General features: G+C 60.3%; 53 protein-coding genes (1 of these 53 running past the window's edge). 22 read left to right on the forward strand and 31 right to left on the reverse strand.

Annotation, left to right across the window (positions count from 1 at the left end):
* Positions 1-18: 18 nt before the first annotated feature.
* Positions 19-1,089 carry a 3-keto-5-aminohexanoate cleavage protein gene (locus tag DFO48_RS16280; RefSeq protein ID WP_114864084.1) on the reverse strand — a complete coding sequence of 357 codons (1,071 nt, stop codon included), beginning with the start codon at positions 1,087-1,089 and terminating at the stop codon, positions 19-21.
* Positions 1,090-1,554: 465 nt separating this feature from the next.
* On the opposite strand from DFO48_RS16280, the gene DFO48_RS16290 reads away from it, so the two are divergent.
* A complete protein-coding gene (locus DFO48_RS16290; RefSeq protein ID WP_233506421.1) occupies positions 1,555-2,607 on the forward strand; it encodes a tripartite tricarboxylate transporter substrate binding protein in 1,053 nt (350 codons plus the stop codon).
* Positions 2,608-2,685: 78 nt separating this feature from the next.
* Here the strand turns inward: DFO48_RS16290 and DFO48_RS16295 are convergent, their stop codons facing one another.
* Entirely contained in the window at positions 2,686-3,708 is a 1,023-nt protein-coding gene (locus DFO48_RS16295) for an AraC family transcriptional regulator (protein WP_114864085.1), read from the reverse strand.
* A 110-nt stretch (positions 3,709-3,818) separates the two neighbouring features.
* Here DFO48_RS16295 and DFO48_RS16300 point away from each other — a divergent pair, with 110 nt between their 5' ends.
* The 4 genes from DFO48_RS16300 to DFO48_RS16315 all read left to right on the forward strand — a co-directional run bounded on the left by DFO48_RS16300 (position 3,819) and on the right by DFO48_RS16315 (position 7,859).
* Entirely contained in the window at positions 3,819-4,730 is a 912-nt protein-coding gene (locus DFO48_RS16300) for a TauD/TfdA family dioxygenase (RefSeq protein WP_114864086.1), read from the forward strand.
* A 15-nt stretch (positions 4,731-4,745) separates the two neighbouring features.
* The gene (locus DFO48_RS16305) at positions 4,746-5,348 is read left to right on the forward strand and encodes an alpha/beta hydrolase (protein ID WP_114864087.1); all 603 of its coding nucleotides are present in this window, start codon (positions 4,746-4,748) and stop codon (positions 5,346-5,348) included.
* Between the two features lie 99 nt (positions 5,349-5,447).
* Complete coding sequence (locus tag DFO48_RS16310; RefSeq protein WP_003075653.1) at positions 5,448-6,500, forward strand: tripartite tricarboxylate transporter substrate binding protein; 1,053 nt, start codon at positions 5,448-5,450, stop codon at positions 6,498-6,500.
* A 246-nt stretch (positions 6,501-6,746) separates the two neighbouring features.
* A complete protein-coding gene (locus DFO48_RS16315; protein WP_233506422.1) occupies positions 6,747-7,859 on the forward strand; it encodes a porin in 1,113 nt (370 codons plus the stop codon).
* A gap of 131 nt (positions 7,860-7,990) precedes the next feature.
* Here the strand turns inward: DFO48_RS16315 and DFO48_RS16320 are convergent, their stop codons facing one another.
* The 3 genes from DFO48_RS16320 to DFO48_RS16330 all read right to left on the reverse strand — a co-directional run bounded on the left by DFO48_RS16320 (position 7,991) and on the right by DFO48_RS16330 (position 10,041).
* The gene (locus DFO48_RS16320; RefSeq protein WP_114864089.1) at positions 7,991-8,344 is read right to left on the reverse strand and encodes a Rieske (2Fe-2S) protein; all 354 of its coding nucleotides are present in this window, start codon (positions 8,342-8,344) and stop codon (positions 7,991-7,993) included.
* Complete coding sequence (locus tag DFO48_RS16325; protein ID WP_114864090.1) at positions 8,313-8,969, reverse strand: DsbA family protein; 657 nt, start codon at positions 8,967-8,969, stop codon at positions 8,313-8,315. The genes DFO48_RS16320 and DFO48_RS16325 overlap by 32 nt, the downstream gene beginning before the upstream one ends.
* 91 nt (positions 8,970-9,060) lie before the next feature.
* Entirely contained in the window at positions 9,061-10,041 is a 981-nt protein-coding gene (locus tag DFO48_RS16330) for a quinone oxidoreductase (protein ID WP_114864091.1), read from the reverse strand.
* Positions 10,042-10,525: 484 nt separating this feature from the next.
* Here DFO48_RS16330 and DFO48_RS16335 point away from each other — a divergent pair, with 484 nt between their 5' ends.
* A complete protein-coding gene (locus tag DFO48_RS16335) occupies positions 10,526-12,316 on the forward strand; it encodes an acyl-CoA dehydrogenase (RefSeq protein WP_114864092.1) in 1,791 nt (596 codons plus the stop codon).
* 331 nt (positions 12,317-12,647) lie between these two features.
* Here the strand turns inward: DFO48_RS16335 and rng are convergent, their stop codons facing one another.
* From rng to DFO48_RS16370, 7 genes are all read right to left on the reverse strand, one after another.
* Positions 12,648-14,135, reverse strand: coding sequence for a ribonuclease G (rng, locus tag DFO48_RS16340; protein WP_114864093.1), 1,488 nt, complete (start codon positions 14,133-14,135; stop codon positions 12,648-12,650).
* A gap of 139 nt (positions 14,136-14,274) precedes the next feature.
* Positions 14,275-14,889, reverse strand: coding sequence for a nucleoside triphosphate pyrophosphatase (locus tag DFO48_RS16345; protein WP_114864094.1), 615 nt, complete (start codon positions 14,887-14,889; stop codon positions 14,275-14,277).
* 110 nt (positions 14,890-14,999) lie between these two features.
* Entirely contained in the window at positions 15,000-15,467 is a 468-nt protein-coding gene (gene rlmH / locus DFO48_RS16350) for a 23S rRNA (pseudouridine(1915)-N(3))-methyltransferase RlmH (protein ID WP_003053899.1), read from the reverse strand.
* Positions 15,468-16,145: a ribosome silencing factor gene (gene rsfS, locus DFO48_RS16355; RefSeq protein WP_114864095.1), complete on the reverse strand. Its 678-nt coding sequence runs from the start codon at positions 16,143-16,145 to the stop codon at positions 15,468-15,470.
* A 229-nt stretch (positions 16,146-16,374) separates the two neighbouring features.
* Complete coding sequence (hemF, locus tag DFO48_RS16360) at positions 16,375-17,328, reverse strand: oxygen-dependent coproporphyrinogen oxidase (RefSeq protein ID WP_114864096.1); 954 nt, start codon at positions 17,326-17,328, stop codon at positions 16,375-16,377.
* A complete protein-coding gene (purD, locus tag DFO48_RS16365; protein WP_003075619.1) occupies positions 17,328-18,620 on the reverse strand; it encodes a phosphoribosylamine--glycine ligase in 1,293 nt (430 codons plus the stop codon). The genes hemF and purD overlap by 1 nt, the downstream gene beginning before the upstream one ends.
* Positions 18,617-19,336, reverse strand: a complete 720-nt coding sequence (locus tag DFO48_RS16370) for a YebC/PmpR family DNA-binding transcriptional regulator (RefSeq protein ID WP_003075618.1) — start codon at positions 19,334-19,336, stop codon at positions 18,617-18,619. The genes purD and DFO48_RS16370 overlap by 4 nt, the downstream gene beginning before the upstream one ends.
* 80 nt (positions 19,337-19,416) lie before the next feature.
* Here DFO48_RS16370 and DFO48_RS16375 point away from each other — a divergent pair, with 80 nt between their 5' ends.
* The 5 genes from DFO48_RS16375 (at position 19,417) to upp (ending at position 25,760) form a co-directional block, all read left to right on the forward strand.
* Positions 19,417-20,952 carry a helicase HerA-like C-terminal domain-containing protein gene (locus DFO48_RS16375; protein ID WP_114864097.1) on the forward strand — a complete coding sequence of 512 codons (1,536 nt, stop codon included), beginning with the start codon at positions 19,417-19,419 and terminating at the stop codon, positions 20,950-20,952.
* A gap of 259 nt (positions 20,953-21,211) precedes the next feature.
* Entirely contained in the window at positions 21,212-22,786 is a 1,575-nt protein-coding gene (locus tag DFO48_RS16380; protein WP_114864098.1) for a methyl-accepting chemotaxis protein, read from the forward strand.
* Positions 22,787-22,960: 174 nt separating this feature from the next.
* Positions 22,961-23,857: an enoyl-CoA hydratase-related protein gene (locus DFO48_RS16385; protein WP_114864099.1), complete on the forward strand. Its 897-nt coding sequence runs from the start codon at positions 22,961-22,963 to the stop codon at positions 23,855-23,857.
* A 183-nt stretch (positions 23,858-24,040) separates the two neighbouring features.
* On the forward strand, positions 24,041-25,015 hold the full coding sequence (locus DFO48_RS16390) for a threo-3-hydroxy-L-aspartate ammonia-lyase (protein WP_114864261.1): 975 nt from the start codon (positions 24,041-24,043) through the stop codon (positions 25,013-25,015).
* 112 nt (positions 25,016-25,127) lie between these two features.
* Positions 25,128-25,760 carry a uracil phosphoribosyltransferase gene (upp, locus tag DFO48_RS16395; RefSeq protein ID WP_003062768.1) on the forward strand — a complete coding sequence of 211 codons (633 nt, stop codon included), beginning with the start codon at positions 25,128-25,130 and terminating at the stop codon, positions 25,758-25,760.
* Between the two features lie 118 nt (positions 25,761-25,878).
* Here the strand turns inward: upp and DFO48_RS16400 are convergent, their stop codons facing one another.
* A complete protein-coding gene (locus tag DFO48_RS16400; RefSeq protein ID WP_114864100.1) occupies positions 25,879-26,982 on the reverse strand; it encodes a DUF6817 domain-containing protein in 1,104 nt (367 codons plus the stop codon).
* A gap of 4 nt (positions 26,983-26,986) precedes the next feature.
* Positions 26,987-27,787, reverse strand: coding sequence for a MetQ/NlpA family ABC transporter substrate-binding protein (locus DFO48_RS16405; RefSeq protein WP_003075612.1), 801 nt, complete (start codon positions 27,785-27,787; stop codon positions 26,987-26,989).
* Positions 27,788-28,079: 292 nt separating this feature from the next.
* On the opposite strand from DFO48_RS16405, the gene DFO48_RS16410 reads away from it, so the two are divergent.
* Positions 28,080-28,766: a type 1 glutamine amidotransferase domain-containing protein gene (locus DFO48_RS16410; RefSeq protein WP_114864101.1), complete on the forward strand. Its 687-nt coding sequence runs from the start codon at positions 28,080-28,082 to the stop codon at positions 28,764-28,766.
* Here DFO48_RS16410 and DFO48_RS16415 read toward each other — a convergent pair.
* Positions 28,751-29,200: a MerR family transcriptional regulator gene (locus DFO48_RS16415; protein ID WP_003075610.1), complete on the reverse strand. Its 450-nt coding sequence runs from the start codon at positions 29,198-29,200 to the stop codon at positions 28,751-28,753. The two genes, DFO48_RS16410 and DFO48_RS16415, sit on opposite strands and share 16 nt — an antisense overlap.
* A gap of 270 nt (positions 29,201-29,470) precedes the next feature.
* Here DFO48_RS16415 and DFO48_RS16420 point away from each other — a divergent pair, with 270 nt between their 5' ends.
* Together DFO48_RS16420 and DFO48_RS16425 are read left to right on the forward strand one after the other, a co-directional pair.
* Entirely contained in the window at positions 29,471-29,860 is a 390-nt protein-coding gene (locus DFO48_RS16420) for a hypothetical protein (RefSeq protein ID WP_003075607.1), read from the forward strand.
* A gap of 34 nt (positions 29,861-29,894) precedes the next feature.
* On the forward strand, positions 29,895-30,893 hold the full coding sequence (locus DFO48_RS16425; RefSeq protein ID WP_233506423.1) for a catalase family peroxidase: 999 nt from the start codon (positions 29,895-29,897) through the stop codon (positions 30,891-30,893).
* A gap of 219 nt (positions 30,894-31,112) precedes the next feature.
* Here DFO48_RS16425 and DFO48_RS16430 read toward each other — a convergent pair whose 3' ends face one another.
* A complete protein-coding gene (locus tag DFO48_RS16430; protein ID WP_114864103.1) occupies positions 31,113-31,547 on the reverse strand; it encodes a sel1 repeat family protein in 435 nt (144 codons plus the stop codon).
* Between the two features lie 622 nt (positions 31,548-32,169).
* Positions 32,170-33,069, reverse strand: a complete 900-nt coding sequence (locus DFO48_RS16435) for a LysR family transcriptional regulator (RefSeq protein ID WP_114864104.1) — start codon at positions 33,067-33,069, stop codon at positions 32,170-32,172.
* Positions 33,070-33,165: 96 nt separating this feature from the next.
* Between DFO48_RS16435 and DFO48_RS16440 the strand changes: the two genes are divergently transcribed.
* A complete protein-coding gene (locus DFO48_RS16440) occupies positions 33,166-33,657 on the forward strand; it encodes a PACE efflux transporter (protein WP_114864105.1) in 492 nt (163 codons plus the stop codon).
* Between the two features lie 648 nt (positions 33,658-34,305).
* Here the strand turns inward: DFO48_RS16440 and DFO48_RS16445 are convergent.
* On the reverse strand, positions 34,306-35,058 hold the full coding sequence (locus DFO48_RS16445; RefSeq protein ID WP_034348653.1) for a GntR family transcriptional regulator: 753 nt from the start codon (positions 35,056-35,058) through the stop codon (positions 34,306-34,308).
* 344 nt (positions 35,059-35,402) lie between these two features.
* Between DFO48_RS16445 and DFO48_RS16450 the strand changes: the two genes are divergently transcribed.
* Both DFO48_RS16450 and DFO48_RS16455 read left to right on the forward strand, forming a co-directional pair.
* Complete coding sequence (locus DFO48_RS16450; protein WP_114864106.1) at positions 35,403-36,383, forward strand: tripartite tricarboxylate transporter substrate binding protein; 981 nt, start codon at positions 35,403-35,405, stop codon at positions 36,381-36,383.
* Positions 36,384-36,410: 27 nt separating this feature from the next.
* A complete protein-coding gene (locus tag DFO48_RS16455) occupies positions 36,411-37,607 on the forward strand; it encodes an amidohydrolase family protein (protein ID WP_114864107.1) in 1,197 nt (398 codons plus the stop codon).
* A gap of 169 nt (positions 37,608-37,776) precedes the next feature.
* On the opposite strand, the gene DFO48_RS16460 is transcribed toward DFO48_RS16455, so the two are convergent.
* Genes DFO48_RS16460 through DFO48_RS16475 form a run of 4 tightly spaced genes read right to left on the reverse strand, consistent with a single transcriptional unit; the run spans position 37,777 to position 42,765 of the window.
* Positions 37,777-38,802, reverse strand: a complete 1,026-nt coding sequence (locus DFO48_RS16460) for a fimbrial protein (RefSeq protein ID WP_114864108.1) — start codon at positions 38,800-38,802, stop codon at positions 37,777-37,779.
* Entirely contained in the window at positions 38,799-41,381 is a 2,583-nt protein-coding gene (locus tag DFO48_RS16465; RefSeq protein WP_255413101.1) for a fimbria/pilus outer membrane usher protein, read from the reverse strand. Before DFO48_RS16465 ends, DFO48_RS16460 begins: the two co-directional genes overlap by 4 nt.
* A 52-nt stretch (positions 41,382-41,433) precedes the next feature.
* The gene (locus DFO48_RS16470; protein ID WP_114864110.1) at positions 41,434-42,171 is read right to left on the reverse strand and encodes a molecular chaperone; all 738 of its coding nucleotides are present in this window, start codon (positions 42,169-42,171) and stop codon (positions 41,434-41,436) included.
* Between the two features lie 48 nt (positions 42,172-42,219).
* The gene (locus DFO48_RS16475) at positions 42,220-42,765 is read right to left on the reverse strand and encodes a fimbrial protein (protein ID WP_003075581.1); all 546 of its coding nucleotides are present in this window, start codon (positions 42,763-42,765) and stop codon (positions 42,220-42,222) included.
* A 538-nt stretch (positions 42,766-43,303) separates the two neighbouring features.
* Here DFO48_RS16475 and DFO48_RS16480 point away from each other — a divergent pair.
* Both DFO48_RS16480 and DFO48_RS16485 read left to right on the forward strand, forming a co-directional pair.
* A complete protein-coding gene (locus tag DFO48_RS16480; protein WP_114864111.1) occupies positions 43,304-43,792 on the forward strand; it encodes a cupin domain-containing protein in 489 nt (162 codons plus the stop codon).
* A gap of 113 nt (positions 43,793-43,905) precedes the next feature.
* Positions 43,906-44,334 (forward strand): PH domain-containing protein, encoded by a 429-nt coding sequence (locus DFO48_RS16485; RefSeq protein WP_114864112.1) that lies wholly within the window; start codon positions 43,906-43,908, stop codon positions 44,332-44,334.
* A gap of 611 nt (positions 44,335-44,945) precedes the next feature.
* Here the strand turns inward: DFO48_RS16485 and DFO48_RS16495 are convergent.
* The 3 genes from DFO48_RS16495 to DFO48_RS16505 all read right to left on the reverse strand — a co-directional run bounded on the left by DFO48_RS16495 (position 44,946) and on the right by DFO48_RS16505 (position 48,005).
* Positions 44,946-45,329: a hypothetical protein gene (locus DFO48_RS16495; protein WP_147282747.1), complete on the reverse strand. Its 384-nt coding sequence runs from the start codon at positions 45,327-45,329 to the stop codon at positions 44,946-44,948.
* A gap of 869 nt (positions 45,330-46,198) precedes the next feature.
* Positions 46,199-46,714, reverse strand: coding sequence for a peptide chain release factor-like protein (locus tag DFO48_RS16500; protein ID WP_114864115.1), 516 nt, complete (start codon positions 46,712-46,714; stop codon positions 46,199-46,201).
* Between the two features lie 310 nt (positions 46,715-47,024).
* Positions 47,025-48,005 carry a GlxA family transcriptional regulator gene (locus DFO48_RS16505; RefSeq protein WP_114864116.1) on the reverse strand — a complete coding sequence of 327 codons (981 nt, stop codon included), beginning with the start codon at positions 48,003-48,005 and terminating at the stop codon, positions 47,025-47,027.
* Positions 48,006-48,113: 108 nt separating this feature from the next.
* On the opposite strand from DFO48_RS16505, the gene DFO48_RS16510 reads away from it, so the two are divergent.
* Complete coding sequence (locus DFO48_RS16510) at positions 48,114-48,707, forward strand: isochorismatase family protein (protein ID WP_114864117.1); 594 nt, start codon at positions 48,114-48,116, stop codon at positions 48,705-48,707.
* A gap of 265 nt (positions 48,708-48,972) precedes the next feature.
* Here the strand turns inward: DFO48_RS16510 and DFO48_RS16515 are convergent, their stop codons facing one another.
* From DFO48_RS16515 to DFO48_RS16530, 4 genes are read right to left on the reverse strand one after another with little or no spacing between them, the layout of a single operon-like run.
* A complete protein-coding gene (locus DFO48_RS16515; RefSeq protein ID WP_233506424.1) occupies positions 48,973-49,869 on the reverse strand; it encodes an amidohydrolase in 897 nt (298 codons plus the stop codon).
* Positions 49,870-49,873: 4 nt separating this feature from the next.
* Positions 49,874-50,941: an isocitrate/isopropylmalate dehydrogenase family protein gene (locus tag DFO48_RS16520; RefSeq protein ID WP_114864118.1), complete on the reverse strand. Its 1,068-nt coding sequence runs from the start codon at positions 50,939-50,941 to the stop codon at positions 49,874-49,876.
* 24 nt (positions 50,942-50,965) lie between these two features.
* The gene (locus tag DFO48_RS16525; protein WP_199407013.1) at positions 50,966-51,970 is read right to left on the reverse strand and encodes a tripartite tricarboxylate transporter substrate binding protein; all 1,005 of its coding nucleotides are present in this window, start codon (positions 51,968-51,970) and stop codon (positions 50,966-50,968) included.
* A 2-nt stretch (positions 51,971-51,972) separates the two neighbouring features.
* Positions 51,973-52,950, reverse strand: coding sequence for a tripartite tricarboxylate transporter substrate binding protein (locus tag DFO48_RS16530; RefSeq protein WP_114864119.1), 978 nt, complete (start codon positions 52,948-52,950; stop codon positions 51,973-51,975).
* Between the two features lie 92 nt (positions 52,951-53,042).
* Between DFO48_RS16530 and DFO48_RS16535 the strand changes: the two genes are divergently transcribed.
* Positions 53,043-53,933: a LysR family transcriptional regulator gene (locus DFO48_RS16535; RefSeq protein WP_114864120.1), complete on the forward strand. Its 891-nt coding sequence runs from the start codon at positions 53,043-53,045 to the stop codon at positions 53,931-53,933.
* A gap of 205 nt (positions 53,934-54,138) precedes the next feature.
* Complete coding sequence (locus tag DFO48_RS16540) at positions 54,139-55,140, forward strand: NAD-dependent epimerase/dehydratase family protein (protein ID WP_114864121.1); 1,002 nt, start codon at positions 54,139-54,141, stop codon at positions 55,138-55,140.
* Here DFO48_RS16540 and DFO48_RS16545 read toward each other — a convergent pair.
* Entirely contained in the window at positions 55,134-56,156 is a 1,023-nt protein-coding gene (locus DFO48_RS16545) for an SDR family NAD(P)-dependent oxidoreductase (RefSeq protein WP_114864122.1), read from the reverse strand. The genes DFO48_RS16540 and DFO48_RS16545 overlap by 7 nt on opposite strands.
* 52 nt (positions 56,157-56,208) lie before the next feature.
* Positions 56,209-56,824: the end of an alginate export family protein gene (locus DFO48_RS16550; protein WP_158545675.1), read on the reverse strand. It continues 1,064 nt past the right edge of the window; 616 of the gene's 1,680 nt are visible here — the last part of the coding sequence; the start codon falls outside the window, past its right edge; the stop codon is at positions 56,209-56,211.

The raw sequence follows: 56,824 nt of genomic DNA on the forward strand, positions 1-56,824 counted from the left end.
TCACCTGGGCTTTGAGACTCAGGCCACAGCGTCCATGGGCTTGCGCAGAAAGCCCTGGTTGGCGCCCTTGCGGTTGGGCGCGAAGCCGTTCCTGGCCAGGGTTTCGTCGGCGGTTTCGTAGAACACGCCGATCTGCTTGATCTCGCGGGCCTGCTGGGCCGTGGCAATCGGGCGACCGAACTCGCCCGCAATGCGCACCAGCTGCCTGATCTGCTCCACGGTGCTCATCTTGCCCGTGCGGGTCTGGTTCCACAGCACGTCTTCGATACCGCAGCGCACATGCAGCCCCAGGGCCATGCCGATCATGTTGATGGGCAGCACGTTCAGCACCGAGCTTTCCACCGTCACGATGGCGTTGTCGGGCACGGCGCGCAGCATATTGGCCAGGTTGTAGATATTGGCCTGGTCCATGCCGCCGCTGATGGCGACCCAGTTCATGACCAGCGGGCCCTTGTAGACGCCGCGGCGAATCATGCGCTCGATGGTCTCGAAACTGTTGATGTTGTAGACCTGGAAGGCGCTCTGGATGCCCTTTTCGGACAGGCGGCGGATATGTTCTTCGACGAAGCTGGGGTTCGAAGGAACAATCATGTCCTTGTAGGTCTTGTGCAGATGCGGGAAGCCGCGCGAGACACCGCGGAAGTCGTCTTCGCCGGCATGCTCGGTCACGTTCATCTGCGTGGTGTTGACGGTCACTGTCACCTGGTCGGGCACGGGAGTCAGCTCGGCCAGCATGTGGCGGGTGTCGTCGGAGAGCCACTTGGCCTGGCCGTCCGGGCCTTCAGGCGCAAAGCTGATGGAGCCGCCCACCTGAATGATCATTTCGGGCACACGCTCGCGCACGCCGGCGATCAGCTCGTTGAACTTGGACAGGCGCTTGCTGCCCTTGCCATCGTCTTCACGCACATGCAGGTGCAGCACGGTGGCACCGGCCTCATAGCAGTCCACAGCCTTCTGGATCTGCTCTTCCATGGTGATGGGGATGTCCTCGGGGAAGTCCGAGGGAATCCAGCCCGGAGCGTAGGGAGCCGCAGTGATGATCAGCGGCTGCTGGTTTTCGGGGTACAGGTGACCGTCGAGAAAGTTCATGGTTGTTGTCTCCGGTTTGAGTGCGGGAAATCAGTATCTGGACAAACTGCATCAGCCGATTTCAGGCCATTGCCGATGCGTGAGGCCAGTATCAAATGCCATGTGAGATGCCACTTTGCATTTCAAGACACGCGCTTTCTCAAACGCGACAAGGCCGGCAAGCCACGCCTGAAAGCGAGACAGGCAGCAAAGCTGCGCCAAGAGCTTTGCGGGCCGCAGGCTCAAGCTGCCGCAGCCTGAGAACGGCATCGCCCGCATCGGGTAAGTGCGGGGTACCGCAGTCATCAAATGCGAAGTCGCAGGCATGAAACGCCAAGTCACCGCACTTGCGGGCCTCCATCATGAATTGCTGCATTCAACGCAAGGACATGCCAGCCGATTCGGCGCCGTATCTGCACTCTGCCAAGGGCGAGATCGGCAGCTTGACGAATGCCAGACCCCATGACAAAACGACAGGAGACCTCCATGACAAGCGCCGTGAATTTCGCAGAACCCGCCACGCCATCACGCAAGCAACATAGGCGCAGCATGGTTCAAAACCTGCGCTGCTGCGCCGCCGTGCTTTGTACCGGCCTGCTGGCCGCCATGGCGGCGCAGGCCCAGACCCCGGCTCCCACCTGGCCCAGCAAGCCCATACGCATCGTCGTTCCTGCGCCTCCAGGTGGCATCACCGATGGTGTGGCGCGCCTGGTGGCCGATCATCTGCAGACCAATCTGGGCCAGCCCGTGGTCGTCGACAACAAACCCGGCGGATCGGCCGTGATAGCCGAGCGCGCCGTGATGAATGCACCTGCCGACTGGCACACGCTGATGATTGCGCCCTCCAGCATCTGGACCGACTTTCCTCTCACCGTCAAGACGCCCTTCGATGTGCACAAGACCTTCACCTATGTCTCGGATGTGGCCTCCATGGTGCATATGCTGGTGGCCAACAACAGCTTCCCGCCCAACAGGATTCAGGAGGTGCTGGACTATGCGCAAAAGAGCAGCAGCCCGATCAATATCGCCAACCTGAGCCCCGGCACCCGCTCCGACATGCTGGGCGAGCTGCTGAGCAAGAAAAGCGGCGGCAAGATCACTGCCGTGCCCTACAAAGGCTCGGCCCCTGCCATCGTCGATCTGATCGGCAATCAGGTGCAGCTGACCTTTGAAGTGGTGACCAATGCAGCCCCGCTGGTCAAGGCCGGCAAGGTCAAGGCCCTGGGCGTGGTCTCGCCCAACCGCTCGCGCCTTTTGCCCGACGTGCCCAGCTTTGCCGAGCAGAACATGCCCGACTTTGTACTGCCCGATGCCAGTGTGGGACTGTTCGTGCTCAGCAGCACGCCCCCGGCCCTGATCCAGAAGGTGCGCCAGGAAATGGACAAGGTGACTCAATCGGCCAAGTTCCAGGCACAGCTCAAAACCCAGGGCTTTGACGCTCCCCAGCCCGGCACGATGACGGAGCTGCAACAAAAAATGCTAAACACGGTGGAGCAGAACCGCAAAATTCTGAGCAAGCTCAGAATCGCCAGCAACTGAAGGACGCTGGCGTAGCCGCCCTCACCCCGAGGGCGGCACTTTGGTAGTGTGTTTGGCGGGCCCCTGCGGCCCGCTTTTTTATGCGCCGCCTGTGCCTTCGGTCTGCGCCTTGGCACGGCTGTCCTTGGCGCTGCAGCCAAACTGGCTCTGATACCAGCGCGAAAAACTGCTGGGGGCCGTAAAGCCCAGCAGCTCGGCCACTTCCGTCAGAGAGCGGTTGCTCTCAAACACATAGCGCACGGCCAGCTCCTTGCGGATATCGTTCATCAGCGAGGAAAAGCTCTGACCCTTTTCCGTCAGCCGGCGCTGAATGGTGCGTGGCACCACACCCAGGTGCTCGCTGACCTTCTCAATGCTGCAGCGCCCGCTGGGCAACAGCAGCAAGATGGTGCGACGCATATCGTCCAGCACCGCTTCCTCGCTCATGGGCGCCACGGACTCCAGCAGCTTCTGGGCATAGCGCACCATGGCAGGGTCGGCAAACTCGTTGCGCGTATCGAGATCGGCCTTGGCGCAGACAATGCAGTTGAACTCCTGATTGAACTCCACGCGCGGGCCGAACATCAGGTGATGCATGCTCAGGTCCTTGGGCGCGGCGTGCTCGAAACAAACCATGCGAGGCTGCCAGTCACGCCCGATGAGCTGCCGAATGGCGCGCACCATCACGCCCAGTGCCAGCTCCACGCGCTGGCGCGTAGGCTCATGGGCACGGCCGGCCAGCAACAGCTCACGGATCAGCACCGTGTCGGCCTGCTCATCGAGCTCAAGCGTCATGGCGCCGTTGAGCAGGGCCAGATGACGCACCAGCAGGTTCAGCGAATCGCGCAGCGTTGCCTGATCGCGAATCAGCAGACCCACCGGCCCCATATTGGACAGCAGGCGCGAGCGCGCCATGCACAGACCAAAGCTCTCATTGCCCGACTGCGTGGCCGAGGCCTGCAGCAAACGCCCCACTTTGTCCACCGGGATCATCAGATCCGGCTCGTCGAGCACACCGGGGCTCAGGCCGGCATCGAGCAGCATGCGCGTGCCATTCAGCCCCGAAGCCTGGGCGACTTCGGCGTAATTGGTCAAGCAGGCTGCGCGAACGAGAGAGGCCATGGGGTTTCACTAACTTGGCACTAATTGCAAAGCACCAGTCATGTAATGACAAGCGCCGATCGAGGGGAGTTTTCACACTGGCGACATTGATTCTATAAGGAGACTTCCCAATGAAAAACGAGGTTGGCGCAGCACCCGCCCTTATCCGCTCCAGCTCTTTGACCCGCTCTGTGAAAGTCAATCCTCTGACCTGCTCCATCGGTGCGGAGCTGTCCAACGTTCATCTGGGTGCGGCCGCCGAGGACGAAGGCCTGATGGCCGAGATCCGCCAGGCGCTGCTCAGGCACCGCGTGATCTTTTTCCGCGACCAGGACATCACACGCGCCGAGCATGTGGCGTTTGCACGCAAGTTTGGCCAACTGGAAGATCACCCGGTGGTGGGCAGCCACCCCGAGCACCCCGGCCTGGTGCAGATCTACAAGACCCCCGACAGCCCTCTGGACCGGAACGAGAACTCCTGGCACACCGACGCCACCTGGCGCGAGCAGCCCCCCATGGGCTGCGTGCTGCGCTGCGTTGAGTGCCCGCCCGTGGGCGGCGACACCATGTGGGTGAACATGGTGATGGCCTATGAGAACCTGCCAGCCGACATCAAGGTCAAGATCGAGCACCTGCGTGCCCGCCACAGCATCGAAGCCAGCTTTGGTGCCGTCATGCCTATCGAAAAACGCCTGGCACTCAAGGCCCAATACCCCGATGCCGAGCACCCCGTGGTCCGCATCCACCCTGAAACCGGCGAGAAGATTCTGTTCGTCAACAGCAGCTTCACCACCCATTTCACCAACTACAACACCCCCGCCAATGTGCGCTTCGGGCTGGACAAATCGCCCGGCTCCTCGCAACTGCTCAATTACCTGACCAGCCAGGCCATGATTCCCGAGTACCAGGTGCGCTTCAAATGGAGCAGGAACAGCGTAGCCTTCTGGGACAACCGCTCCACCCAGCACTACGCAGTGATGGACTACCAGCCCTGCCACCGCAAGATGGAACGCACCGCCATCATCGGCGGCCCCACGGACTGAGCCAGGAGACAGAAGATGACCTTGAACCACACGATTCTCATCATCCCCGGCCTGCGTGACCATGTCGAAGAGCACTGGCAGACGCTGCTGGCCAAGGAGCTGACTGCGCAGTCCGTCCCCTGCGTCACCGTGCCACCGCTGGAGCAGGACAAGCTCAGCTGCCAGGCCCGCCTGGACGCGATCGACCGTGCACTGGACAGCATCGACGGCCCCGTCATCATCGTGGCGCACAGCGCCGGCTGCATGATGGTCGCGCACTGGGCGCTGCGCCGAGCCCGCCCCATTCTCGGAGCCTTGCTTGCGGCCCCCGCAGATGTGGAAACCCAGATGCCTGCCGGCTACCCCTCCAAGGATGTGCTGGCAGCCCACGGCTGGACGCCCATCCCACGCCAGCGCCTGCCGTTTCCCACACTGCTGGCGGCCAGCAGCAACGACCCGCTGACCCAGTTGGAGCGCGCGCGCGGCTTTGCGCGCGACTGGGGGAGCGAGCTGGTGGAGCTGGGCCCCCAGGGCCACCTGAACCCGGCCTCGGGCCATGGCCCCTGGCCGCAGGCAAAACAGCTGATCGAGGATTTGCAGGCTCGGATCGAAGCCCGACAGCCCGAGCCAACGGCCTGAGCCGCCCGACGACCATCACGATGAATGCGCAGCCACCCACAATATATAAAAGGTGCGCGCTGATGGGGAGCCAGACCTCCCCATTGAAGGAGACAAGCAATGAAGGCAACGACACCCGCCTCGCGCAATTCAGTGGACACGGCTGACTCTCGCGCCGCGACAGCCAGCGCACTGCGCCGCAAATTAGGCCTGGCCGTCATGGCCGTGGCCGCCAGCCTGGCATTACCCGCGCAGGCCGAGCAAAGCGCAGACTGGCCGACCAGGCCCATACGCCTGATCGTCACCGGGCCTGCTGGCGGCACGGCCGACACCCTGGCCCGTCTGCTGGCAGAGGGCATGCAGCAAGAGCTCAAGCAGCCAGTGATCGTGGAATCCAAGGCCGGTGCCTCGGGGGCCATCGGCATCCAGGACCTCAAGTCCCATGGCAAAAGCGGCTACACCTTTTTGGTGATTCAGGACGGAGCACTGAGCGAGGCGCCCCTGGCCCAGAAAGTCAGTTTCGACCCGTTCAAGGACCTGACTCCGCTGGCCCAGCTAACACGCACTGGCCTGGTCATGGTCGCCAACAAGGATCTGCCGTTCCAGACCCTGCCCGAATTCATCAGCTACGCCAGACAGCAACGCGACGGCGTGGACTTTGCCTCCTACGCCACGGGCCTGAAGGGTCACACCTCGGGCATGCTGCTGGGCCAGTTGGCCAAGATCAATATGCGCCATGTGGGCTACAAGGGCTCGCCCCCTGCGCTGGTGGACCTCATGGGCGGCCATGTCCCGGTGATGTTCGATGGCGTCACCACTTCGCTGCCCCTGATTCGCAGCGGCAAGATCAAGGCACTGGCCGCCGTCTACCCGAGCCGCCTGCAAGCCCTGCCCGACGTGCCGACGTTCACGGAGCTGGGCTACCCCCAGTTGTCCAAACCAGGCTGGTTCGCCCTGTGGTCCCACCCGCAAACCCCGGCCGCCATCCAGCAAAAACTGCGTGATGTGGCGCTGGCACATTTCCGCAAGGAGCCCGTGCTCAAACAGCTCGCTGCGCTGGGCATGGAGCCCGGCCAGCCCCTTACCACCGCAGAACTGACAGCCGAGCTCAAAGAGGCCAGCCGCAAGCAGGAAGCCCTGCTCAAGTCCATAGGCTACAAGCCCGAAAACTGAGCCCCGGGTCTTTGAGCAGTTGCTCTCAAGCGGCTCCATTCCCTATCTTATTCAAGACCTCTGCCCGGTACCCCCTTGGCACCGTGGTCGGCTGCACCCGGCTCAAGCCCTTTTGCGGGATTCGAGCCGGGACTTGCCTGCGCCTTCAACCCATCCCCAGGCCCGGGTCCGGGTCCGGCTTTGCCCTGCTGCGTTTTTCGTCGGTTTGCCATCAGGCATCTTTTTCAACGGTTCAAGGAGACATGAATGACTACAAGAAAAATGGCTTTCAATACGCTGGGCGCTCTCGCATGCACGCTGGCGCCGCTGGCGGCCTCGGCACAATCGTCTGTGCAGGTCTACGGCGTGGTCGATATGGCCGTATCCAACTACCGCGGTGCGGGCGCAGGCTCGCGTCAGATGCTGACCTCCAGCGGCAATCAGGCCAGCCGCCTGGGCTTTCGGGGCCGTGAAGATCTCGGCAGCGGCCTGGCCGCCGGCTTTGATCTGGAAGCGGGCCTCAATACCGACAACGGTACCGGCCAGGCCTCCAACACCAACAACCAGCCTTCGGGGGCCGGCAGCGGCAACGGCCTGAGCTTCAACCGCAAGTCCCTGGTCTATCTGCAGAGCAAGCAATGGGGCGAGGTACGTCTGGGTCGCGACTATGTGCCCGCCTTCTGGAACATGTTCAACTACGACCCCTTTCGCCTGGGCGTAGGCATGAGCCTGCATGTGCTGCACGGCACGACGGTGACCGGATTTCGCGCGTCGAACAGCATTGGCTACCTCTCGCCCGGCTGCTCCAGCTCCAGCTGCAAGGGCCTGTTCTATCAATTGATGACGGCATTCGGCGAAAACGATGCCGGCCCCAACCGCCAGGACGGCCGCGTCTATGGTGCACGCCTGGGTTATGGAGGTGATAACTGGGATGCAGCCGTCGCCATCACGACCACCAAGAACCGTGCCGCCGACGATTACAGGCAGATCAATGCCGCCGCCTCCTACCTCTGGGAGGGCCACCGCCTCATGGTTCTGGCTGCCGATCACCGCACCGGCAACCGCCTGGCAGGTCTGGACAATGCCGACCATGTACGCTACTGGCAGTTGGGTGCCATCTGGAAGGTCGGCAACGGCAACATTCCCATGAGCTTCATGCGCCTGAACCGCAATGACAACAGCGGCAGCAGCTCCAACAAGTACGCCGTGGGCTATGTGCACAACCTCTCCAAACGCACCGCACTCTACGGCACCTATGCCTATGTGGACAACCGCGGCAGCATCAACCTGCCGGTGGCCACGGGCGCGCTGCAAGGCCCGATTCCGGTCGCAGGCGGCAATGCTTCGGGCTTTGACATCGGCATTCGCCACACCTTCTGAGCCCATTCCATGGCAACCGGCGCTTGCTGGTTGCCGGTTGCCGGCCAGAGGACATCCATCCTGAAACCATAGAAAAAGGCCCGCAGAGAAAATCTGCGGGCCTTTTTCATTGCACATCAACGCTCAATGGTTCAGCAGCAGTTGTCAGGCGGTTTGAGCCAGAGCAGCCCCTCTCTGACAAGAACTTCGTAGAGAGGAATCGTCATCTGCGGCGATGCCGTGCACCTGCCGCTGCGGATATCGAACCTGAGTCCATGCGCGGGGCAGCTCAGCACATGGGCATCGCAGTTGCCGCCGGCCATGGAGGCACCCGCATGCGGGCAGCTGTTCTCCAAGGCATAGAACTCGCCTTCGACATTCAGCAGCAAGATGCTCTGGCCACCAGGGGTGAAGACCAGCTTTCGTCCGCCCGGCGGCAAATCCCGCACGGCGCCAGCGGCCAGCAATGCGGTATCAGGCAAAGATACTGCCGGCAACACGGGCATGCTCCATGGCGCGCAGCAGCTCTGCGGGCGCCACAGCGCCCGTCACCTGCAGGCGCTGGTTGAACACCATATGCGGCACGCCACCGGCATGGCCCGCCTCGCTTTGGTAGCGCAGCGCATCAAAGCGGGAAGGGTTCCAGTCCAGTGCTGCCGAGTGCGCCAGCTGCTGCAGCACCATGACCGAGCCGATATCGCGGCCCTGCACAAAGTAAGCGGCAAAGATGGACTCCACAAAGCGGATCATGGATTCGCCATCGAGCAGAGTCTGGGCGTAGTTGACCAACGCACAGACCAGACGCGTGCTGGGGAAGGTTTCAATCAGCGCATGATTGATCTGCAGGCCCGCCGCGCGGGCCGCCGAGCGCACCTGGGCACGGCGAACCTCCACGGCCCTGGGGCCGCCCAGCCGGGCTTCGTAGAAGGCCTGGTAAGGCACTCCATGCTCCGGGATCTGGGGCAGCAGAGTGTCTGCATGCCAATGGATTGCAAGCTGCTGGTCGGGATATCTGGCCAGCAGCATCTCACGGGCGGCCAGCAGATTGCGCAGACCGATCCAGCACCAGGGGCAGATCAGGTCCAGCGAAAAGTCGACCTGCAATGTCGTTGCAGCAGAGCTTTGAGTCATGGCATTTATTTCTTTGGGCAATCACCGGGATTGATGCAAAAAGGGCTGAATGGCTCAGCCCTTTTCATACCGAGGTGCTGCCTTCGGTATCTCAGAGCGTGAAGATGGCCGATCCCACAATCTTGCGGGCTTCCAGGTCGCGGTGAGCCTGCACGGCGTCTTCCAGCGCATAGCGCTTGCTGATGTCCACCTTTATACGGCCTTCGGCCACATGGGCGAACAGCTCGTTGGCCAGCTCTGCACGCTCCAGAGGGTCGGCGATGTAATGCGCCGATGCAGGACGGGTCAGGAAGAGCGAGCCTTTGCCGGCCAGAATCTGCGGGTTGAACGGCGCAATGGAGCCCGAAGCCGTACCCAGACAGACCATCAGCCCGCGCACCTTCAGGCTGTTGAGCGAGCCCTCGAAAGTGTCCTTGCCCACGCTGTCGAAAACGGCATTCACACCCACGCCGTCCGTCAGCTCACGCACGCGCTTGGCCACGTCTTCATGGCTGTAGTTGATGGTGTGAACACAGCCGTTGGCCTTGGCCACTTCGGCCTTGGCATCGCTGGAGACGGTGCCGATCACGTTCAGGCCTTCCAGCTTTGCCCACTGCGACACCAGCAGGCCCACGCCACCAGCTGCAGCATGCAGCAAGATGGTGTCGCCCTTCTTGAAGTCCCAGATGCGGCGCATCAGATAAGCCGCCGTCAGTCCACGCATGGTGATGGCTGCTGCGGTTTCGAAGCTGATGTTGTCAGGCAGACGGATCAGGGGGGCAGCAGAAATCAGGCGCTCCGTGGCGTAAGCGCCGATGGTGTTCAGTGCGCCGGTATAGGTCACGCGGTCGCCCACCTTGAAATCCGTCACGCCGTCGCCCACGGCCGTGATCGTGCCGCAAGCCTCGCTGCCCACGCCCGCGGGTAAAGGAGCGGGATACAGACCGGAGCGGAAATAGGTATCGGCAAAGTTCAGGGCCACAGCGCCTTGCTTGAGGCGGACCTGACCTGGACCGGGTTGGCCGACTTCAATTTCCTCCTGTCGCAACACCTCGGGGCCGCCAACTTCGTGATAACGGATTACTTTAGCCATACAAACTCCCAGTCAGATACCAATCGAAAGGTGATACGACACACGGCCTCACCTCGAACAGAAGCAATACGAATCAATGACTTAAGCCATATCCTTGGTATTCCTCCGTTCAGACTGGACTGAATTTATGGGAGTTCGTCCCCAGGACATTTCCCGAGAGCGCCGCTCTCTTGTCTTTACGCGACACCACGGGTAAATACCGAGAACAAAAAGTTAACTGCAAAGTTTCTATTTGATTGAAAGCTTGCCGCAAGCGTTGGCCACCATATTGCGCGTCTGCGACTGCGGCAAGCCCGTCACAACCCCTAGAATCATTCCGTTTACGTAAACGTCAAACCAATGCGAGGACCTGGCAGTCTTGCCAGGCACCAGACATGAAGTCGAGGGAAGCCCCTGCCATCCGTGGCAGGCAACATCCCCAACAATCCAAGGCACAACCCAGGCCTGGCAGCCAGCCGGGCCAGTATTCAAGGAAACAGAGACGATGACCTACAAAGCGCCCATCAAAGACATGCTGTTCGACATGGAGCACCTGGCCCAGATCGAGCAGGTCGCCCAGATTCCCGGCTTTGAAGATGCGGGGCTGGAAACCGCACAGGCCGTTCTCGAAGAATGCGCCAAGCTTTGCGAAGGCGTGGTCGCTCCCCTGAATGTTCCCGGCGACCTCAACCCCTCTTCCTTCAAGGATGGTGTGGTCACGACGACTCCCGGCTTCGCCGATGCCTTCAAGCAGTACGCCGAAGGCGGCTGGCAGGGTCTGCAGCATCCTGCCGACTTCGGCGGCCAGGGCCTGCCCAAGACCATTGGCGCGGCCTGCATCGAGATGCTCAACAGCGCCAACCTGAGCTTTGCGCTATGCCCTCTGCTGACCGACGGCGCCATCGAGGCACTGCTGACTGCGGGCAGCGACGAGCTCAAGTCCACCTACCTGGAAAAGCTGGTCACCGGCGAGTGGACCGGCACCATGAACCTGACCGAGCCCCAGGCCGGCTCCGACCTGGCCCTGGTACGCACCAGGGCCGAGCCTCAGGGCGACGGCAGCTACAAGGTCTTCGGCACCAAGATCTTCATCACCTATGGCGAGCACGATATGGCGGACAACATCGTCCACCTGGTGCTGGCCCGTGTGGCGGGGGCGCCCGAAGGCGTCAAGGGCATCAGCCTGTTTGTCGTGCCCAAGTTCCTCGTGAACCAGGACGGCTCCTTGGGCAAGCGCAATGATGTGCACTGCGTCAGCATCGAGCACAAGATGGGCATCAAGGCCTCGCCCACGGCTGTGCTGCAATTTGGCGACAACGGAGGAGCCATCGGCTACCTCGTGGGCGAGGAAAACCGCGGTCTCGAATACATGTTCATCATGATGAACGCCGCCCGCTATGCCGTAGGCCTGCAGGGCCTGGCCGTGGCCGAGCGGGCCTACCAGCACGCCGTGGCCTACGCCAAGGAGCGCGTGCAAAGCCGCCCCGTCGACGGCTCGGTCAAGGCCAGCGCCACCATCATCCACCACCCCGATGTGCGCCGCATGCTGATGACCATGCGTGCCAGCAACGAAGGCTGCCGCGCCATGGCCACCACGGCTGCTGCCGCCTACGATGCAGCCCACCACCACCCGGACGCCGAAGTGCGCCAGGCCAACCAGACCTTCTATGAATTCATGGTGCCGCTGGTCAAGGGCTACAGCACCGAGATGAGCCTGGAAGTCACCAGCCTGGGCGTGCAGGTGCATGGCGGCATGGGCTTCATCGAGGAAACCGGCGCCGCCCAGTACTACCGCGACGCCAAGATCCTGACCATCTATGAAGGCACGACCGCCATCCAGGCCAACGACCTGGTCGGCCGCAAGACCGCGCGTGATGGCGGCCAGACCGCCAAGGCCATTGCCGCCCAGATCGAAAAGACCGAGGCGGCCCTCATCGCCAGCGGCACCGACGCGGCCAAGGCGGTTGCCAGGAATCTTGCCCAGGCCCGCGAGGCCTTTGTGCAGGTGGTGGACTTCATCGTGGCCAAGGCCAAGGCCGACCCCAATGCCGCCTATGCCGGAAGCGTCCCCTATCTGATGCTCACCGGCAATCTGGTCGCCGGCTGGCAGCTGGGCCGCTCAGTACTGGCTGCGCAGGATCTTCTGGCCAAGGGCCAGGACACGGCCTTCATGCAGGCCAAGCTGGCCACGGCACAGTTCTATGCCGAACATATCCTGACCCGCGTGCCCGGCCAGGCCGATGCCGTGATCAACGGTGCGGCCAGCGTGATGGCATTGCCCATGGAGCTGTTCTGATCCTGCACCTGAAGGCGGGGCGGCAACGCCCTGCCCACTCATGAAATGCATGGAAATAGCGGCTGGTGCTTATGAATAAAGCGCTAGTCGCTATTTTTTTGAATCTCTAGAACGTACCGGGGCCAGTTGCCAGGCAGACTCCGGGGCCATCGCTCACGCGAGCAAATACTCGCCTCGGGTGGAATAAGCGATCTGTGCAACCCAGGAAGTGAAGCCATGGGCTACGGCTGCGCAATGCAGATACGTGCGATTTGCCTAACAAGCAACGAGGTAATCGATGCAGCTGTCGTAGCGGATCTACTGAAGCAAATGACGCTGAATGCACTCTCACTCACAGCAGCACGATATCGTATTGCTCCTGCGCCATCGCAGTCTCGGCCTGCAGGGAGATCGGCTTGCCGATGAAGTCGGAGAGGCTGGCCAGATGCTGGCTTTCCTCGTCGAGGAACATCTCCACCACCTTGGGGGATGCCACGATGCGGAACTCATGCGGGTTGAACTGGCGCGCTTCGCGCAGGATTTCACGCAGCACCTCGTAGCAGATGCTGCGCGCGGTCTTGACGTTGCCCTTGCCGGAGCAGGCTTCACAGGGCTCGCACAGCATATGGGCCAGCGACTCGCGCGTACGCTTGCGCGTCATCTCCACCAGGCCCAGTTGCGAGAAGCCGCCAGCCATGGTCTTGACGCGGTCGCGCGCCAGCTGGCGGCGGAATTCGGAGAGCACCTCGCCCTGATGCTCCTCGCGCACCATGTCGATGAAGTCCACGATGACGATGCCGCCCAGATTGCGCAGCCGCAACTGACGCGCAATGGCGTGCGCCGCTTCCAGGTTGGTCTTGAAGATGGTGTCGTCAAAATTGCGCGCACCGACATAGCCGCCCGTGTTCACATCGATGGTGGTCAGGGCTTCGGTCTGATCGACGATCAGATAGCCGCCCGACTTCAGATCCACACGCCGCCCCAGCGCACGCGCGATTTCCTCGTCGATGTTGTAGAGGTCGAAAATCGGCCGCTCGCCCTTATACAGCGCCAGCTTGGGTGCTGCCGCCGGCATGTATTCCTGGCCAAAGCTCTTGAGCAGCGCAAACTGCTCGCGCGAATCGATGCGAATGCTCTGGGTGTTCTCACCGACCAGGTCTCGCAGCACACGCTGCAGCAGGTTCAGGTCCTGATGCAGCACCGACATCACGGGCAGCTTCTGCGCCGCATCCTTGATGCGCGCCCAGGTCTTGCGCAGATAACGGATGTCATCGGCCAGCTCGGCATCGCTGGATTCCTCGCCATTGGTGCGCAGAATGAACCCGCCGCCACCGCCCCCCTCCTTGGTGCCGACCAGCTCCTGCAGGCGGGTCCGCAAGGCGTCGCGCTCGTTCTGAGGGATTTTCTGGGAGATGCCGATATGGTCGTCCTGGGGCAGAAACACCAACAGGCGCCCTGCAATGCTGATCTGCGTGGACAGGCGCGCGCCCTTGGTGCCTATGGGGTCCTTGATGACCTGCACCATGATGGACTGGCCTTCGAACACCTGCTTTTCGATGGGTGTCAGCGGCTGGTCCTTGCGCGCGAACATCGGGGCTTCGCCGCTTTCCTGACGCTGCCAGACATCGGCCACATGCAAAAAGGCCGCACGCTCCAGGCCGATATCGATGAAGGCGGACTGCATGCCGGGCAGCACGCGCGAGACCTTACCCAGATAGATGTTACCTACGAGTCCCCGCTCCAGAGGGCGCTCCATGTGCAGCTCCTGCACGGCGCCATTCTCGACAATCGCCACCCGCGTCTCCTGCGGCGACCAGTTGATCAGAATATCTTGCTGCATTGACTGTCGTTCTTTCTTTATATGTCCTGGCTTTTGCTGCGCCCAGTGTGCGACGCGCGCATGGCTGGCGCAAGACAGCTGCCATGCAGACCTTCCCTTGGGGAAGCCTCAAGAACAGAGTGTCGATTGCGCCAAAGGTTCAGAGCGGCCAGCCCAGCTCGCGCAAAAGCTCGGCAGTTTCGTAAACGGGCAGGCCCATGATGGCCGAATAGCTGCCGCGGATCTCTGCAATATGCGCGGCCGCCCTGCCCTGTATGCCATAGGCACCGGCCTTGCCCATGGGCTCGCCCGTGAGCACGTAGGCATCGATCTGTGCCTCGGTCATGTGCGCAAAGCGCACGGTGGACACCGACAGGGCCTGCAGACGCCGCCCGCCACTTTGCAGCGCCACGGCGGTCAGCACCTCATGTTCGGCCCCGGAGAGCAGACGCAGAATGCGTCGCGCGTCTTCGGCATCGGTGGGCTTTCCCAGGATCTGCTTGCCCAGTGCCACGGTGGTGTCGGAGCACAGAATGGGGGCCGCCGGCAGACCGCGCCGCGCATGGCGAGCCACGGCTGCATCGAGCTTGCCGGCCGTCACGCGCTGCACATAATCATGGGGGTCTTCCCCGACCAGTTCGGCCTCTATGGCCTCGGCATCCTCGGCGATATCACCCGCTGCATTGGGCAGCAGCAATTCATGCGCCACGCCCAACTGCTCCAGCAGCTGACGACGGCGGGGACTTTGGGATGCAAGATAGAGAAATGGCGCCATGATTTTGATTAAAAATGGCCTCTAGCGCCCATATATAAAGCGCAAAAGGCTATCAAAATCATAGTATCACGCACTGCGCGAAATTGCACGCAGAGTCCGGTCACAAGCGCTTATTCGCGGTGGTAGGGATGGCCGGCATTGACCGACCAGGCGCGGTAGAGCTGCTCGATCAGCAGCACGCGCACCATGGCATGCGGCAAGGTCAGGTCGGACAGACGGATGCGCTCGTGTGCCGCGGCCTTGAACTCGGGGTCCAGTCCGTCGGGGCCGCCGATGACCAGGGCCACATCATCGCTCTCGAGCTGCCAGCCCTTGAGACGCTGGGCCAGCGCCTTGGTGGTCAGATTGGTGCCGCGCTCGTCGAGCACCACGATGCGGGTACCCCTGGGGATGGCGGCTTCGATACGCTTGCGCTCTGCCGCATACAGGGTCTCCAGCGTCTTGGAGCCGCGCGGCTCGGTCTTGACGGCCTTGAGTTCGACCTTGAGTTCGGGCGGAAAGCGCTTGGCATAATCGTCGTAGGCCGTCTGCGCCCAGTCGGGCACATGCAGGCCTACAGCCACGATGGTCAGCTTCATTTAGGCCTTGGCGCGGGGAGCACGCTTGGCTGCGGGTTTGGCCGCAACCGGCTTGGCAGTACGGGGCGTGCTGGGCTTGACGACCACGGTCTTGACCGTCTTGGTAGCGGCGGACTTGGCAGCAGGCTTCTTGGCTGCAGGCTTGGCACCGGCAGCCGTCTTGGTGGCGGGCTTTTTGGCCGCAGCCTTCTTGGCGGCAGGCTTTTTCTCGACCACGGTGTTTTCCGCAGCTGCCTTTTCCACGGCCAGCTTGGCAGCCAGCTTCTTGGCGGCCACTTCGGCGGGCTTGGGCTTGGCGGCACCGATCTTCATGCGCACCGGTGTCTCGCCCCAGATTTCTTCCAGGCGGTAGTACTGGCGGATGGCCGGCTGCATGATGTGGCAGACCACCGAGCCGCAGTCCACGATGATCCATTCGCCGTTTTGCTCACCTTCCTGGCGGGGCACGGGAAACCCTGCTTCCTTGACGGCTTCGCGCACGCTGGAGGCAAGTGCCTTGGTCTGGCGGTTGGAAGTACCCGAGGCCACGATCACGCGCTCGAACAGCGGCGACAGTGCTTCGGTGTTGAACACCTGGATGTCGTGGGCCTTGACGTCTTCGAGGCCGTCAACAATGGCTCGCTGGAGTTTGGTGACGTCGCGCTTGGCTGCGGAATCCGATTTGGTGGAGGTGGTCATCAGGCGATGGAATCAGTAAATGATGGGATCAATATAGCGTGTGCTGCGCCACACCCGTATCAGGGCTGGGTTAGCGTCTGCGTTCAGGCCCCTAAGACCCGTGCTCTTCACGCATTGAAAAAGGTTGACGCGCCAGTCGATAGCGCGCATCCAGCTATGGAAATTATAGTTTTCTAAAAATTTCCTTGCTGACAGGGCTTTATGCGCTGCCGGCAAGGAAACAGACTGATTACAGCCAGTCGCGGCGAATCAGGAATTTATCCAGCAAATCACGCTCAGGGGTACCCGGTGCATCCTCGCGCTGATAGCTCCAGTCCGCATGAGGCGGCATGGACAGCAAAATGGATTCGGTACGGCCGCCGGACTGCAGCCCGAAATGCGTGCCGCGATCCCAGACCAGGTTGAACTCCACATAGCGCCCACGGCGGTATCGCTGAAAGTCCACCTGCTGCTGGGTGTAAGGCAAATTCTTGCGGCGCTCCACGATAGGCAGATAGGCCTTCAGAAAGGCATCGCCCACCGAGCGCAGCATGGCAAAGCTCTGCTGCTGACCCAGTTCGCTGAAATCATCGAAGAAGATGCCGCCAATGCCGCGCTGCTCGTTGCGATGCTTGAGGAAGAAATACTCGTCGCACCACTGCTTGAAGCGCGGGTAGAGCGGCTCGCCAAACGCTGCCAGTGCATCGCGGCAGGTCTGATGGAAATGCACGGCATCTTCTTCGAAGCCATAAACCGGCGTTAGATCCATGCCGCCGCCAAACCAGCAGGTCTTGGGCTGCCCCTCATGGCCGGCCGAGATCATGCGCACATTCATGTGCACCGTGGGCACCAGGGGATTACGCGGATGAAACACCAGCGACACGCCCATGGCCTCGAACGGCGCCCCTGCCAGCTCAGGCCGGTGCTGTGTGGCCGAAGGCGGCAGCTGTGGCCCGCGCACATGCGAGAAACCGCAGCCTGCGCGCTCGAACACGCGCCCGCCCTCCATGATCTTGGTGACGCCGTTGCCTTGCAGCTTTTCGCCCGGTTCCTTGTGCCAGGCGTCTGCCAGAAAACGCGCACCACCCTCGCCTTCGATCGCTTCCAGCGCCTCGGTGATACGGCTCTGCAGACCCACCAGGTACTCACGCACCTCGGCCGCAGGCAGCTGATCAGCCACAGAAGATGAGGATGTCTGGTTCATCAGTCGGCCTTCTTGACGGCACGGAAGCCGATGTCGCGACGATACTGGGCACCATCGAAATGGATGCCACGTGCCACGTCATACACCTTCTGCTGCGCCTGCTTGACACTGTCGGCCAGCACGGTCACGCAAAGCACGCGACCACCGCTGGTCACAGGCTGGCCGTCATCGCCCAGCTGGGTGCCGGCATGGAAGACCATGGCATCGTCGGCTGCTGCAGGCAGGCCGGTGATGACATCGCCCTTGCGCGGGTTTTCGGGATAGCCGGCAGCAGCCATGACCACGCCCAATGCGGTACGGCGGTCCCACTGCAACTCCAGCTGATCGAGCTTGCCTTCGCAGGCTGCCAGCATGACATCCACCAGATCGCTCTTGAGACGCATCATGATGGGCTGGGTTTCCGGATCGCCCATGCGGCAGTTGAATTCCAGCGTCTTGAGATGGCCGACCTTGTCGATCATCAGACCTGCGTACAGGAAGCCGGTATAGGGCACGCCGTCTTTTTCCATGCCGCGGATGGTGGGCAGGATGATCTCGCGCATGGCGCGGGCATGCACATCGGCCGTCACCACGGGCGCAGGCGAATAAGCGCCCATGCCGCCGGTATTGGGGCCCTGGTCGCCATCCTTCAGACGCTTGTGATCCTGGCTGGTCGCCAGCGCCAGCACGTTCTTGCCGTCGCACAGCACGATGAAGCTGGCTTCCTCGCCTTCGAGGAACTCCTCGATCACGACGCGTGCACCGCCTTCGTTGTGCTGAACACCGTACTTGTTGTCCACCAGCATGAAGTCCACGGCATCATGGGCTTCCTGCAGCGACATGGCCACCACCACTCCCTTGCCGGCAGCCAGGCCGTCGGCCTTGATGACGATGGGAGCGCCCAGGCGATCCACATAGGCGTGGGCCGCGACGGCGTCGGTGAAGGTTTCATATTGCGCAGTGGGGATGCTGTGGCGCGCCATGAAGTCCTTGGAGAAGGCCTTGGAAGACTCCAGCTGCGCTGCAGTCTTGGTCGGGCCGAAGACCTTGAGTCCGTGGGCACGAAACTCATCGACCACGCCAGCCGCCAGCGGAGCCTCGGGCCCCACCACGGTCACGGCAATTTTTTCGGCCTGGGCCCACTCGCGCAGAGCCTTCACATCGGTGATGTTGAGGTTCTCCAGCTTGCCGCCAGCCAGGGCAGTGCCACCGTTACCGGGAGCCACATAGACCTTGGTCGCCTTGGGCGATTCGGCCAACTTCCACGCCAGAGCGTGCTCACGGCCACCGCCGCCAATCACAAGAATTTTCATATTTCTGCGTTGTGGTAGACGTCCTGAACGTCATCCAAGTCTTCAATCATGTCCAGCAGCTTCTGCATGCGAGCTGCATCATCGCCTTCGAGAGCGATTGTATTTTCGGGGCGCATGGTCACCTCGGCCATGTCGGCGGTAAAGCCGGCAGCCTGCAGTGCATCACGCACGGCTTCAAAGTCGCCGGGGGCCGTCAGCACCTCGATGCCACCTTCGTCATCGGTGATCACATCATCGGCACCGGCCTCCAAAGCGATCTCCATGACTTTTTCTTCGTCCGTGCCGGGGGCGAACATGATCTGACCCACATGCTTGAACTGGAAGGCCACCGAGCCTTCGGTGCCCATATTGCCACCGTACTTGCTGAATGCATGGCGAACATCGGCCACCGTACGTACGCGATTGTCCGTCATTGTGTCCACAATGATGGCCGCGCCGCCGATGCCATAGCCTTCGTAACGGATTTCCTCATAGGTCACGCCGTCGAGGTTGCCCGTGGCCTTGTCGATATTGCGCTTGATATTGTCGGCCGGCATATTGGCGGCCTTGGCCTTGTCCACCGCCAGGCGCAGACGCGGGTTGGCACTCAGATCGCCGCCACCCTGACGGGCTGCGACCATGATTTCACGAATGATGCGCGTCCAGATGCGGCCACGTTTTTCATCCTGGCGACCCTTGCGGTGCTGGATGTTGGCCCATTTGCTGTGTCCTGCCACAGGGAATCCTTTGATATTTGATTTAACCTAGCGGGAGCGATTTTACTTTTGACTGCATGCCCCCCCAGAGGAAACCCGAAATGGCTTCACCCCTTTTGATTGCCCAGCACTCTGCCACAGAATGTGTCCTGCTGCCCGGACTGGCCAATCGGCATGGCCTGATCACCGGCGCCACCGGCACCGGCAAGACCGTCACTCTGCAAAAACTGGCCGAAAGCTTCTCGCAAATCGGCGTACCGGTCTTCATGGCCGACGTCAAAGGAGACCTGAGCGGCATCAGCCAGGCCGGCAAGATCGAAGGCAAGCTGGCCGCCTCGCTCAAGGATCGCGGCCTGACTCTGCCTCAGCCCCTGGCCTGCCCCACAACGCTGTGGGATGTATTCGGCGAACAGGGCCACCCGGTGCGCGCCACCATCTCGGACATGGGCCCGCTGCTCATCGGCCGCATGTTGAATCTGAACGAGACCCAGATGGGCGTGCTCAATCTGGTGTTCAAGATTGCCGACGACAACGGCATGCTGCTGCTGGACCTCAAGGACCTGCGCGCCATGCTCAACTTTGTGGGCGACAACGCCAAGCAGTTCACCACCCAGTACGGCAACATCAGCTCGGCCAGCGTGGGAGCCATACAGCGCGGCCTGCTGACCATTGAAAGCCAGGGCGGCGACAAGTTCTTCGGCGAGCCCATGCTCGACATCAACGATCTGATGCAGACCGATGCCAACGGCATGGGCGTGATCAACGTGCTGGCGGCCGACAAGCTGATGAATGCGCCGCGCCTGTACTCGACCTTTTTGCTCTGGCTTCTGTCCGAGCTGTTCGAGCAGCTGCCGGAAATCGGCGACCCCGAGAAGCCCAAGCTGGTGTTTTTCTTTGACGAGGCCCACCTGCTGTTCAACGATGCGCCCAAGGTGCTGATCGAGCGCATCGAGCTGGTCGTGCGCCTGGTTCGCTCCAAGGGCGTGGGCGTGTACTTCGTCACCCAGAACCCGCTGGACGTTCCCGACAGCGTGCTCGGTCAGCTGGGCAACCGCGTGCAGCACGCCCTGCGCGCCTTCACCCCGCGCGACCAGAAGGCCGTGGCCTCGGCCGCCTCCACCATGCGCCCCAATCCCGGCCTGGATATTGCCGCCGCCATCACCGAGCTGGCTGTGGGCGAAGCCCTGATCAGCTTCCTCGACGAAAAAGGCCGCCCCAGCGTGACCGAGCGCGTGTTCGTGATCCCGCCCGGCAGCCAGCTCGGCCCCATCACGGCCGAGCAGCGCAAGGCGCTGATCGATGGTTCCCTGGTCGCCGGCGTCTATGAGAAAGCCGTGGACCGCGAATCGGCCTTCGAGATATTGCGCGACCGCACGGCAAGCGCCACGCCCGCCAAGCCAGGCGATGCACCTGCTGCGGCCGGAGCGGCTGGAACGGCCCAGCAAGCCAGCGCCGCCGACTCCATGATGGACGGACTCAAGGAGCTGCTGTTCGGCCGCACCGGCCCGCGCGGCGGCCAGCACGACGGCCTGGTGCAGACCATGGCCAAGTCCACGGTACGTACCGTGGGCAACAGCCTGGGCAAGGAGATTCTGCGCGGCGTGCTGGGCGGCATTCTGGGCAACAAGAAGCGCTGATTCCAACGCGCTCATTCGCTCCAAGGGCCTGCTTCAGCAGGCCTTTTTTGTGGCCGCCGCACAGAAAGTGCTCAAGGCGGCAGTCATTATGTCGATACATAATAAATCCATCACCTGGTGCCAGCCGCCAGTCTCTTGGACATGTGCTGCTGCCTGCTGGCACAGCCGCTTCTTTCCTCTCCGCTAACCACGCTGCCCGGTCTTGCCGCAGACCACCAGTTCGCTCCGGTCGGGCAGTGCTTTTGCAAATTTTCAGCCAATGCAATTCAATCAATGGCGTGTATCCACCAAGCTGTGGTGCACTTTGGGCGGGCTTCTGACCATGATGCTGGCCGTTTCGCTATGGAACCAGCACTCGTCCACCCAGGCCCTGCAGGCCGGCATGCAGACCCTGACCGACTATGACAATCGCATCAATCTCGCCCTTCAATGGAAAGGTGCGACCGAGACCACGGGCGAACGCGTGCTCACCAGCAACATGACCACCGACGAAGCGCTGACCCAGCGCATGGACGAGCGCGTCAGCGAAGGCGTGGCCGTCAACGGGGCGCTGCAGGCGCAGGTCATCAAACTGGCTCAAAGCGATGCTGACAAGGCTGCCCTGCAGAAGATCGCCGCCGTGCGCGCTGAAGTTCTGGCGCTGAACAAGCAGGCAAGGGAGATCAAGCTGAGCGGCGATATCGACGCCATGCGCGACTTCATCCGCCTGCAATATCTGGGCGCCATCGGCCGCTATGTCGATTCGCTGCAGGACTTTGTGAAGCTGCAGGAGCAGCAGCGCGACGCCGCCAGCCTTCAGCTGCAGCAAGACCAGCAAAGAGCGATCTGGCTGTCCTGGGTGGTGCAGGCCCTGGTGCTGACCGCCGCCCTGGGCCTGGCGCTGGCCCTCACCCGCTCCATCACCCAGCCTCTGAATGAAGCCGTGGAACTGACCCAGGCCATTGCACAGGGCGATCTCACGGTAACCGCCGGCAACGACCGCCATGACGAGTTCGGCCGCCTGCTGAGCTCCGTCTCGACCATGGCAGCCCAGCTACGCAGCCTGGTGAGCGATGTACGCACCAGCGTGCACTCCATCAGCACCGCCTCGGCCGAAATCGCTACAGGTAACCACGACCTGTCCGCACGCACCGAGCAGACCGCCGCCAATCTCGAGGAAACCGCAGCCAGCATGGAGCAGCTGACCGCCACCGTCGCCCAGGCCTCGGACACCGCCCGCCAGGCCAATCATCTGGCAGGCAATGCCGCACAGGTCGCTCAGCGCGGCGGCCATGTGGTGCAGTCCGTGGTCAGCAGCATGGGACGCATCAGCGACAGCGCACACCGCATCTCCGACATCATCGGCGTGATCGACTCCATCGCCTTCCAGACCAATATCCTGGCACTCAACGCGGCGGTCGAGGCCGCGCGTGCCGGCGAACAAGGCCGGGGCTTTGCCGTGGTCGCCGGCGAAGTGCGCGCCCTGGCACACCGCAGTGCCGAGGCCGCCAAGGAGATCAAGGCGCTCATCACCACGTCCGTGGACGCCGCCCAGGAAGGCGCAGACCAGGTCTCCCAGGCAGGCCGCGTGATGGAAGAAATCGTCAGCAGCGTCGGCAAGGTCTCGGACATGATTGGCGAGATCAGTGCCTCGGCCACGGAACAGCATGACGGCATCAGCCAGGTCAACCAGGCCGTGACCAATCTGGATCAGATGACGCAGCAAAATGCTGCCCTGGTCGAGGAATCCACGGCTGCCGCTGTCTCTCTGAGCGACCAGGCCCAGCGCCTGACCGGCATGGTGGCCGTGTTCAAGGTCCATACCGCAGACAGAGCGCCGGCCCTGACTGCCTGATTCTGGTTGAAGTTGCTGGAACACAGCATCCATCTCTTCACCAGCTTCTTTGCCAGCCGCTCCATTGCACCCAGGAGGGAACGGCTGGCACCGCAGGTTTGACCCAGACCGGCTTTTCTGTCTGCAGTCGCAAGTGTGACTGGCGCGGCCTACGCAGCAAGACACCATGCCGGCATGCCCCATACCTCTGACGACACCTTGCTGACCGCCGGTCTGAGCAGCTTTCGCCTGGACCTGGTCGACCATATTGCCCATCTGGTGCTCAACCGCCCCGATGCCTTCAACACTCTGAATCCCAGGTTCTGGCAGGAGCTGGACCTGGTGCTGGACACACTGCAGCGCAGCGGCCAGTCGCGCGCGCTGGTCATCAGCAGCACGGGCAAGCATTTTTGCGCCGGCATGGCACTCGAGACCTTTGCCGACCCAGACTTTGCGCCCAATGACCGCACGCCCGAGGGCCGCGCCGCCATCATCGACACCCTGGCCCAGTTGCAGTCCACCTTCAACAAGATCGAAGCCCTGCGCATGCCCGTGATCTGCGCCATTCAGGGCGCCTGCGTGGGTGGAGGGCTGGATCTGGTGGCCACTGCCTGCATACGCTATGCCAGCGCCGAATCCTTTTTCTGCGTGCAGGAGATCAATATCGGCATGACAGCCGACCTGGGCAGCCTGCAGCGCCTGCCCAAGCTGATGCCGCTGGGCATCGTCAAGGAGCTGGCCTACACCGGCCGCCGCATGACTGCGCAGGAGGCCGCCAGCCACGGCTTGGTCAATGCCGTCTACGACACGCCCGAAGCCACCGTCACAGCAGCTCTCGCCTGCGCGCGAGAGATTGCGGCCAAGCCGCCCGTGGCCATCTGGGGCAGCAAGCAGGTGATCAACTACGCGCGCGACCACAGCGTGAGCGACTCGCTGCAGCAAATGGGCTGGGTGCAAAGCGGCATCTGGAGCAACCGCCATGTCATGGAGGCCGTGAGTGCCATGCAGGCCAAGCGCGCCGGTGACTTCCCTGCTCTGGAGCCGCTACAGGCATTTGCACCAGCACTTCCCCAAGCAGGTGATCGCTCCTGATTAAATAGCCACCAGCCCCTCTCAATAAAGGCCTGCATGCCTTTTCCGCTCGTATTTCTCTATCTTCTCTATGGCCTGCTGGGCGCCATCGACATGTAGCCAAGCGACAACGCAGCGATTCGGGCTGGAGTGGAGCATGCCCCCGTTATCATGGGCTCAGTCACCACCTCAGCCTGTCCTGCCATGAGCACAAACACCGCCCCCCTGCCCACTTATGACGATGTCGTGGCCGCTGCCCAGCGCCTGCAGGGCGTAGCCCACCGCACGCCGGTGCTGACCAGCCGCACCATGGACGAACAGCTGGGCGCGCGCCTGTTCTTCAAATGCGAGAACCTGCAGCGCATAGGCGCTTTCAAGTTTCGCGGTGCCTACAACGCTCTGGCCCAGTTCACACCCGAGCAGCGCAAGGGCGGCGCCCTGGCCTTTTCCTCCGGCAACCATGCCCAGGCCATTGCCCAGGCGGCCCAGTTGCTGGACATGCCCGCCCTGATCGTCATGCCCGAGGATGCGCCGGCCTCCAAGATGGCGGCCACGCGCGGCTATGGCGCCCAGGTCGTCACGTACAACCGCTTCACCGAAGACCGCGAAGCCATCGCCCACAAGCTGGCGACCGAGCGTGGCATGACACTGATCCCGCCTTACAACCACCGCGACGTGATCGCCGGTCAGGGCACGGCGGTCAAGGAATTGCTGGAGGAAGTGCCGGATCTGGACTATCTGCTTGTCTGCCTGGGCGGTGGCGGTCTGCTCTCCGGCAGCCTGCTGGCCGCAAACGCCCTGGCTCCGCAATGCAAGGTAATCGGCGTTGAGCCCGAAGCGGGCAATGATGTGCAGCAGTCGCTGCGCGCCGGCCATATCGTCAAGATCGATACGCCGCGCACCATTGCCGACGGTGCCCAGACCCAGGCAGCGGGCGATCTGACCTTTGCCATCATCCAGCAGCGAGTGAACGAAGTTCTTACCGTTAACGACGAGCAATTGGTCCAGGCCATGCGCTTTTATGCCGAGCGCATGAAAATCGTGGTCGAACCCACGGGATCGCTGTCTCTGGCAGCTGCCATACACGGCGGTTTGCCGCTCAAGGGCAAGCGCGTGGGCATTGTGATCAGCGGCGGCAATGTGGATTTAGAGCGTTTTGCCAGCCTGCTGTCCGAGTGACAGCGAAAATAGCGTCCGTTGCGGCCCTGCCCGCATCCGCCTGATCCCATTTTTTGCAAGCACGAGTCCGCCACAAGCGGGCCTGCCTGCCTTCACCACAAAGACCAAGAACATGAGCACTCTGCATTTGATCGACCACCCTCTGGTCCAGCACAAACTGACACTGATGCGCCGCAAGGAAGCGTCGACCAACAGCTTTCGCCGCATGCTGGGCGAGCTGTCCACGCTGATGGCCTATGAGTTGACACGCGACTTCCCGCTACAGGATGTCGAGATCGAAACCCCCATGGAAAAGACCATGGGCAAGGTCATTGACGGCAAGAAGCTGGCGCTGGTTTCCATTCTGCGTGCCGGCAACGGCTTCCTGGACGGCATGCTCAACGTGGTGCCCGGCGCGCGCATCGGTCACATCGGCCTGTTCCGCGACCCCGAGACCCTCAAGCCAGTCGAGTACTACTACAAGATGCCCGAAAACATGGGCGAGCGCGACGTGATCGTCGTCGACCCCATGCTGGCCACCGGCAACTCGGCCGTGGCTGCCGTGCAGCAGCTCAAGGACAAGAGCGCGCCCAAGTCCATCAAGTTCATGTGCCTGCTGGCCGCCCCCGAAGGCGTGAAGACCATGCAGGCCGCCCACCCCGATGTGGACATCTACACCGCCGCCGTGGACCGCGAGCTGGACAGCCATGGCTACATCCTGCCCGGCCTGGGTGATGCGGGCGACCGTATCTTCGGAACCAAGTAAGCACGGCTGCCTGCCAACAAAAAGCCCCAGGCGCAAAGCCTTGGGGCTTTTTTCATAATCAAAACAGCCTGCAGCGCTTATCCATCAAGCGCTGGCAGCTATCAATTTCAGATCCAGTTCAGATCTGACTCAGCGCCACATTGTTGAGCTTGTCCAGCCTAGCAGGCCAGTTGCCCTGCTCGGCCGACTGCAGCAGGATACGCGTCCAGGCCATCCAGGCGTCCCACTGCACGCGCTTGTCCCAGGCATTGCCCCAGGTGCAAAAGCACTGCAGCGCGCTCTCGGCGGCCCGGGCGGCATCGGTGTTGCGCCCTGCCGTGAGGTAGAGCTGGGCCAGCACCATCTGCGGCTCGCCCACCCAGGGGTTGAGGCTCACAGCCTGCTCCAGCGTGGCGGTGGCTGCATCCAGATCGACCAGCGGCTGATCGAGCTGAATCACCGACCAGTACAGCGCTACGGCCGCAGCCTCGTTGCCAGCGCTCAGCAGCTGGCTGCAGTTCGCAAAAACGGGCGGCAGCGGCAGCAGGGTCTTGAGTGCAGGATGCTGCAGCGCCTGGCCCAGGCCGCTGATCTGGCTGAGCATGCGGCTGCTGGGGCGCATGGGGCCGGGCCACAACGACGCCGCCCAGTGCACGGCCTGCTGACGACTGTGGTCCACAGCCGGGAAGCGCGAGTAGATGTCTTCCTGCCAGCTGAACCACTGCTCCATGCTGTCGGCCATGCTGACAATCGCGAACACAGCCACTTCATAGGCGGTGAGTCTGATGGTCTCGCGCGGCTCGGGGCCGTTGCGCTCCAGCTGCATGCTGCCGTCCGCCGCGATATCGCCGGCCAGCAGCTTTTGCACGAACTGGGTGCGGCTCATGGTGCAGAACAGATAGACCAGATGCTCTGCCTGCTCGCCGATCAGGCGCTTGAGCTGCTCGCGCTCATTGCCGGCATCGAACTTGACCAGATCGACAAAGGCATTGCCGTAGACGCTGTGCAGCAGACCCAGCAGGCGCACGTCCCTGGGTTGCTGCCACAGCGCCAAAGAGCGCGCCACGCCTGCCAGATGGTGGCGAAAAGTGCCGGCCTTGTGCCAATCCTGGCCCACACCGCGCTCCAGCACCACAGGCAGCAGCGGCGCCAGATCGACGTCTCGGCTCAGCCATTCCTCGTCCAGCAAAGTCTTGGCGCGCTCGAACAGCGCCTCATCCAGTTGATTCCAGGGCTGATTCATGCGCTCACCATGCGGTTGTGTAGGCACCCTTGAAGGTCTTTTCCACAAAGGCCTTGACCTCGGGTGACTGGTAGGCCTTCACAAACGCCTGCAAGCCTTTGCTGTTCTCATGGCCGGCACGCGTGACGATAAGCACGGTCACATAAGGCGTGTTCACATCTTCCAGCGCCAGCGAATCTCCCTGGGGGGACAAGCCGGCTGCCACGGCGTAGCTGCTGTTGACAGCCGCGGCATCCAGATCATCAAGGGCGCGGGCCAGTTGGGCGGCTTCGAGCTCGACAAACCTGAGCTTTCTGGGGTTGGCCGTGATGTCCAGCACCGAGGCGCGCGCACCGGCATCGGCCTTGAGCGTGATCAATCCCTGCTTGGCCAGCACCATCAGAGCACGCGAGCCATTGGTGGGGTCGTTGGGAATGCCCACGCGCGCGCCGCTCTTGAGATCGGCCAGCTTCCTGACCTTTCTGGAGTACACACCCATTTGCTGGTTCACGGCCTTGGCCACGGGCACCAGCTTGTAGCCACGGTCCTTGTTCTGGGCATCGAGGAAGGGCTGGTGCTGATAGATGTTGGCGTCGAGATCGCCGGTGGACAGCGCCGCATTGGGCTGGATGAAGTCGCCAAACTCCACCAGCCTGACCTTCAGGCCCTGCCTGGCTGCAACCTGCTTGGCCACTTCGGCAATCTGGGCGTGGGGGCCGGCCGTCACGCCGACGGTCACGGCCAGATCCTGGGCCTGGGCCAGCAATGCGGCAGGTACCAAGGCGGCAACTGCCAGGGCTTTTACGAGAGAACGCTTGTGCACCATGGGCACCTTTCAAGACAAATCCGGGAAACTCAGGTCCGCCAAGCATGTACACGCTCAGGGACAGCAGCCTGAAACTTAACGCATAAAGCAAACCTCAGCAGCCGGGCTGGGGCCCGCCCCCATCACAAAGCGGAATGGCTGGCAGCGCGGCTCGGGAAATGCAATAAAAACCAACCCAATCCCTTACCCATAAATCGATTAAAGCTATCAAAACAGGAATACCTCAAGCACAATGCATGCTTGACATTGAACTGCACTTCAAGCTTAAGTTGGGAGCCACAGGAGACTCCCCATGCCCCGTCGCATTCTTCACGTCGTCAGCAACGTCGCCCATTACGATGACCCTGCCGAGCCTACCGGCCTGTGGCTGTCAGAGCTCAGCCATGCCTGGGAAGTCTTTGCCCAGCGGGGTTACGCGCAGCACCTGGTCAGCCCGCTGGGCGGCCACTCGCCGCTAGAGCCGCGCTCGCTGAAATGGCCGAACCGGGATGCCACGGCCAGGGCATGGCTGGTGGATGCAGCGCGCATGGCCCTGCTCTCCAACACGGCCGCCCCTGATGCCGTGGACGCGCAAGACTTTGATGCCATTTATTTCACCGGCGGCCATGCCGTGATGTGGGACTTTCCATCCTCGCTGGGGCTGCAGCGCATCACGCGCGACATCCATGAGCACGGTGGCGTCGTTGCCTCGGTCTGCCACGGCTATTGCGGTCTGCTCGAAACCCGTCTGTCCGATGGCTCGCTGCTGGTCGCCGGACGCAGGCTGACAGGCTTTTCCTGGCTGGAGGAAAGGCTGGCCGGCGTGGCCGGCAAAGTGCCGTACAACGCCGAAGCGCTGATGCGCCAGCGCGGTGCCCAATATGAGAAAGCCCGGCTGCCCTTTGTCTCCAAGGTGGTGACGGACGGCAGGCTGGTGACGGGGCAAAACCCGCAGTCGGCCCGGGCCACTGCCCTGCAGGTGGCTCAGTTGCTGGGCTGAGCGGGCCAGCCTGTCGCCTCCTCGTCCCGCCCCAGCAAGCGCATTTGCGACAGCACACGCCGTGCGTTGCCGGCGCAGTCCATGTCTTCGGGTCTGGCCTCGATCTGGGCGATCAGCTCGCCCAGTTCGGCACGATTTTGCGTCAGCTGTGCCAGCATCAGATCGATGCTTTGCAGCTTGCGATGCAGCGTGGCCAGCAACTCGTCATGCTGCCAATGCTCCAGATCCTCGGGCAGCAGCTGGCGCAGCTCCTGCAGGCTGAAGCCGGCCCGCTGCGCCGTGGCAATCAGCCTGAGCGCCAGCACCGCCTCTTCGGGATAGCTGCGATAGCCGTTGGCCTGACGCTGGGCAACGCTCAGCAGGCCGATGCGCTCGTAAAAACGAATGCGCGATGCGGCAAGACCTGTGCGCTGGGCGAGTTCTCCGATTTTCATGTACGCCATTCTCGCGCAATCCGCGCTTGACCTTGAACCTGACTTCAAGCTCACGCTTGCATCACTACCGGTCGTTGAGGCCGGCGAAGCCTGTGCTTCAAGGAGTGGAATCGCAGATCCATTCGGGTATCAATGGGCGGATCGCCTTGCGCTGCACTGCGCAGGGCGATTTCTGCCCGGACAGCCTCGGAGGATGAACGGGCAGAGTTTTCAATGGAATAAACAGCGTCCTTGAACTGTTTACAGCAGGTCAACCTCAAGGAGATCTCCATGACCCGTCTCGCTTCCTTCGCCACCCTCACCTCGGTGTTCCTGGCGGCCTGTGCCGTGACAACTGCCGCCCAGGCGCAGACGCCCGCTTCTGCCATGAATGGCGTGCTCGTGGGCCCCAACCAGATGACGCTGTATGTCTTCGACAAAGACGCCGCCGGATCCGGCAAGAGCGTATGCAACGGTGGCTGCGCCACGAACTGGCCGCCTCTGACGGTGGCCCCGGGGGCGACGGCTACCGGCGACTGGAGCTTGGTTGTCCGCGACAACGGTGATCAGCAATGGGCCTACAAGGGCCGTCCTCTCTACTACTGGGCCAAGGATGCCAAGCCCGGAGACAGAACGGGAGATGGATTGCTCAACAACAGCTGGCACATCGCCAAGCCCTGAGAACTCAAGCCTGGATCATCAAGAGGAAGAAACAATGAAGCTCCGAAAAATGAAGCTCGCGCTGAGCTCTGTCATGGTGGTGTCGCCGGTTTTCGCCCTGGCAGCCGAGCAGGAGGTGACGGCACCGCGGGTGGTCCAGGCTCTGGAAGCGACCTTTGGCGTTCATCAGGGAGAGCGCCGCAATCACATCAAGGGGACCTGCGCGGTGGGCGAATTCACCGCTACCGCCGAGGCCGCCAGATACTCGCGCTCTGCACTGTTTTCCGGCCAAGCCGTTCCGGTGATTGCGCGCTTCTCGCTGGCAGGAGGAAACCCCAAGGTTCCAGATGTTGCCCAAAGCGCGCGTGGAATGGCCCTGCAATTCAAGCTCCCAAAGGGACAGTTGCACCAGATGTCCATGTTGAACACCCCCATGTTCGGCGCCGCCCACCCCGGAACGTTTCTGGACCTGACCGAGGCTCAGCGCCCCGATCCAGCCACCGGCAAACCGGATCCGGAGAAGCTCAAAGCATTCAGGGCCTCCCATCCTGACAGCCTGGCTCAGGCGCAATACCTGGCCAGCCACAACCCTCCCGACAGCTACACCCGCAGCGCATTCTTTGGCATTCACACCTTCAAGTTCATCAATGCACAGGACAAGGTGACTCTGGTGCGCTGGCGCTTCGTACCGCAGGAAGGAGAGAAGCCTCTAAGCAACGAGGCGCTGAAGACGGCTGGAACGGACTTTCTGGAAACCGCATTGATTAGCAGCACATCAAATAAACCGGCTCGCTGGGACATGCTGGTGACGGTCGGGCAGCCGGGTGATCCCCAGGACGACCCCACGCAATCATGGCCCGAACAACGACCTGAGTTCAAGGCCGGCACCTTGACGATCACGAGTGCTTCGACTCAGAAAGGAGGCTTGTGCGAGCCGATCAACTTTGATCCGATGGTGATGGCCGACGGCATTGCGCCCACCAATGATCCGGTGCTTCGCTTTCGTTCCCAGGCCTATGCGGTGTCATTTGGCAAGCGCTTGAGTGGTCAATGAACTCCGAGGATCAAGCTCAGTACATTCCTCCTTAGGTTCCAGCAAGGCCAAAGTCAAGCAAGGGTGAACCTGGAAGGCAAGCTACCGGCCGATCTTCGACTGTCGTTGATCGGCCAATAGCAGCCAGTAGCGGCCACACAGTGCCGTGTCCCAGTCGCGTTGGGCATGTGGCACATACTTGAAGATGACGCTGCGATCTGAAAAGGGATCTTGCGCATATCACCCCTTCCACTCGGGTGCGCAGGCCGTCTGGCCACTCGGTGCATTTCGCAGGCGGTTCAGAAAATTCAACTGGCTTCTGGCCGTTTGACTCCCTTTTGCGACAGCTTGCCGCAGCCAGTGAGCTGCCTCGCAGCGATCCGCCTTCACCGCATTACCGTACAAGTTTGGGCCGGCCAGAAGCACCCATGCCAGTGTTTCCTGCGCTTGTGCCTCGCCATCGCGGGCCGCCTGGCGCAGCAACGCGAGCATAGGGGCGTAGTCACCTGCAGTCTGGGCTTCCAAGGCCAGTTGAAATCGCTGTTCTGGGGTGGTTGCCATGTCAAAAGGCAAGGGGGCCGCCTGCGCCAGCGCGCCAGACAGGGTTGCCGCGATGAACAAAGCACGCACTGCATGTCGGGCCGGTGTGGCAATTGAACGGAATTCGAATCGCATTTTTGTCTCCACTTGAACTGAGTGGACCCATCGTCGTAACAATCTCGCTCGCTGAAAATTGGGAATTTTCGAAGACGCCCTCAGGACCACCCAGAGGCTGATTCGAACTGATGTATCGACCCAGCGAAAAGCCTGCACTAGACCGCCCCGAGGTTTTGAGGAGGCTTTAACTCATAAGAAGGTGAATCGGCGGCAGTCCAGTAGCAGATACTGGCTTTGGAGTCGCCGATGCTGATATCGCAATGAAAGACTGCAGGCATTGATCAAGGCGCAGCGAACGACAGCAACGGGTCGGCGGCAGGCTGCTACCGGCCATAAGCTGTCGTTCGGTCGGTAGCCGTGAACGGCAGGTCTAGGCTGGTTGCCGTCATCCCGTTTTGATGGACCGATGACCGCTGCCACCTATAGTTGTCATTAAGCTAGTTGCACGCCGAGTGACTGCTCCGCCGTCAAGTCCGGCTAGACAGCAGAGCTCTCGTGAGGGAGCGACTAGGTTCCGTGGCTTCACGCAGATCAAAGGCTGCTCTCAAGGATCGTGAACAGGCGGTGCCGATCCATTGCAGTCTCTCAATCCTGTGCATGTGATCAGGCAGACGGATTCTCTGTGACCTCTGCCAAATTTTTAGCGATGACTGCGGTGCATCAGTTCAACGAGCTCTTCCGCAGCCCTGCCAAGTGGTCTTCTGCGCAGCCATACCAAGTGCACTGGCAGGGGCACGCCGTTCCGAGTGTTGTCAAACTTCAAGATCCGCAATTTGCCAGTATTGACCGCTGTTTGGATTGCACTTTCAGGCAAGTTTGCCCATCCCGCTCCAGCATGCACCAGATCGATTGCGGTCTCCACGGAGTCCACGTGCCAGCGGTTGTCGGAGATGAGAAGTCGAAGGTCAGTGATGGAGTGGTCGGGGTCTGCCAACACGATCTGGCGGCTGGTGCTTAGCTCTTCCAGCCGTCGTAGGTCTGTGGGCAGTCCCATGGGCAGGCTGGAAGTGTCCACGGCGGCTGACGCCACCGCAACGAAGGTTTCGTTCCCCACTGCGACGCGGGCTTCCTCCCGATCCGATTGGGTGGGGGCAGTCATCAATGCTAGATCGATGCCCTCTTGGTGCAGCATCGTACGCACTCGATCCTGTGGGGCTCGACGCAGATCGATGCGCAGCGAGGGATAGCGGGTCCCTATGTGAGTCACCGCATCCAATAAATCCGTGTCCTTGATACCTGTGGCAACGGCAATAGAAAGAGTGCTTTCCAGGTTTTGAGACAACTGCACGGCGTGAACCTGTAGCAGTCGCAGGCTGCTTGCGATGGTTCGGGCTTGTGGCACCAGGGCCATTGCCTGAGAGGTAGGCACAGCTTCACGGTGAGATCGGTCAAACAAGGGATATCCGAGCTCAGCCTCAATGTTGCCGATGCCCATGCTGACTGCGGAGGGCACCCGATGCAAGGTGCGGGCTGCGCCGGTAAAGGATCCCTGGTCTATCACAGCCAGAAACAGCGAGATGTCATCGCTAGAGAGCGCCATAAATATATGTCAATTTTTCTGAAGGAATCATACTTTTTCCGACAATTTATCTGAAATAAAGTGCCATCACACAACTAAGGAATAGGTATAAATACTATGCAAGGTGCAAAAAGAAAATTGGCATATGTTGTTGGATACGAGATCCTCGGGATGGTAGTGAGCACTTCGGTGATGACACTGATAACAGGTGGCTCACTCTCCGCCACTGGCCCTTTAGCGATCATGATCAGCGTCATTGCGACGGTGTGGAACGTGGCTTACAACCACCTTTTTGAGGCATGGGAAGTACGCCAGGATGACCGCACGCGTACGGTGCGGCGTCGAATCTTGCACGCGGTGGGATTTCAGATCAGTCTGGTCTGCTTCCTCATCCCTCTCATAGCGTGGTGGTTAGAGATCACACTGATTCAGGCCTTCCTGCTTGATCTGGTGTTCATCGTCTATGTCCCCTTCTTTACCTTGGCATACAACTGGGCCTTCGACAGGATCTTCGGGCTCCCTGCATCGGCAGTGAACGATGCCGAGTTGCAAAAAACAGGTGATGAAGGGCAGGTCTGTGCCGCCTCATCTAAGCCATTGCAAGGCTGAAACCAATGGCATCTGAAAGTTTGTGACGTGATAGCGCACACCTGATGCAACTGTTGCCAGTCCTCCGAAGGATCAGGTGTTTGCACTTGGCCCAATAGCTACAGACCATTGGCAATGGCGTGGGTCAATCGGGCAACCTCGTTGAGAGGCTCAGTCATGTCACTGACTAGGCGGGAATTGACCACGTCAGCCCCGTTGCGCAGTTGGAGAACCTGCATCGCATATTGGCGTGCAGCTTCAGCCAGGGAGTCGATAGCAGACTTGGCAATAACGATGCGTGCACGGCATATGCCTTGAATCGACCAACTTTTACGAGATTGTTTGAAGTCTCAAGGGCTATCGAGCATTAGGTATGACTGCTACGCAGCAGAAATTGGCCCATCATGACTTTTGCATGACAGACTGTGGCTACGGCAAGGCAGACATGGGGCTGGCGAAGCTAAAACGACTGCAATGGGTCGCTAGCAGCCCTCGGTGGCTGGCTGCTACCGGCCGTCGCTCAGGGGGTGGCCGCGATCGGTCGGTCCAGGCTGAGAGCCGTCATCAAGTTTTGGCCGCTCAATGACTGCTGATGTCGATACCAGACAGACTTTCGTAACCTTGATGCCTGCGTTGTAGACCTCAACGATTTGCCTGAACTCTTCTCTGCTAGTACCCAGATGTGCCTGAACTACCCGCCAGCAAGACCACCAAATCAACCTCGCGCTCGACCTCCGCACCATCGATCACCCGCTGCTCCAGCTCATCCAAGTGGGTCATGGCCACGGCCAACGCTTTATCGAGTGCACCGCCCAGCAAGGCGTTGATGATCTCCTGGTGCTCACGAGGGGCACATGCTGTCGCAGCCACGCTGTCGAACAAGGCTTTGTACAACTCAGTAGTGGCCACCAAGCGCTGTATGTAAGACAGCAACTCATCGCTGCCCGCCATTTGCGCCAGCACCAGATGGAACTCACCGGCCAGCCGAATAGAGTCTGCTCGGCGCCCTTCCTCCAGCGCCTGGTGTTCCGCCTGCACATGGCGCTGCAGCACCTCCGTCTGCGCGCTGCTCAACTGGCCGCACAGGCTGGTGACCAGACCGGCCTCGACAATGCGCCGTGCACGGTAGATGCTGCGCATTTCCTCAACCGTCGGGTTGGGCACAAAGGCACCACGGTTGTGCTCCAGTATCAGTCGCTTTTCAGCCCCTAAGCGCGCGAACACCTTACGTACGGCACCACGGGTGCAGTCCAGCGCCTCGGCAAGCGCTCGCTCGCGCAAAGGCGTGCCGGGCCGCAGCTTGCCGCTCAGCAACGCCCGCGAGATTGCCTCATAGACGCGCTCGTCCACGCTGCCTATGCCGTCGGCTACAGGCTCTTCGCTGGGGACATTGGGAGCAAGGCGGCGGGAGGAAGCGGACATGGACAACACAAAGACAACAAGCGTGAAATCTTAGCGGCAAGGGCGCCCTGCATTTAAGTCAGGCGGCTAGTCACCGCCAAGTACCAGGGTTTACGCGCAATTCCTGCATGAATATTTGTCAGATCTGAAATTTTGGTCAACCAAAATATAGAATTTGGTTAACCATATTATTTGACCAACCCTGGAAGTACGAGAGACATGCCATGAAACCTGTTTACTGCAGTGTTGCCCTGGCCTTTGACACCCTGCTCTTCATCGTCGTCGCTCTCATCAGTGGATGTTCTTCGTCGCCTGCTCGGCACTTGTCGGCCTGAGGCATTTTTCTGTTCTCTAGAAAGTTATCCATGGCGCAATTTCCCGCTTTTCCTCTCAAAGCCCTGGCGGCCTTGTCGCTTGCTGGTACATCTGCTTTAGCCCACGCCGCATGGCCTGACCGCCCCATCTCCCTGGTGGTGGGCTTCACGGCCGGTGGATCCGCCGACACTCTGGCGCGCACGATCGCCGAGCCGCTGTCCCGCCGCCTGGGCGTGCCGGTGATTGTGGACAACGTGGCCGGCGCTGGCGGCACCATCGCCACCCAGCGTGTGGTGCGAGCCAAACCAGACGGCAACACCATCATCCTGGCGTCTAACAGCGAAATCGTGCTGGCCCGCCATTTCAATAACGCCATTGCCTACGATGGCACCAAGGACCTGCGCCCGGTCACGCTGGTAGGTGTCATGCCCATGGTGCTGGTCGCCGGTCCCAAGGTGCCAGTCACCTCGATCGAGGCCATGCTCGCGCGAGCCAAGACCCAGGCTGGTGCTGACACCTTCGCGTCCTCCGGCATTGGCACGGCCTTGCACATTGCCGGTGAAATGCTGAACCAGCAGGCCAAGGTGTCAATACAGCACGTCCCCTACAAGGGCGCCGTACCCATGCTGACCGACATCATCGGCGGCAATGTGGATTACGGCTACTTCATGGTGCCTTCGGTGCTGGGTTTCCTCAAAGAGGGCAAGGTCAAGCCATTGGGCACCACCTCGAAGACCAACTGCGAAATCCTGAATGGCATCCCCGCCATGTCGGCGAGCAAGGCCCTGCCCAACTATGACTTCGGCGTATGGACCGGCATCTTCGCCCCCAAGGGGGTGGCGGACACTGTGGTGACACGTCTGAACACCGAGATCAATGCAGTGATGCGCGAACCCCAAGTCATCAAAATGCTCGACCAGGCATGCATTGGCCAATCGGGCGGTACGCCCGCTGATTTCGCCAAGCTGATCCTGACAGACGCCCAGAAGATGCGCCAGATCGCAACGCCCGAAATCGGCGCCGTGCGATAGGCTCCATCACCACAGGAAACATTCAACGTGAGCACTTCCAGCCTTTTACTGCAGAACGTTCGCCCCATGGGCAAACCAGCCTGCGACCTGTTAATCGAGCACGGCCGTATCGCGGCCATGGGCATCTCTCTGAACACACCCGAAGGCACTGAGCGCATCGATGGCCTGGGTCAGTTGCTACTGCCCGGCCTGATCGAATCCCACACCCACCTGGACAAAACACTCTGGGGCCAAGATTGGTACGTCAACGAGGTGGGCAACCAGTTGGTCGACAAGATCAACAACGAGCGCGCCTACCGCGCCCAAGCTCAGCACGACAGTGCGAGCCAGTCGCTGCGCATGGCACGCGAGTTTCTCGCGTTAGGCACCACGCGCATCCGCAGTCACGCTGACGTGGATACGGAAATTGGCATCCAGCATGTGGCGGGTCTGCTGCAGACCCGTGCGGACATGGCGCCCTGGCAAGATATTCAGGTGGTGGCTTTCCCGCAATCGGGCCTGCTGCAGCGCAAAGGCACGGCACAGTTGCTAGATGAATCCCTGGCCATGGGGGCCGACGTGCTGGGCGGTCTGGACCCCTGTGCCATCGACCTGGACCCTGCTCAGTCGCTGAACGTGCTGTTCGAGATCGCCGAGCGCCATAACAAGCCGCTCGACATCCACCTGCACGAACCCGGTGACATGGGAGCTTTCTCGCTCAAGCTGATTTTGGACCGCACCGAAGCCCACGGCCTGCAAAACAAGGTGGTTATCAGCCATGGTTTCTGCCTGGGCGATGTGAGTGATGCCCAGTGCAGCGCGCTGCTGGCACGCATGGCCAAGTTGGGAGTCTCGCTGGTCACCAGTGCGCCGCCTTCGCGCATCGTGCCGCCACTGGGCGCTTGCCAGCGCGCTGGCGTGCCAATGGCCGGCGGCAACGACGGCATCCGCGACACCTGGTCGCCTTATGGCCGCCCTGACATGCTGGAACGCGCCATGTTCATTGGCATGCGTTACAACTTGCGCCGCGACGATGAAGTGGAACAAGCCCTGCACTGCGTCACCCATGCAGGTGCCGCAGTCTGTGGCTTTGCCGACTATGGCCTCACACCCGGAAGCCGAGCCGATCTGGTGCTAGTGCCCGCCCAGACGCCCGCCCACGCCGTAGCCGCCCGCCCCGTTCGCTCACTGGTCATCGCCAACGGCCAGATCGTGGCGCGCGAGGGCAAATTGCTGCTGGAGTAACCGCAATAAGAAGCTCTGTACCCACTGACGAACTTCTGTGGAGTCTGCATAAGTGGCGGTATTGAATGCAAATCGCTGGTGGGTTGAGCAGCGAATCGGTGGTGGTTTTGCTATACGAACGCCTGGCAGACTTGATGAGAATACTCACCGCACGGCTCTGACAGAAAAATCACTCGTAGAACAGGGTGAAGAATGCGGTAGTCGACACGAGGCCCGAGCCCATCGCCGAAAGGCTTGGCGCAGTACGGAAATAACGTGCCGTCAACGGAATCTTGACCGGTGTGTTGCCGGAAGATGTCGTGGTGTGGAGAAATTTCGAGCCCAGTTGCAGTTGAGTGGTGCTGCTCAGATCTCCCTTGAAAAGGGCGACACCCACCCCGCTTGCCATACCCTTGCCACTGCTATTGGCTAGAACGTTACCGACACCACCGCCAGCGGAGGTTTGCGTGCCGTCAACCTGGTAGCTGACCTTCACGCCACTGTCGCAGAGCAGGTTGATATTGAAGGCTTTCGCCTTGTCGTTGGCCAGTGGGATGGGTAAGACATCAAAATCAGTCTTGGCGACAGTCGGCAGGCGCACGTCGATAGAGCGGCTGTCGGCATTCACCTCGCAGCCTAGCCCGGTGATTTGCGAGCTACCGATGAGGGAGAGCGTCGTTACAACCAAATGGTTGTAGCTCACTGAGGAAGTCCCACCAATAGTGACTACTCCCGCAGAAACATCGATGTCATCGATCTTGATCAGGCGCACTCGCCAGTTGGTCTTCAACCAGTAGTCCGTTAACTCTGTCACCGGCCAGGCCAGGCTAGGCAGCGGGGTGATTAGGGTTGGGTTGGGGTTGCAAGTGGCCAGTATCTGGTTGCACCAGAACACCGAAACACCGATGCCCGGCACATTGGTGGCGAATACAGAGGGAAAGCCGTTACTGGTATGCCCAGGAACTGCCGCACCGATGCCGCCAGCATGAGCGCCTCTGACACTGCCAACACTGCAACGGACAATGGTTCCAGAAAATCCCTTCCAGCCACTGTCCCACAGCGGGGTTCCGTTGGGGGCGTTACGCGGGATGCTCAAGGTTGACGGCAGGGCCACCGTAGCCTGCACGTTTTGACTGTTCAATACGAAAGTACACGCCTCCTGCGCCAGCGCTGAAGGCCCCCACAACAGGGCAATGATTAAAAGAAAAATTCTCATGATGACACCTCGTGAACTGAGCGCGGCTGGGGCGCACCGACTGGTTTGCTGCACAGCGCCTGTGCCTTGATGAAGGGTGATTCGCGCTTGTGCTCCAGCGATGGCAAGCTGTAACGCACCAGGCACTGGCGATCACTGCTTTGACCCCAACGCACAGTCAGTTGGCCCTGTGGCTCGGTGGCGCGGAAGAAGACTCGACTGCCTTGCCCCACTAGCGTCAAGCTGTTGCCCTTCGCATCGAGCACCTCTGCGCCCAACGGCAGCGCTTGGCGCTGCTCGTTGTGCAGAGTCAGCAACACGGGCTCGCCCGTCACGGTTGGGTAGCTCAGCATCACCACTGCGCCATAACGCGGGGCAACGCTCTGCGAAGTGAGTTGCAACTCGACATCGTCGGCGATGCCCTTCGGGTCGATCGCCACTTCGTTTTGCCGGTACGGCATCAGGCTGGCCACTACGCCGTAACCGCTACCGCCCAATGGGTCTCCGTAGTTGTTGAGCAGCCGTGCCCCCTTGGCGTTCTTTGCTTCGACGATGGCACGCGTTTCACCCTGGCTCTGACTGAAGGTGATGCCCTGAGGATGCGCTACCACACTGCCCGACAAACCCAGGCCTATCTGGCGATAGCCGTCGCCCTCGCTGTAGCTGCCAGACACATTGGTGCTGGCCGCACGGTATTGCACATTACCGCCGCCCGAGTTGCTGGTTTTGCCATCTGCGCGTGAGCGCGAACCATAGACGCCGTAGTTGAACTGGTTGAATTCGCCTAGCGCGCCGGAAACGTTCAGTTGGCTATTCAGGTCGCCCTTGTCCGAATAGGTGCTCGAGCTGCTCAGGTAAGGGGCGCGGCTGGAGCGGCCCAGCGGAAACGACAGCGTGAGCATGTACTGCGTGATTTTCTTGCCGCGATTGGACTCAACGCGACTGGCTGACAAGCTCATACTGCCCCAGCGATAACTGTTGGAGTAGCCGGCCTGGTAACTCGTGTCACTGGACCGGCCAGCCTGCCAGTAACTTTGCGAGGAACCGCTTAGAAAGAGGCTGCCGTAGCCCTTGGCCAAGGGCTGATTGATGTTCAGCTGGAAGCGGCTACGCTGACGACGTGCAGACGTAGCACCGGGATCGCGGGCTCGGGCAAAATCGCCGAAGCTCAGGTAACCCTCGCTGGAGAACCGATACGCCGCCACCGCGAAGTTGGTGCGCGTGCTCTCCAGCAACTTGCTGTAACTCAGGCGAGAACCCAGGCCTCTTGCCGAACTGCTCAAGCCACCACGCTCTTGCAACCCCGAGGCACGGGAGTGGGTGGTATCAAAGGCGAACGCTCCCAGCGATGTACTCAGCGCAATGCCGCCCTGCACCGCCAGGTATTGGTCTGCGATGATGCCGCCGATGTAGCCGGTCCACTTGTTGGAGATGCCGCGTTGGTAAGTGCCCTGGGCGAAGCGTGGCTTGTTCTTGAGCCCGTCATCGCGGTACTTGCCAGCGGTGATGCTGTAGCGTGAAGTGCCCGGTCGCAGCAACTGGGCCACCGAAGCGAAGGGCACGGTGAAGCTGCGTACGCGGCCATCGGCCTCGGTCACTGTCACTTTCAGGTCGCCTGCGTAGCCGGTGTTGTACAAATCGTTGATGACGAAAGGGCCAGGCGCTACGCTGGTTTCGTAGAGCACAGTGCCGCCCTGACGTACAGTCACCCGCGCGTTGCTCTCGGCGGTGCCGCGAATAGCTGGAGCGAAGCCGCGCTGCGAATCGGGCAGCATGCGATCATCCGAGGACAGTTGTACGCCGGTGTACGGCACACTGTCGAAGAGGTCCGATGGCGTGTAGTACTCACCCAGCGTCAGCTGCGACTTAAGGCCGGTCAGGTCCCGCTGCGCATAGCTGCTTACCGCGTCATAGTGGCTGGTCGTTGGGCCGCTGCCACTGCTTTGGCTGTAACTGCCGTTATGGCGCAGTCGCCAGTCGCCGATGTTCAGTCCGACATTGAGGCCGGTGTAGAGCTGGGTACTTTCCTGGCCGCGCCCCTCGTTGCGATAGGCGTTGGCGTTGTAGTCGATAAACCCGGCTGTGACGCCACGATCCCACGCACGCGGATCGACATAACCGCGACTGGGGAGCTTGAGAAACGCCTGCGGAATGGTCAGGTCCAGACGCAGGGTGGCTAGGTCCAGCTCGGCTTGGGCACCCGGTAGTTGCTGGGTGACATCCACACAGTCTGCATCCAGCTCCGCAGCATCTGACACTCGCGCCGCATCCAGTCCCAGGCTTGCCAGCTGATTGCGCTTGAAGCAGTAGCGTGATGCCCGGCCATCCTGAGCATCCTGCACGAGGACGTCCTGCTGCCCGATCCCGTTCTGATTCACGTAAACATCCAGCTGATAGTTACCTGGCGCCACCGGGTTGCCGCGTTCGAAACGCGAGATATCCACCCTGTGGCTCGCTGGACCCTGGAGAAAATCTGGATTGAAGGACGCCTGCTGGGCTCCCGTTTTCGCGAGCACCTGACTGATACCTCCAGTCAAAGCAGCACTCACGATAGCGGCCCGCAATGCGTCACGTAGCGACAAGCGAGCATCGATGAACATGCACCGACGCCGAAATATACAAATGAGCAGACGCACCCCAACTCCTTGAGGCTCAGTGCAGACTGACGGTCTGCTCGGGGGCAGCACCGAAGTCGCTCATCCAGCGAAAACGCAACTTGCCCCCATCGATCCCACCGCTGTAGCCTGGCAGCGGGAAATCATGGCTGCTGAACGGCATGATCATCCCGCCGCCGGTATCCGTGGTACGGCCACCCTGATCCAGCGACAACGCACTGAACGACAGGTGATAAGGGCTGGAATTTTCGCCACGCAGTACATAGCCATCGCCATCGCCTTGACGCTGTACCTGCCAGACCACCTGCTCGATAGCCTTGGGCAGATCACCCGACAGGCCACTCGGGCGATAGAACAGTTTCAGGCGTGACCGCACAGCGATCTGCATCATGTTCCCGCTGGAGTCCTGCGGCAGCGGAGGGATCTCCAGCGCATTGAACCAGAACAGGCTCTCGCGATCCTGAGGCAGCGTTTCGCCGGTAAATGCCAGGCGCACGCTCTGACCTTTCAGTGGGTCGAGCCTGAAGATGGGTGGCGTTGCCAGGAAGGGCGCGTCTGCATCCTGCGGTTTGCTTTGGGTATCACCGCGATCAACCCAAATCTGCATCAAAACGGGGTCTGATCCCTTGTTGGTGAGTTTGACGGTGACTTCACGTTCCTTGGCGGGGTAGACGATTCGCGTTCCATCGATCGATACGCCGGCGTGGGCAACGGATAGGGTGGACAGGCAAAGCAGTACGCGGCTGAACACGTCGCGTAACCAATAAACGGACATTGCTGGTTTCTCTTGATTACCCGGGACTTGCGCCCCGGGCTAAGCGGATTACTCGTAGGTCAGTTGGTAGTTCGCTGTGGCTGTTACATCACCGTTGCCAGCGCCACCCGCTTGCGAGTAGTACTGCACGTAGTACTGCAGGGTGACTGGCGTTGAGCCGCTTACAGACACCCCACGAGCCATCTGGCTGTCGGCGTTGTCGGTATTTATGTTGATCGGCTGATGGTCTTTATCGAGCACCTGAACCTGTACGTTGCTAGCCGGATTGGTAGCACTGTTTTTCAGGTTGCCATGGGCATCGACGTTGCTGTCTGGAACGAAAGCAGCAGAGACTTTCACCCCGTCGGAGCAGCCGTTCACCGTCAAGGCAAAGCCACCACGACCGGTCTTGCTCTGCGCGGCAGAGAGCAAATCCTTGGCGACAGGAGGCAGCTTCACACTGACAGTTGTGGCCGTGGAATCGAGTACACAACTGGTATCAGTGACCTTGCCAGTAATATTGACCACCCCGGTCTTCGTGGAGGCCGCATAAGCCTGGGCACCAAGACCAGCGCCCGCCATACAGATCAATATAGTGCGCAGTTTAGATTGCATATCGCTCTTTCGATTAATTGAAAACACCAACGATTAATCCGTCGATCAGAAGCATTCTTGACGCGCAGCCCGTCGCCCGCAAAACTAGCTTGCTTACGGGATGATTAACGTCGACAGAGAAAATGCTGATCAACAGGAGAGCGATATGATCAAACTTACCAACAAGAAAATAAATAAGAATAGTCTTAAAAATAAAAAATAATTGAATCCAGCCACACGATGGGCACAGCCGCAGAGATGAAGGGCAAGGGGATTGCAGGCCGCTTTTTGATGCCGCAAATATGGCATTCACCTTGGGCTGCCGGGGCACTGAGCAGTCATCGCGCCGGCACACACAGACCAGCACACACTGGGAGTTCGTTACGATGGGGTCAGTTTGAGCCAGGTTTGACTGTATTCTTTGGGAGCAGGTAGTATCGAGACAGTCGCAGATTGGCCAGTAGCGGCCTTTGGCGACAGCCAACTGATGGGCGATTGACACAGTCAAAGCTGATACGGCATTTTGGTCAATTGGAATCTCGTCAATCGCTGAGTGCTCATGGAGGAAACTGAATTGAATCAACCTCAGGATTTCATCGAGGCCGCCGCAGTTCCACTCAGGACAAAGCCTTCGAAATACCCGAAAATATTCGCACAAAGAATGATTGGACGTGATAAGCAGCCAATTGGATATTTACTTGGAATCACTCAGTTTGGCGTCAAACTAACGACAATACACCCAGGCTCGGTCTCTGCACTTCACCACCAGCACACGCTGCAAGACGATCTTATTTACGTACTGGAAGGGGAATTTACCCACTACACAGATACTCAGAAGCACATATTTAAGTCCGGTATGTGTGCTGGATTTAGGGCTGGCGGTCAGGCGCATCACCTTCGAAATTTCTCTGAATTCGATGCCACATACATTGAAATTGGAAACCGGATTGACGGTCATGCGGTGATTTATCTAGAAGACGACTTGGTTGCCCTTATGGATGCAGATGGAAAATGGTCCTTTGAACAAAAAAATGGACAACCGTACTAAGTTTTACAGAATGGCTCCAATCGGTTGAACAGCGACAGCCGCAACCAGCCATACGCCATTCCGGTAAAAATCAGTTAGAAGCAAATACTCCGCAGAGCAATAAATTCGTGAGCATGGAAACAATAGAACAACCAAATTCTTCAGAAAGTGGCACAGTCAAGAACGAGCACATTTTCCGGACACGCATCGACGCTTGGCTGGTGATACTCGTCGGGATTGCGATTGCGTCGTGCTTCGTTCAAGCGTGGAGCCTTCGCAGTGTATCGCCAGGGGGAAGCATCGCCGCTGCAGCCATCGGCATCTTGAGTCTAGTCATCGTTCTGACGCTGACTGTGCCATGCCGGTACACCCTGAAGGGCGATCACCTGTTCATCCAATGTGGTGTCATTAGGAAGCGTATCCCTTACGCGCAAATCCATAGGGTCGAGGCGAGTTCAAGTCCTCTGTCAGCACCGGCGCTATCGCTACGCCGCGTCAAAATTGTCTATGGCCGGTCATTTCAGTTGGTTTCACCACAAGAGCGTGATCGTTTCATCGAATAGCTTTCAAAGCGTGCTGGCTTGCCTGAAAAACGCGCATGAACGGCGGGTTTATAGCAAATGCAAGAAGACCGCTCAGGGGCTGGTCGGCGACAGTCGCAGATCGGCCAGAAACGGACGTTCAACATGATGAAAACGCTTTGTCCCACCTGCCACGCGCGGGGCATTTCGGAAATGGCAAAGCGATGGTCAACCCGAGGGTGGCCAGCAAAATGTGAGCAGTGCGGAGCCTTAAGCCACGCTCTCTCCAGTACATCAAATGACATCTGGGTGGGAACGCTTCTCTCCGTCGCTGGGCTCTCTGTTGCTGCTGCTGTGCTGAGCATCCCGATGCCTGTCGGGCTCGCGGCCGTGGCTGTGCTCGCGTTGCTCATTAACGTCGCGATGTGGAGACGTGTGGAAATAGTCCCGATAACGTCCGAAAGCGCGGCAGCAGCGAAGAAAGTCACTTGGTTTCTGACGGCAATCTACGCTCTATTTTCGCTGTTTCAGTAAAGGGCAGATCTGGGCCCTGTCCAGACTGAGTTGGTATGTCTCTTTCGGCCAGAAGCAGTCTCCCAAGAACAGCAGGCTTTGCATGTAGAAGCCGTAGCTTGCAACGATCTAACTAGTCATTACTTCAAGAGGTGCGAATACTCCAGCAAGATTGAACTGAAATTGGCACAGTCAATCCCTTTCTTTGCTACGTACTCCTGCGCACTCTCGGATATCTTTTTAACGATGATCGTACTGGCTACTACCTGATCGTCTTCCGTAGTGGCATGTTTAGCTGCCTCCGTTTGAATCGTTCTGAGCGCCCCAGAAAAAAGATTTCCGCTGTTTGTTTTCACCCAGTTGTCATAGGCGTTTTTAGTAGATACACCTTGCTTCCCCCAGTACACAGAGCTGTGCCTAGCAACCTCAAAAATCTGGATTTTTTGCACAGCCTCTGAAAATGACATAGCTTGCGCAACGCTGCAGCAGGCAATCGTTGAGATTGCAAGAAGAGATATTTTCATTTTTAAATTCAGAGTGATCAGTGTTAAGCACCACTCACATCAGCGACTGACCTTGGCGACTGGTCTGAGTCGACTAGAGCCTGCGTTCCTGGCCAGAAGGGGCCTGTGGCCATCGTCAAAAGTCATGGTTTGAATCTGGCTTAGAGCTCAGGTCGACGCTGGTTTTCCGAGTGAGACCGCTTCAACCAAGTATCAAAAAATACGCGCCTGAAGCGGCACATGCCACGGCCACAACCAAGAAGGCCCAGTGCAATCCTGGAATGCCTTCAGCTCCAGTGAACTTGTTGGAGCAGGCAGCCCCTTGTTCTCGCACTGACAAGGGGTCGGCACCCACGGCCCTGCCAGATGCGGGAGGGACAGCCCAAACTCGATGATTCACCGAATGCCGGAACTGAGATGCGTCGTAGGCCAAATATCCAAAAAAGAATGCGAGTGCAAAGAACCAGAGTGGAGACACCATAAGCCTCGGTTGTTATGAAGGTGACCTAACCATTATTGGCTCAAGCCCCACGAATGTGGCAGAGATCTGAAAAAGTGGCATTTCTTCCAGCGAACCAATGTCTGTTTTGGGTCGACAGCACCTATTCGTCAGCCGATAAAGCGGACTTACAGCACCTCGAAGGCAGCCTGTTAGCAAGGGGCTGCTTCTCACCTGAAAACAGTCATTGGAGAAGCGACTGTCTTGGCGCCCTGAATGACTACTACTAGGCGGTGACCGGTAGTTCGACCAGCGGCCATGAGCAGCAGCAACCGCTGCACAACAGACACCTGTTGACGAAGCACGAACGACAGCAACGGGTCGTGAGCAGCCCTCGGTGGCTGGCTGCAACCTGCCAGAAGCAGACGTTCGCGATGCAGTGCTCGTGAACCTAACGGAACAAGCTTTCATTGCGGATTAGCGCTGCCAGCAACTGAACGGCCTCTTCGAGATTTTGAGCTTTGTTCCGATGCGTGATGCAACGTGCCACGATGCCAGTAGCGTGATGAACTAGCTTCACACAACTGTCTGCATGGAAAATGAACTGAGTGTTGGCAGGCCCTTCCTGACGAAAGTACTCGATTGAGTAGTCATGGGCGCCGATATCGAGTTTGGCGGGGTCAATGCCCGCGACAAATTGAACATCCAGAGTCTGGGGCTGACGGTTCAGGATGCTCTCGAGAGCCAGCGAAATTTGAGCCGTTGAGGTGCCTTCCAGAAACTTGACCACAACTCCTCTAGAAAGACCAGTTGTGTCGAACTGCTCATCAATGAAGTCACCCACCGCGCCGAAAGGCACTTGCTTATGTAGGTCCAGAAGTAGGTTGCTAACTAGGCCAAGGGGCGTGCCATCGACAGGATTCGAGGAGTTCAGAACGAGAAATGCCTCAGCAGGCTTGAGTTGCACGAGTAGCTACTCCCAATGTGTCGGCCCAGGGGCATAGCCAACATACTATCCGAGGTACGCAATAGGTCGTTCTGAGACGGTCGCCTATCAGTCAGAAACAGATATTTGATTCAGTGAATTACCGCCTTCCTACTGATGCGTAACCCCAGAAATTTTGAGTTGCGCCGTCCGTTTCAAACAGCAAGTTTGGAGGACCAAAGCGAGCAAGACAATCTGGGCTGCAGCGCTTGCAAGCTGCGAACTGGTGATCCTGGTCTGCCCGTTTGAGCAGTCGCTACGCATGAGTTGCCTAGTTCTGCAGCCGGCCTCTTCATTCATGGGTGCGAAATCGGCTGCGGTATTCGGCAGGTGTGGTGTTCAGTTGCCTGCGAAACGCCCGAGTCAGGGTATCGGTGGTACTCAGGCCGCAGGCGATGGCGATGCGCACCAAAGACTCATCAGACGTCTCAAGGCTGTTGCGCGCCATCTCCACGCGCACGGACTCTATATACGCGGCAGGCGTGGTGCACAACTCGGTCTTGAACAGGCGGGCCAGTTGTCGCTCGCTGACGTGGATTCGTTCGGCCAGGAGCGGCAGCGTGAGCGGCTTAGCAACGTTCTGCGCTATGTAGTGGCGTAGCGCGTCCATGCGGCGTGTGGTCGAAGGCTGGGCTATGGCTACGCTGAACTGGCTCTGCCCGCCGGGCCGCTTCAGGAACATGACGAGCTGCCGGGCCACACGCTGTGCTGCTGCCTCGCCGAAGTCGTCTGCCACCAAGGCCAGCGCCAGATCCAGACAGGCTGTCAGGCCCGCGCCCGTCCACAGATTGTCCTCGCGGATAAAGATCGGTTCGGCATCCACGGTTACGGCTGGGTACTCTGCTGCCAGCTGCTGCGCGGTGGACCAGTGCGTGGTGACACGCTTGCCATCCAGCAGCCCTGCCGCGGCGAGCACATGTGCGCCGACGCAGACGGAGGCGACGCGGCGGGTGCGGGCAGCCAGCGTCTTCACCCAAGACACGACTTGCGGGTCGACCACGGCGCGCAGTTCGCGCGCCGCATTCCTTTGCACCGCACCGGGCACTACCAGCGTGTCGATGCGCTTGCGCGCCAACTGGGCAAAGGTGATGTCAGGCAGCACGCGCACACCCGCAGAGGTCTGCACTGCCTCCAATGTCTCAGCCGCCAGCACTACACGATAGCCTGTGGGCTGGTCCATCTCGCGCTCGAGTAGCGAGAACACTTCGGCGGGACCGGTCATGTCCAGCAGATCCACCTGATTGAACAGAACGATGACGATGAGGCGTTCCATGTGCTGCCTGCAGAGAGTGTCTGAATCTGCATGTTATATGACATTGCAGACATTACCCTGCATTCCTACCATTCCTTCATCGCTCAACATTGATAAGGAAGCAGGACCATGACCCCCTCGAAGACCCTGAGAGAACTCAACGCCCTCGACGCCTCGCCTGCCACCCTGGCCAACGCCACCTTGGTGCTGGTGGACTACCAGAACACCTACACGCGCGGCGTGATGGAACTCACGGGCTGGAAGCCCGCGCTGGAAGCTGCCTCAGCCCTGCTTGCCCGCGCACGTGCAGCGGGAACAAAGATCATTCATGTGATGCATGACGGCGGCGCGGGCTCTGCTTACGACATCACGGAGGACATCGGGCAGATTCACGCCAGCGTGGAGCCCATCACTGGCGAAGCCGTGGTGGTGAAGCAGGCCCCCAACAGCTTTGTGGGAACCAATCTCGGTGAGCTGGTAGACGCAGCAGGCCGCCAGCAACTCATCATCATCGGCTTCATGACCCATATGTGCGTGACATTCACGGCCGAGGGCGCCTTTCTACGCGGCAACCAACCAACCATCGTGGCCGATGCCTGCGCCACGCGCCCCTTGCGCAGTGCCGTGGCAGAGGTGGAGGCAGTGCAGCTGCATCACAGCGCACTGGCGACCATTGCTGATTTGTACGGTGTCGTCGTCCCCTCGGGCACCGCTCTGCACTGAAGTTTGGCGGGATCCGCAGCTCAAGTGGCTCTGGTTGATGGCCTCTGCCTACTTGGGCCCAAGGGGCTGAGCCCATTGGCAGCCTTGAGATGCCGTGCGTGTATGTCCTCGCAAAATCGCCCCGGTAGCGCTGAGACATGTTTTGAGCAAGTGCTGCGGCCCGCTCGGCCCTCCCCCCCTTGGCAAAGCGCTCCCCCGCTTTGTCTTTGAAGCAGCCAGGCGGTTGCTCCCCGGTTTGCTGGACACTTTCAGCCCAATTGAGCACTCAATCCGAAACCCAGCCGAACAGGCGCGCCGGATTTTTCACCAGCACCTGTTGCTGCTCACCCTCATCCTTCAGCCAGCGCCTTATGTCCTGTTGAATGGTCTGGGTAGGCACGGTGCGGAACTGGCTGGGTTCCAAGGCGGAGACGCCAGCATCCCTGGCTGTATGCGGCCAGTCACTGCCCCACAGCACTCCCTGTGGAGCATGGCTCACCAGATGCCTTGCCCAGGCGCAGGCCCATTGCGCTTCAGCCAGACGATAAGGCGCGGAAAGCTTGACAAATATCCGGCCACTTTCAGCAAGTCGAAGCAGCAATCCGTCATCTTGAGAGGCTGTTGCCGGGAACGGCACCATTGCGAAATGGTCCAGGACAAAAGACCCCGGCAACCGACTCAGGTGCGTGCTCACAGCTTGCAGCACCGGGTAAGCCATGTATAGCTGGATATTCCAGCCCAGATGGCAAACGCGCTCGCTCCAGTATGAGAGTTCGTTGCAAGCCGAGGCGACGTCTTCGTTGCCCGAGCTTTGCAGGTTCACGCGGATTGCTCGCACACCTGCTGCATGCCAGACATGCAGCTGAGCCTCGCTGACCTCGCGCGGTGCTACTGCCACGCCACGAGCACTGTCGCCGAGCTCGGCCAGGGCATCCAGCAGGCACTGGTTGTCAAACCCGTAAACGCTTGGCTGCACCAGCACCACGCGCTGCATGCCGATAGCCTGCAAATGTTGCCGCAGCGCCTGCACAGATGCTTGATGCGGTGTGTAGTGCCGCATTGGATCCATGGAATATTGCTGCTGCAGCCCGAATACATGGGAGTGCGTGTCGCAGCGCAAAGCCGGGAGCTCTGCCCCCGTCCTTGAACTTCGGTCAACTACCGCCATGACTTCGCCTTGCATGGCTTCACCGCGTCAACGCAGCGATACGCTGTGCCAACTTGCGGCCTGTGGCAGCCGTGCCGAGCTGACCGCCCACATCGCGCGTGGCCTCGCAATACTCGACAGCCTGGGCTGCACAGGCGACGATGGCCTCGCTGGCCCGCACAAAACGCATGTCATTGCTGCGCTGACCGTACCAGTTCAGCAATTGACTGGCCGACAAGATCAGCGAAAACGGATTGGCGATGTCCTGGCCTGCGATGTCTGGCGCAGATCCATGAGCCGCTTGTCCCATGGCGTATTGCTGACCAGCGTTGACGGAGCCTCCCAGGCCCAGACTGCCGGACAACTCGGCCGTCAGGTCAGAGAGGATGTCACCGAACATATTGGTCGTGACGATGACGTCGAAGCGCTGAGGCGCACGCACCACATGGGCCATCATCGCGTCGACGATGAATTCATCGACTTCGATCTCTGGAAAATCCTTGGCGACACGCTGACATTCTTCAATGAACATGCCGTCGCCCAGCTTGAGCACATTGGCCTTGTGGACGATGCTGACATGCTTGCGCCGGCGCTGGGCCAGCTCGAAGGCCGAACGCGCCACGCGTGCGCAGCATTCGCGGGTGATCCGGCGAAGAGAGACGACCACATCGGACGTGATCAGCATTTCGCTGCCGCCCGATGCGATGTTGCGATCTGCGTAGAAGCCTTCGGTGTTCTCACGAACCACGACCAGATCGAAATCATCCACCTTGTGCGGTACGCCAGCCCAGGTTCGCGCCGGCCGGATGTTGGCAAACAAGTCCAGCTCCTTGCGAAAGAACTTGGAAGGGTTGATCTCGCCCTTGGCTTCGTCCTTGAAGTCGTAGGTGGCCATGGGGCCGAGCATCAGGCCGTCAGCAGCCTTGACCTTGGCCAGCAGTTCCGGCGTGACCGTCGCACCATATTTGCGCAGACTCTCGTGGCCGGCGACATCGTGGTCCAGGGCCAGATTCAGATCAAACCTATGAGATACAGCCTCCAGCACCTCCACTGTGGCGGCCATGGTTTCCGGGCCGATTCCATCGCCGGGCAATACAACCAGTTTCATACTCAACTCTCTCTTTTTCAACGCTTAATCAATCAATATGGAAGTGCTTCGGACCAGTTGCCGGTATTTGGTGATTTCCTTGCGGACAAAAGCATCCACCCCCTGCGGCGTATAGCTTTTGACCAAAGTGCCTTCTGCCTCGAAGCGTGCCTTCAGCGCGGGCTGCTGCACGATCTGGTTGATTCTTTGTGACAGCAGTTGCACCACCGGCGCCGGCGTCTGCCTGGGCGCGAAGTAACCACCCCAGAGGCTGAATTCGAAGCCCGGAAATCTCTCTGCAACCGTGGGCACGCCTGGCAGCGCTGCGATGGGCTCCAGACCGGTGACCGCCAATGCGCGCACCTTGCCGCCTTTGATATGTGACAGGATCGATGGCGTGCTGGCCATGAAGAACTGCACCTGCGCTCCAATGAGGTCGGTGATCGCCTGGCCGGCCCCCTTGTAGGGAATATGGACCATCTGAACTTTGGCGGCCTCTGCAAGGGCTGCTGCTGCCAGATGCCCCGGTGTTGCCGTACCGGACGAAGCGTATGCCAGCTTGCCTGGCGCTGCCTTGGCAGCGGCGATCAGGTCGTCCAGCGATTTCCATGGTGCGCTGGCAGGAACCGCCAGCACCAGCGGAGAGTCGCCAACCAGGGCCACGCCCTGCAAATCCTTCCGGCTGTCATAGCCTGGGCTCTTCATGGCCGCACCGTTGATAGCGATCTCTCCGGTCTGGCCCAGCAGCAATGTCAGTCCATCCGCAGGAGCGCGCACCACCATGCGTGTGCCCAGCGCTCCACTGGCGCCAGGACGGTTGTCAACGATGACGGATTGCCCAAGTGCCTTGCCCAGATCGTTGGAAATCAGTCGTGCGAATACATCGCCCTGTCCTCCTGGCGCATACGGAACGACGACAGTGACTGGACGTCCTGGAAAACTTGGCAGCGCTCTTGCCATGCTCGCGGCCACCGCTGCGGAGCCAGCACAGATGGCAGCCAGTACCTGTCTTCTCGACACCAGGCCTGAGGGGTCGTGGGATAGCAACATGCTCAGAGCTCCATGCCAGGCTTGCTCGCCACGGCTTTCCACTTGCCCAGCTCATCGTGAAGTTCCGCGGCAAAGGCCTTCGGGCTCAAGAAAATAGGCGTTGCGCCTTCATGCTTGAGACGCGAGCGCACTGGCTCAGCGGCGGCGGCTGCATTGACGGCTTGATTGAGCTGATTCACGATCTCTGGTGACACCCCGGCGAGCGCAAGCACACCCCACCATGTGGTCACGTCATAGCCCTTGATTCCGGCTTCTGCCATGGTGGGCACCTGCGGAAACAGGCTGGAGCGCTGAGCACTGGTGACGGCAAGAAGCTCCAGCTTGCCGGTCTTGAGGTGCGGAAGAATGGTCGGCACCGTGGCAAAGAATGCATCCACACGACCTGCCAGCAGTTCCAGCGCAGCAGGGCCACTGCCTTTGAACGGGACATGCGTCATTGGAAGCGTCGCCTGCTGCCTGAAAAGTTCGCCAGACAGGTGGTTGATGCTGCCCGCCCCCGCTGAACAGTAATTGATGCCGCCTTCGCGTGTTTTGGCAATCTTTGGCAGATCCGCGACCGACTTCGCCCCCAAAGCCTTGTTGGTTACCAAAAGCAGAGGCCCACGACCGATCATTGCCACCGGAGTAAAGTCACTTTCCGGCTTGTAGGGCAGCTTGGGATCAATGGCTGCGTTCGTCGCGAAAGTGGATGTCGCAAACAGCAGCGTGTAGCCATCGGGCTTGGCTTTTGCCACAAAGTTCGCACCTATGGAGCCACCTGCCCCACCCTTGTTGTCAACGACCACTGGCTGGCCAAAGCGATTTGACAACTGGCTGGCAATGTCACGTGCGATGCTGTCTGTACCGCCACCGGCCACAAAAGGAACGACCAGCGTGATGGGACGCTCAGGCCACTTTCCCTGAGCTGTTGCCGAGTTCACCAGCATCAATCCAGCGGCTGCGGCGAGCCACGCTTTTCTGAAATCACCCAAGCCTTGCATTTCGTCTCCGTTTCTTATGTTCTGGGCGAATGATCAGTGATTTAATTAATGCAGTAAATTGCAAAAAATCTTCTCATTGATGCGTTTTTCAAATGAATTTCGACATTGCTGATCTCAAAGCCTTTGTGGCTGTGGCAGAGCTGGCCAGTTTCAGGCGCGCAGCCGAGTTGCTGCACATCTCTCAACCGGCCTTATCGAGACGGGTCGAAAAACTGGAGCAAGCCTTATCGCTCAAGCTTCTGGAGCGCACCACTCGCAAAGTGGAGCTCAATGCCATGGGACGTGTTTTCCTGCCTCGTGCCCAGCATGTGCTGGCCGAACTGGAGGCCTCGCTGATAGGGATGACCGAACTCAACGAACGGCTGCACGGTCTGGTGACCATTGCCTGCATCCCTTCTGTCGTGGACACGCTGGTGGCGAGCGCCATCCATCAGATCAAGAAGCAGTTCCCTCGCATTCGGCTGCGCATCCTGGATCAACCCGCTGCAGACATCCTGCTGACCGTGGCACGCTCCGAAGTGGATTTCGGAATCGGCTATCTCGGAGCCAGCGAGCCTGACCTCGACTTCGAAGAACTGGCTTCGGAGTCTTTTGTGCTGGCCTGCCGCAAAGACCATCCTCTGGCCACCCGCAGCAGCATTTGCTGGAGCGAGCTGGCACATCAGGACTGTGTCACTCAAGCGCAAGGCAGCGGCAATCGCCTGCTCATCGACCAGGCTCTGTCAAACACCGTCACCCGACCCCATTGGATATGCGAAGTTCAACATGTCCCCAGCCTGCTCAGCCTGGTGCGGCGTGGGGTGGGCGTGGGTGCGGTCCCTCAGCATGCAATCAGCGGGACCGATCTCTGCGGCATCCCGTTGGTAGAGCCGCAGGTACTACGCAGCATCGGTTTGATCTTGCGACGGGGCAAGGCACTTTCTGCCATGGCTCAGGAATTCCAGAGGGCATTGCGACTGGTTCATATCCAGCAGTTGAACTGAGCGCAAAGCTGTGAGTCGATGACTGCCTGATTGGAGCTGCTGGTGTTGTGCGCTATTCCTCGCCCAGGCCTGTGCTCTTCCCGGCCGGGCGGGCGGACCCGTCATTCCTGCGCAAATTGCGCTTGACCTTGAACCAAGCTTCAAGCTTACGCTTGCATCATTCCCAGTCATCAAGGCTGGTGAAGCTATCCATCAAGGAGCAGGAATGCAGACCATATTGGGCGCCAACGGGCAGATCGCCACCGAGTTGGCGCGCGAACTCAAGCGCAACTACAGCGATGAACTCAAGCTGGTGAGCCGCAGGCCGCGCAAGGTACATGACACGGATCTGCTCAAAGCCGCCGATCTGCTCGATGCCGAGCAAACAGCCAGAGCCGTTCAGGGCAGCAGCGTGGTGTATTTCACCGCAGGCCTGCCTCCCGATACCCGGCTTTGGGAGCAGCAGTTTCCAAGCATGCTGCGCAACGCCCTGGCGGCCAGCCGCGCTGCAGGCGCCCCATTTGTCTATTTCGACAACACCTATATGTATCCGCAGAACGCGCAGCTGCAGACCGAGCAGACCGCATTCGCTCCCGTGGGGCGCAAAGGCCGGGTGCGCGCCGCCATGGCCGAGATGGTGCTGTCCGAGATGGCGCGCGGGGAGATTCCCGTGCTGATAGCGCGGGCGCCCGAGTTCTACGGCCCGGCCCAGACGCAGAGCATTACCAACACCTTGGTGATTGACAGGCTCAAGGCCGGCAAGACACCGCTGGCCCCGGTGCGAGACGACCGCCTGCGCACCCTGATCTGGACCCCCGATGCCAGTAGGGCTCTGGCTCTGCTAGGCAACACGCCCGATGCTTATGGGCAGACCTGGCATCTGCCATGCTGGGACGAGCGGCTAAGCTACCGCCAGTGGGTACCTGTGGCCTGTGAGGTTTTCGAGCGCAAACCCTCTTACCGGGTACTGAGCAAATGGATACTGCAATCGGTCGGACTGTTTTCCAGGCCGGTGGACGAACTCCGCGAGCTTTTGCCCCGCTACGAGCAGGACAATCTGTTCGACTCGGACAAGTTCAAGTGCCGCTTTCCCGAATTCGCGATCACCAGCTACCGCAAAGGACTGGAGCAGATTCGGCAGGAATGCGAAGCACCTAGCCAACCCGGCCCTACCGAGGCAAGCCAAAAGGCTGCAGAGCAACAGCCTTTGGCCCAGGTCTGTCAATAAGTCGTCCAGCCGCCGTCGGTTGCGTAGGCCGCACCGGTAATGTTGGAGGCCTCATCGGACAGCAGGAACAGCATGATGGCAACCTGCTCGGCCGGTGTGGCATCACGCTTGTGCGAGTCTGCCGCTTGCAGCAGGCTATTGGTCTTCAGCATGCTCATGCTGGGGCCGCCACCGGCATCCTTCATCTTGCGCGTGACCAGCTCCAGCGCGCGCGCCACCATGGGCGTGGCAGTCTGCGCCATGTTCACAGAGTTGATGCGGATGCCGTTGGCCGCATAGTCGATCGCCGCCGAACGGGTGATACCGGTCACCGCATGCTTGCTGGCCACATAGGCTGGTGTACCACCAAAGCCGATCAAGCCGGTGACCGAGCCAACGTTGACGATGGCACCGCCACGATTTTGCTTGACCATCTGACGCAACTCGGCCCGCAGCGACTTGAACATGCCCGTGGCATTGGTGCGCATCACATTGTCCCAGTACTCGTCCGTTGCTTCATGGACCGGAGCAAACAGCAGGTGCTTTTGTTTTTCATAGTCGATTGGCGCGCCCGAGTAGACACCGTCCATGACGCCTGCATTGTTGAGCGCGTAATCCAGGCCGCCAAAATGCTGGACAGCGGCCTGCACCATGGCATCGCAGGTGCTGTTCTCGGCAATGTCGCCGGGAACGAACACCGCCTTGCCGCCGGCTTTGACAATGCGGTCTATGGTGCCCTGACCCTCGTCCTTGATCCAGTCCACGCCCACCACATTGGCCCCCTCCCTGGCAATACGAGTTGCCGCCAGCGCCCCCATGCCGCGCGCGCAGCCGGTGATGACAATGGTCTTGCCCTTGAAGCGATTGGGAATGTAGTAGTCGGGATCGACGGGCTTGATATCCACGGTTCCCAGACCCTTGCCAGGGTTGCCGGTTGCGCCCTGTGCGGCTTGGGCAAACACGGTACTGGATGCGATGGCCATGGCGCTGGCCATGCTGATGCCCTTGAACAGATCTCTGCGGTCAATATCCGTCATGGAATCTCCTTTGCTTGGTGATGGAAAGTGGAATGGGGATGGGTGGTCGGCATCAGTAGGCATAACGCAGGAAAACCATGGTGCTCCACCATTTTTTGCTGGGTGTGCCCAGCGCCTGGCTCACGGCCCGGCCGGGGTCGGTCACGGCGATATGGCCGTGTATATAGAGATGGCGCGACCAGAACACCTTGGCCGTCAGATTCAGCTCCTGGCCGTAGTCCTTGGAGCCCAGCATGGACAGGGCCGGGTTGCCGCCGATGTTGAGCAGGGAATCGGCCTTGAACCGCCAGTACTGGGCCACCAGCTCCAGCTTCTGGTGAGGACGCATGCGCAGCTGAACCCGGTGCGCGTTGACATTGCCGATCTGAACTACCTTGAAGTGGTTGATGCCCTGCACCCACTGCTCGCCGTTGCCGCCCGAGAGCAGCGGATCCCAGCGCTCATAGCGCGAAGTGCCCGGGTCATCGCCTGAAAAATGGGAATAGCGGTAGCTGAGCGTGGGCTTCCAGACGGCCTGGGCAAAGGCATAACCCAGCTCGCCGGTATAGGCCGTGGCTTTCATCGCAAAGCGGCCATTGCGCTGCATCGCGGCTTCTGCGGCGACAAAAGGACCGGACTGACCCGCGACATTGGGCTGCCAACGTCCCCTGAGGTCATAGACCTTGAGG

It is taken from the genome of Comamonas sp. AG1104 (assembly GCF_003350425.1).
GTDB lineage: Bacteria > Pseudomonadota > Gammaproteobacteria > Burkholderiales > Burkholderiaceae_C > Comamonas > Comamonas testosteroni.

Coding starts and splice junctions, on each gene's coding strand:
- DFO48_RS16525 (WP_199407013.1), bottom strand. CDS start 51,970: ATGTTGCTATCCCACGACCCCTCAGGCCTGGTGTCGAGAAGACAGGTA.
- DFO48_RS16390 (WP_114864261.1), top strand. CDS start 24,041: ATGAGCACAAACACCGCCCCCCTGCCCACTTATGACGATGTCGTGGCC.
- DFO48_RS16530 (WP_114864119.1), bottom strand. CDS start 52,950: ATGCAAGGCTTGGGTGATTTCAGAAAAGCGTGGCTCGCCGCAGCCGCT.
- DFO48_RS16335 (WP_114864092.1), top strand. CDS start 10,526: ATGACCTACAAAGCGCCCATCAAAGACATGCTGTTCGACATGGAGCAC.
- DFO48_RS16465 (WP_255413101.1), bottom strand. CDS start 41,381: ATGTTCATCGATGCTCGCTTGTCGCTACGTGACGCATTGCGGGCCGCT.
- rlmH (WP_003053899.1), bottom strand. CDS start 15,467: ATGAAGCTGACCATCGTGGCTGTAGGCCTGCATGTGCCCGACTGGGCG.
- DFO48_RS16380 (WP_114864098.1), top strand. CDS start 21,212: ATGCAATTCAATCAATGGCGTGTATCCACCAAGCTGTGGTGCACTTTG.
- DFO48_RS16410 (WP_114864101.1), top strand. CDS start 28,080: ATGCCCCGTCGCATTCTTCACGTCGTCAGCAACGTCGCCCATTACGAT.
- DFO48_RS16405 (WP_003075612.1), bottom strand. CDS start 27,787: ATGGTGCACAAGCGTTCTCTCGTAAAAGCCCTGGCAGTTGCCGCCTTG.
- DFO48_RS16300 (WP_114864086.1), top strand. CDS start 3,819: ATGAAAAACGAGGTTGGCGCAGCACCCGCCCTTATCCGCTCCAGCTCT.
- DFO48_RS16295 (WP_114864085.1), bottom strand. CDS start 3,708: ATGGCCTCTCTCGTTCGCGCAGCCTGCTTGACCAATTACGCCGAAGTC.
- DFO48_RS16280 (WP_114864084.1), bottom strand. CDS start 1,089: ATGAACTTTCTCGACGGTCACCTGTACCCCGAAAACCAGCAGCCGCTG.
- DFO48_RS16535 (WP_114864120.1), top strand. CDS start 53,043: ATGAATTTCGACATTGCTGATCTCAAAGCCTTTGTGGCTGTGGCAGAG.
- DFO48_RS16325 (WP_114864090.1), bottom strand. CDS start 8,969: ATGACTCAAAGCTCTGCTGCAACGACATTGCAGGTCGACTTTTCGCTG.
- DFO48_RS16305 (WP_114864087.1), top strand. CDS start 4,746: ATGACCTTGAACCACACGATTCTCATCATCCCCGGCCTGCGTGACCAT.
- DFO48_RS16505 (WP_114864116.1), bottom strand. CDS start 48,005: ATGGAACGCCTCATCGTCATCGTTCTGTTCAATCAGGTGGATCTGCTG.
- purD (WP_003075619.1), bottom strand. CDS start 18,620: ATGAAAATTCTTGTGATTGGCGGCGGTGGCCGTGAGCACGCTCTGGCG.
- DFO48_RS16420 (WP_003075607.1), top strand. CDS start 29,471: ATGACCCGTCTCGCTTCCTTCGCCACCCTCACCTCGGTGTTCCTGGCG.
- DFO48_RS16545 (WP_114864122.1), bottom strand. CDS start 56,156: ATGACGGATATTGACCGCAGAGATCTGTTCAAGGGCATCAGCATGGCC.
- DFO48_RS16330 (WP_114864091.1), bottom strand. CDS start 10,041: ATGGCTAAAGTAATCCGTTATCACGAAGTTGGCGGCCCCGAGGTGTTG.
- rsfS (WP_114864095.1), bottom strand. CDS start 16,145: ATGACCACCTCCACCAAATCGGATTCCGCAGCCAAGCGCGACGTCACC.
- DFO48_RS16495 (WP_147282747.1), bottom strand. CDS start 45,329: ATGAAAATATCTCTTCTTGCAATCTCAACGATTGCCTGCTGCAGCGTT.
- DFO48_RS16470 (WP_114864110.1), bottom strand. CDS start 42,171: ATGTCCGTTTATTGGTTACGCGACGTGTTCAGCCGCGTACTGCTTTGC.
- DFO48_RS16415 (WP_003075610.1), bottom strand. CDS start 29,200: ATGAAAATCGGAGAACTCGCCCAGCGCACAGGTCTTGCCGCATCGCGC.
- DFO48_RS16540 (WP_114864121.1), top strand. CDS start 54,139: ATGCAGACCATATTGGGCGCCAACGGGCAGATCGCCACCGAGTTGGCG.
- DFO48_RS16290 (WP_233506421.1), top strand. CDS start 1,555: ATGACAAGCGCCGTGAATTTCGCAGAACCCGCCACGCCATCACGCAAG.
- DFO48_RS16435 (WP_114864104.1), bottom strand. CDS start 33,069: ATGGCGCTCTCTAGCGATGACATCTCGCTGTTTCTGGCTGTGATAGAC.
- upp (WP_003062768.1), top strand. CDS start 25,128: ATGAGCACTCTGCATTTGATCGACCACCCTCTGGTCCAGCACAAACTG.
- DFO48_RS16400 (WP_114864100.1), bottom strand. CDS start 26,982: ATGAATCAGCCCTGGAATCAACTGGATGAGGCGCTGTTCGAGCGCGCC.
- DFO48_RS16460 (WP_114864108.1), bottom strand. CDS start 38,802: ATGAGAATTTTTCTTTTAATCATTGCCCTGTTGTGGGGGCCTTCAGCG.
- rng (WP_114864093.1), bottom strand. CDS start 14,135: ATGCAGCAAGATATTCTGATCAACTGGTCGCCGCAGGAGACGCGGGTG.
- DFO48_RS16315 (WP_233506422.1), top strand. CDS start 6,747: ATGACTACAAGAAAAATGGCTTTCAATACGCTGGGCGCTCTCGCATGC.
- DFO48_RS16345 (WP_114864094.1), bottom strand. CDS start 14,889: ATGGCGCCATTTCTCTATCTTGCATCCCAAAGTCCCCGCCGTCGTCAG.
- DFO48_RS16480 (WP_114864111.1), top strand. CDS start 43,304: ATGGAGGAAACTGAATTGAATCAACCTCAGGATTTCATCGAGGCCGCC.
- DFO48_RS16450 (WP_114864106.1), top strand. CDS start 35,403: ATGGCGCAATTTCCCGCTTTTCCTCTCAAAGCCCTGGCGGCCTTGTCG.
- DFO48_RS16320 (WP_114864089.1), bottom strand. CDS start 8,344: ATGCCCGTGTTGCCGGCAGTATCTTTGCCTGATACCGCATTGCTGGCC.
- DFO48_RS16520 (WP_114864118.1), bottom strand. CDS start 50,941: ATGAAACTGGTTGTATTGCCCGGCGATGGAATCGGCCCGGAAACCATG.
- DFO48_RS16515 (WP_233506424.1), bottom strand. CDS start 49,869: ATGCAAGGCGAAGTCATGGCGGTAGTTGACCGAAGTTCAAGGACGGGG.
- DFO48_RS16425 (WP_233506423.1), top strand. CDS start 29,895: ATGAAGCTCCGAAAAATGAAGCTCGCGCTGAGCTCTGTCATGGTGGTG.
- DFO48_RS16375 (WP_114864097.1), top strand. CDS start 19,417: ATGGCTTCACCCCTTTTGATTGCCCAGCACTCTGCCACAGAATGTGTC.
- DFO48_RS16475 (WP_003075581.1), bottom strand. CDS start 42,765: ATGCAATCTAAACTGCGCACTATATTGATCTGTATGGCGGGCGCTGGT.
- DFO48_RS16310 (WP_003075653.1), top strand. CDS start 5,448: ATGAAGGCAACGACACCCGCCTCGCGCAATTCAGTGGACACGGCTGAC.
- DFO48_RS16385 (WP_114864099.1), top strand. CDS start 22,961: ATGCCCCATACCTCTGACGACACCTTGCTGACCGCCGGTCTGAGCAGC.
- DFO48_RS16510 (WP_114864117.1), top strand. CDS start 48,114: ATGACCCCCTCGAAGACCCTGAGAGAACTCAACGCCCTCGACGCCTCG.
- hemF (WP_114864096.1), bottom strand. CDS start 17,328: ATGAACCAGACATCCTCATCTTCTGTGGCTGATCAGCTGCCTGCGGCC.
- DFO48_RS16485 (WP_114864112.1), top strand. CDS start 43,906: ATGGAAACAATAGAACAACCAAATTCTTCAGAAAGTGGCACAGTCAAG.
- DFO48_RS16440 (WP_114864105.1), top strand. CDS start 33,166: ATGCAAGGTGCAAAAAGAAAATTGGCATATGTTGTTGGATACGAGATC.
- DFO48_RS16445 (WP_034348653.1), bottom strand. CDS start 35,058: ATGTCCGCTTCCTCCCGCCGCCTTGCTCCCAATGTCCCCAGCGAAGAG.
- DFO48_RS16430 (WP_114864103.1), bottom strand. CDS start 31,547: ATGCGATTCGAATTCCGTTCAATTGCCACACCGGCCCGACATGCAGTG.